Annotated in this window: 51 protein-coding genes, 1 tRNA gene and 1 pseudogene (1 of these 53 only partly in view); 22 read left to right on the top strand and 31 right to left on the bottom strand. The window is 66.0% G+C overall.

The genetic code is table 11. The annotated features are described in order from the left end of the window. The 3 genes from Q0Q02_RS11415 to Q0Q02_RS11405 all read right to left on the bottom strand — a co-directional run. Nucleotides 1-117, bottom strand: partial view of a nitroreductase gene (locus Q0Q02_RS11415; protein WP_293809457.1) — the beginning only. It extends 576 nt beyond the left edge of the window; only the first 117 of its 693 coding nucleotides appear in the window; its start codon is at nt 115-117; its stop codon lies off the left edge, out of view. A gap of 79 nt (nt 118-196) precedes the next feature. Further along, on the bottom strand, nt 197-1,582 hold the full coding sequence (locus Q0Q02_RS11410; protein WP_293809456.1) for an FAD-binding oxidoreductase: 1,386 nt from the start codon (nt 1,580-1,582) through the stop codon (nt 197-199). Nucleotides 1,583-1,601: 19 nt separating this feature from the next. Next, complete coding sequence (locus tag Q0Q02_RS11405; RefSeq protein ID WP_293809455.1) at nt 1,602-3,311, bottom strand: lysine--tRNA ligase; 1,710 nt, start codon at nt 3,309-3,311, stop codon at nt 1,602-1,604. Nucleotides 3,312-3,525: 214 nt separating this feature from the next. Here Q0Q02_RS11405 and Q0Q02_RS11400 point away from each other — a divergent pair, with 214 nt between their 5' ends. After that, nucleotides 3,526-4,677 carry an amidohydrolase gene (locus Q0Q02_RS11400; protein ID WP_293809453.1) on the top strand — a complete coding sequence of 384 codons (1,152 nt, stop codon included), beginning with the start codon at nt 3,526-3,528 and terminating at the stop codon, nt 4,675-4,677. A gap of 178 nt (nt 4,678-4,855) precedes the next feature. Here Q0Q02_RS11400 and Q0Q02_RS11395 read toward each other — a convergent pair whose 3' ends face one another. From Q0Q02_RS11395 to uxaC, 3 genes are all read right to left on the bottom strand, one after another. Continuing rightward, a complete protein-coding gene (locus Q0Q02_RS11395) occupies nt 4,856-5,683 on the bottom strand; it encodes a transporter substrate-binding domain-containing protein (RefSeq protein ID WP_293809451.1) in 828 nt (275 codons plus the stop codon). A 282-nt stretch (nt 5,684-5,965) separates the two neighbouring features. Next, complete coding sequence (locus tag Q0Q02_RS11390) at nt 5,966-7,435, bottom strand: mannitol dehydrogenase family protein (protein WP_293809450.1); 1,470 nt, start codon at nt 7,433-7,435, stop codon at nt 5,966-5,968. Further along, nucleotides 7,432-8,835, bottom strand: a complete 1,404-nt coding sequence (gene uxaC / locus Q0Q02_RS11385) for a glucuronate isomerase (protein ID WP_293809448.1) — start codon at nt 8,833-8,835, stop codon at nt 7,432-7,434. The genes Q0Q02_RS11390 and uxaC overlap by 4 nt, the downstream gene beginning before the upstream one ends. A 176-nt stretch (nt 8,836-9,011) precedes the next feature. Between uxaC and Q0Q02_RS11380 the strand changes: the two genes are divergently transcribed. The 3 genes from Q0Q02_RS11380 (at nt 9,012) to Q0Q02_RS11370 (ending at nt 12,458) form a co-directional block, all read left to right on the top strand. Then, nucleotides 9,012-10,502 carry an ABC transporter substrate-binding protein gene (locus Q0Q02_RS11380; RefSeq protein WP_293809446.1) on the top strand — a complete coding sequence of 497 codons (1,491 nt, stop codon included), beginning with the start codon at nt 9,012-9,014 and terminating at the stop codon, nt 10,500-10,502. 154 nt (nt 10,503-10,656) lie between these two features. Continuing rightward, nucleotides 10,657-11,601 (top strand): ABC transporter permease, encoded by a 945-nt coding sequence (locus tag Q0Q02_RS11375; RefSeq protein ID WP_293809444.1) that lies wholly within the window; start codon nt 10,657-10,659, stop codon nt 11,599-11,601. After that, nucleotides 11,598-12,458 carry an ABC transporter permease gene (locus Q0Q02_RS11370; RefSeq protein ID WP_293809442.1) on the top strand — a complete coding sequence of 287 codons (861 nt, stop codon included), beginning with the start codon at nt 11,598-11,600 and terminating at the stop codon, nt 12,456-12,458. Before Q0Q02_RS11375 ends, Q0Q02_RS11370 begins: the two co-directional genes overlap by 4 nt. A gap of 15 nt (nt 12,459-12,473) precedes the next feature. Here Q0Q02_RS11370 and Q0Q02_RS11365 read toward each other — a convergent pair whose 3' ends face one another. Beyond that, nucleotides 12,474-13,034 carry a DUF4337 domain-containing protein gene (locus Q0Q02_RS11365; RefSeq protein ID WP_293809440.1) on the bottom strand — a complete coding sequence of 187 codons (561 nt, stop codon included), beginning with the start codon at nt 13,032-13,034 and terminating at the stop codon, nt 12,474-12,476. 66 nt (nt 13,035-13,100) lie between these two features. Then, nucleotides 13,101-13,997 (bottom strand): annotated as a pseudogene (locus Q0Q02_RS11360) (tyrosine recombinase XerC); the annotation flags it as partial. A 254-nt stretch (nt 13,998-14,251) separates the two neighbouring features. On the opposite strand from Q0Q02_RS11360, the gene Q0Q02_RS11355 reads away from it, so the two are divergent. The 6 genes from Q0Q02_RS11355 (at nt 14,252) to Q0Q02_RS11330 (ending at nt 21,828) form a co-directional block, all read left to right on the top strand. Then, nucleotides 14,252-16,426, top strand: a complete 2,175-nt coding sequence (locus Q0Q02_RS11355) for a primosomal protein N' (RefSeq protein WP_293809531.1) — start codon at nt 14,252-14,254, stop codon at nt 16,424-16,426. A gap of 208 nt (nt 16,427-16,634) precedes the next feature. Next, on the top strand, nt 16,635-17,204 hold the full coding sequence (locus Q0Q02_RS11350) for a F0F1 ATP synthase subunit delta (RefSeq protein ID WP_293809438.1): 570 nt from the start codon (nt 16,635-16,637) through the stop codon (nt 17,202-17,204). Then, a complete protein-coding gene (gene atpA / locus Q0Q02_RS11345) occupies nt 17,204-18,736 on the top strand; it encodes a F0F1 ATP synthase subunit alpha (protein WP_293809437.1) in 1,533 nt (510 codons plus the stop codon). Before Q0Q02_RS11350 ends, atpA begins: the two co-directional genes overlap by 1 nt. Before the next feature lie 136 nt (nt 18,737-18,872). Beyond that, a complete protein-coding gene (locus Q0Q02_RS11340; protein WP_293809435.1) occupies nt 18,873-19,742 on the top strand; it encodes a F0F1 ATP synthase subunit gamma in 870 nt (289 codons plus the stop codon). 74 nt (nt 19,743-19,816) lie between these two features. Beyond that, nucleotides 19,817-21,301, top strand: a complete 1,485-nt coding sequence (atpD, locus tag Q0Q02_RS11335; protein WP_293809433.1) for a F0F1 ATP synthase subunit beta — start codon at nt 19,817-19,819, stop codon at nt 21,299-21,301. 113 nt (nt 21,302-21,414) lie between these two features. Beyond that, nucleotides 21,415-21,828, top strand: a complete 414-nt coding sequence (locus Q0Q02_RS11330; RefSeq protein ID WP_293809431.1) for a F0F1 ATP synthase subunit epsilon — start codon at nt 21,415-21,417, stop codon at nt 21,826-21,828. Between the two features lie 176 nt (nt 21,829-22,004). Here the strand turns inward: Q0Q02_RS11330 and Q0Q02_RS11325 are convergent, their stop codons facing one another. Next, nucleotides 22,005-22,499, bottom strand: coding sequence for an RNA pyrophosphohydrolase (locus tag Q0Q02_RS11325; RefSeq protein WP_293809429.1), 495 nt, complete (start codon nt 22,497-22,499; stop codon nt 22,005-22,007). Nucleotides 22,500-22,545: 46 nt separating this feature from the next. Next, nucleotides 22,546-22,851: a helix-turn-helix domain-containing protein gene (locus tag Q0Q02_RS11320; protein ID WP_293809427.1), complete on the bottom strand. Its 306-nt coding sequence runs from the start codon at nt 22,849-22,851 to the stop codon at nt 22,546-22,548. Between the two features lie 93 nt (nt 22,852-22,944). Here Q0Q02_RS11320 and Q0Q02_RS11315 point away from each other — a divergent pair, with 93 nt between their 5' ends. The 3 genes from Q0Q02_RS11315 (at nt 22,945) to Q0Q02_RS11305 (ending at nt 27,076) form a co-directional block, all read left to right on the top strand. Continuing rightward, nucleotides 22,945-24,045, top strand: a complete 1,101-nt coding sequence (locus Q0Q02_RS11315; RefSeq protein ID WP_293809425.1) for an NADH:flavin oxidoreductase/NADH oxidase — start codon at nt 22,945-22,947, stop codon at nt 24,043-24,045. A 298-nt stretch (nt 24,046-24,343) separates the two neighbouring features. Continuing rightward, nucleotides 24,344-25,363, top strand: coding sequence for an ABC transporter substrate-binding protein (locus Q0Q02_RS11310; RefSeq protein WP_293809423.1), 1,020 nt, complete (start codon nt 24,344-24,346; stop codon nt 25,361-25,363). Between the two features lie 96 nt (nt 25,364-25,459). Next, on the top strand, nt 25,460-27,076 hold the full coding sequence (locus tag Q0Q02_RS11305) for an AMP-binding protein (RefSeq protein WP_293809530.1): 1,617 nt from the start codon (nt 25,460-25,462) through the stop codon (nt 27,074-27,076). Nucleotides 27,077-27,159: 83 nt separating this feature from the next. On the opposite strand, the gene Q0Q02_RS11300 is transcribed toward Q0Q02_RS11305, so the two are convergent. The 3 genes from Q0Q02_RS11300 to Q0Q02_RS11290 form a co-directional block, all read right to left on the bottom strand. Beyond that, entirely contained in the window at nt 27,160-28,281 is a 1,122-nt protein-coding gene (locus Q0Q02_RS11300; RefSeq protein WP_293809421.1) for a GTP-binding protein, read from the bottom strand. Between the two features lie 87 nt (nt 28,282-28,368). Further along, on the bottom strand, nt 28,369-29,280 hold the full coding sequence (locus Q0Q02_RS11295; protein ID WP_293809419.1) for a DMT family transporter: 912 nt from the start codon (nt 29,278-29,280) through the stop codon (nt 28,369-28,371). 7 nt (nt 29,281-29,287) lie between these two features. Beyond that, on the bottom strand, nt 29,288-30,850 hold the full coding sequence (locus Q0Q02_RS11290; RefSeq protein ID WP_293809417.1) for a D-alanyl-D-alanine carboxypeptidase family protein: 1,563 nt from the start codon (nt 30,848-30,850) through the stop codon (nt 29,288-29,290). Nucleotides 30,851-31,066: 216 nt separating this feature from the next. Here Q0Q02_RS11290 and Q0Q02_RS11285 point away from each other — a divergent pair, with 216 nt between their 5' ends. From Q0Q02_RS11285 to Q0Q02_RS11275, 3 genes are all read left to right on the top strand, one after another. After that, nucleotides 31,067-31,972, top strand: coding sequence for a DMT family transporter (locus tag Q0Q02_RS11285; protein ID WP_293809416.1), 906 nt, complete (start codon nt 31,067-31,069; stop codon nt 31,970-31,972). 138 nt (nt 31,973-32,110) lie between these two features. Continuing rightward, nucleotides 32,111-33,280, top strand: coding sequence for an acetyl-CoA acetyltransferase (locus Q0Q02_RS11280; protein WP_293809414.1), 1,170 nt, complete (start codon nt 32,111-32,113; stop codon nt 33,278-33,280). 35 nt (nt 33,281-33,315) lie between these two features. Further along, complete coding sequence (locus Q0Q02_RS11275) at nt 33,316-34,509, top strand: nitrate/nitrite transporter (RefSeq protein WP_293809412.1); 1,194 nt, start codon at nt 33,316-33,318, stop codon at nt 34,507-34,509. 6 nt (nt 34,510-34,515) lie between these two features. Here Q0Q02_RS11275 and Q0Q02_RS11270 read toward each other — a convergent pair whose 3' ends face one another. Beyond that, nucleotides 34,516-34,788, bottom strand: coding sequence for a BolA family protein (locus tag Q0Q02_RS11270; RefSeq protein WP_293809410.1), 273 nt, complete (start codon nt 34,786-34,788; stop codon nt 34,516-34,518). Between the two features lie 96 nt (nt 34,789-34,884). Here Q0Q02_RS11270 and Q0Q02_RS11265 point away from each other — a divergent pair, with 96 nt between their 5' ends. Then, nucleotides 34,885-35,502 (top strand): DnaJ domain-containing protein, encoded by a 618-nt coding sequence (locus Q0Q02_RS11265; protein ID WP_293809408.1) that lies wholly within the window; start codon nt 34,885-34,887, stop codon nt 35,500-35,502. A gap of 152 nt (nt 35,503-35,654) precedes the next feature. On the opposite strand, the gene Q0Q02_RS11260 is transcribed toward Q0Q02_RS11265, so the two are convergent. The 5 genes from Q0Q02_RS11260 to Q0Q02_RS11240 all read right to left on the bottom strand — a co-directional run bounded on the left by Q0Q02_RS11260 (nt 35,655) and on the right by Q0Q02_RS11240 (nt 40,817). Beyond that, on the bottom strand, nt 35,655-37,643 hold the full coding sequence (locus tag Q0Q02_RS11260) for a protein meaA (protein ID WP_293809406.1): 1,989 nt from the start codon (nt 37,641-37,643) through the stop codon (nt 35,655-35,657). A gap of 203 nt (nt 37,644-37,846) precedes the next feature. Beyond that, on the bottom strand, nt 37,847-38,767 hold the full coding sequence (locus Q0Q02_RS11255; RefSeq protein ID WP_293809404.1) for a cell wall hydrolase: 921 nt from the start codon (nt 38,765-38,767) through the stop codon (nt 37,847-37,849). Nucleotides 38,768-39,080: 313 nt separating this feature from the next. Then, nucleotides 39,081-39,569: a DUF1178 family protein gene (locus Q0Q02_RS11250; RefSeq protein ID WP_293809402.1), complete on the bottom strand. Its 489-nt coding sequence runs from the start codon at nt 39,567-39,569 to the stop codon at nt 39,081-39,083. Nucleotides 39,570-39,649: 80 nt separating this feature from the next. Then, nucleotides 39,650-39,907: a glutaredoxin 3 gene (gene grxC / locus Q0Q02_RS11245; protein ID WP_293809400.1), complete on the bottom strand. Its 258-nt coding sequence runs from the start codon at nt 39,905-39,907 to the stop codon at nt 39,650-39,652. A gap of 28 nt (nt 39,908-39,935) precedes the next feature. Then, the gene (locus tag Q0Q02_RS11240) at nt 39,936-40,817 is read right to left on the bottom strand and encodes a ComF family protein (protein WP_293809399.1); all 882 of its coding nucleotides are present in this window, start codon (nt 40,815-40,817) and stop codon (nt 39,936-39,938) included. Nucleotides 40,818-41,142: 325 nt separating this feature from the next. Here Q0Q02_RS11240 and Q0Q02_RS11235 point away from each other — a divergent pair. Then, nucleotides 41,143-41,218 (top strand) — tRNA-Glu (locus Q0Q02_RS11235). 167 nt (nt 41,219-41,385) lie between these two features. Here the strand turns inward: Q0Q02_RS11235 and Q0Q02_RS11230 are convergent. The 4 genes from Q0Q02_RS11230 to Q0Q02_RS11215 all read right to left on the bottom strand — a co-directional run bounded on the left by Q0Q02_RS11230 (nt 41,386) and on the right by Q0Q02_RS11215 (nt 44,439). Further along, complete coding sequence (locus Q0Q02_RS11230) at nt 41,386-42,408, bottom strand: restriction endonuclease (RefSeq protein ID WP_293809397.1); 1,023 nt, start codon at nt 42,406-42,408, stop codon at nt 41,386-41,388. Nucleotides 42,409-42,496: 88 nt separating this feature from the next. Beyond that, nucleotides 42,497-43,213 (bottom strand): hypothetical protein, encoded by a 717-nt coding sequence (locus Q0Q02_RS11225; protein ID WP_293809396.1) that lies wholly within the window; start codon nt 43,211-43,213, stop codon nt 42,497-42,499. A gap of 12 nt (nt 43,214-43,225) precedes the next feature. Further along, complete coding sequence (locus Q0Q02_RS11220; protein ID WP_293809395.1) at nt 43,226-43,663, bottom strand: hypothetical protein; 438 nt, start codon at nt 43,661-43,663, stop codon at nt 43,226-43,228. 5 nt (nt 43,664-43,668) lie between these two features. Further along, nucleotides 43,669-44,439: a hypothetical protein gene (locus Q0Q02_RS11215; RefSeq protein ID WP_293809393.1), complete on the bottom strand. Its 771-nt coding sequence runs from the start codon at nt 44,437-44,439 to the stop codon at nt 43,669-43,671. A 401-nt stretch (nt 44,440-44,840) separates the two neighbouring features. Here Q0Q02_RS11215 and Q0Q02_RS11210 point away from each other — a divergent pair, with 401 nt between their 5' ends. The 3 genes from Q0Q02_RS11210 to Q0Q02_RS11200 all read left to right on the top strand — a co-directional run bounded on the left by Q0Q02_RS11210 (nt 44,841) and on the right by Q0Q02_RS11200 (nt 47,319). Then, nucleotides 44,841-45,521: a recombinase family protein gene (locus Q0Q02_RS11210; RefSeq protein WP_293809391.1), complete on the top strand. Its 681-nt coding sequence runs from the start codon at nt 44,841-44,843 to the stop codon at nt 45,519-45,521. Nucleotides 45,522-45,619: 98 nt separating this feature from the next. Continuing rightward, nucleotides 45,620-46,042 carry a translesion error-prone DNA polymerase V autoproteolytic subunit gene (locus Q0Q02_RS11205; protein ID WP_293809389.1) on the top strand — a complete coding sequence of 141 codons (423 nt, stop codon included), beginning with the start codon at nt 45,620-45,622 and terminating at the stop codon, nt 46,040-46,042. Then, nucleotides 46,039-47,319, top strand: coding sequence for a Y-family DNA polymerase (locus Q0Q02_RS11200; protein WP_293809387.1), 1,281 nt, complete (start codon nt 46,039-46,041; stop codon nt 47,317-47,319). Before Q0Q02_RS11205 ends, Q0Q02_RS11200 begins: the two co-directional genes overlap by 4 nt. On the opposite strand, the gene Q0Q02_RS11195 is transcribed toward Q0Q02_RS11200, so the two are convergent. The 7 genes from Q0Q02_RS11195 to Q0Q02_RS11165 all read right to left on the bottom strand — a co-directional run bounded on the left by Q0Q02_RS11195 (nt 47,316) and on the right by Q0Q02_RS11165 (nt 53,780). Next, the gene (locus Q0Q02_RS11195; RefSeq protein WP_293809385.1) at nt 47,316-47,717 is read right to left on the bottom strand and encodes a hypothetical protein; all 402 of its coding nucleotides are present in this window, start codon (nt 47,715-47,717) and stop codon (nt 47,316-47,318) included. The genes Q0Q02_RS11200 and Q0Q02_RS11195 overlap by 4 nt on opposite strands. 384 nt (nt 47,718-48,101) lie before the next feature. Continuing rightward, nucleotides 48,102-48,662 (bottom strand): hypothetical protein, encoded by a 561-nt coding sequence (locus Q0Q02_RS11190; protein WP_293809384.1) that lies wholly within the window; start codon nt 48,660-48,662, stop codon nt 48,102-48,104. Nucleotides 48,663-48,719: 57 nt separating this feature from the next. Then, nucleotides 48,720-51,185, bottom strand: a complete 2,466-nt coding sequence (locus Q0Q02_RS11185) for a DUF3987 domain-containing protein (protein ID WP_293809382.1) — start codon at nt 51,183-51,185, stop codon at nt 48,720-48,722. A gap of 2 nt (nt 51,186-51,187) precedes the next feature. Then, the gene (locus tag Q0Q02_RS11180; RefSeq protein ID WP_293809380.1) at nt 51,188-51,415 is read right to left on the bottom strand and encodes a hypothetical protein; all 228 of its coding nucleotides are present in this window, start codon (nt 51,413-51,415) and stop codon (nt 51,188-51,190) included. Between the two features lie 73 nt (nt 51,416-51,488). After that, a complete protein-coding gene (locus Q0Q02_RS11175; protein WP_293809378.1) occupies nt 51,489-51,824 on the bottom strand; it encodes a hypothetical protein in 336 nt (111 codons plus the stop codon). Nucleotides 51,825-52,045: 221 nt separating this feature from the next. Further along, nucleotides 52,046-52,255 carry a helix-turn-helix domain-containing protein gene (locus Q0Q02_RS11170; RefSeq protein WP_293809376.1) on the bottom strand — a complete coding sequence of 70 codons (210 nt, stop codon included), beginning with the start codon at nt 52,253-52,255 and terminating at the stop codon, nt 52,046-52,048. A 244-nt stretch (nt 52,256-52,499) separates the two neighbouring features. Then, nucleotides 52,500-53,780 carry a tyrosine-type recombinase/integrase gene (locus tag Q0Q02_RS11165; protein ID WP_293809375.1) on the bottom strand — a complete coding sequence of 427 codons (1,281 nt, stop codon included), beginning with the start codon at nt 53,778-53,780 and terminating at the stop codon, nt 52,500-52,502. 305 nt (nt 53,781-54,085) lie between these two features. Here Q0Q02_RS11165 and Q0Q02_RS11160 point away from each other — a divergent pair, with 305 nt between their 5' ends. Continuing rightward, on the top strand, nt 54,086-55,045 hold the full coding sequence (locus Q0Q02_RS11160; protein WP_293809373.1) for a DUF6538 domain-containing protein: 960 nt from the start codon (nt 54,086-54,088) through the stop codon (nt 55,043-55,045). Between the two features lie 384 nt (nt 55,046-55,429). Here the strand turns inward: Q0Q02_RS11160 and Q0Q02_RS11155 are convergent, their stop codons facing one another. Then, nucleotides 55,430-55,618, bottom strand: coding sequence for a hypothetical protein (locus Q0Q02_RS11155; protein ID WP_293809371.1), 189 nt, complete (start codon nt 55,616-55,618; stop codon nt 55,430-55,432). Between the last annotated feature and the right edge of the window lie 140 nt (nt 55,619-55,758).

Raw genomic sequence — 55,758 nt, 5'->3', positions numbered from 1 at the left:
ATCGATCAGGTGGCGGATAAGGGCTGGGTCGACCGGGTCGTGCAGGAAGGCGCGGATCGCGCGGCGCGCACGGATGGCGCGCTCGATGGCTTGGTCAGGCGTCATCTCGTCGATCATGCACCGCATCCCCGGGCTCCGTGACGGTCCGGGAGTCTGGCATAGCCAAAGGCCCGGCGCCATAGCCGATCGCCAGCGCTCAGGCTGGCAGGATGCGCCCGCGATTGAGGATGTTGCCGGGGTCGAGCGTCCGCTTCAGCGATGTCATCAGCGCGAGCTCGGCTTCCGAGCGGCTCATGCCGAGATAAGGTCTCTTGAGAATGCCGACGCCGTGCTCGGCCGAGATGCTGCCCTGCTTCTCGCGGACCAGCTCGTAGACGATCTCGGCGAAGCCGGAGAAGTCCCCCGTCTCGTCATGGAGCGAGAGGTGCAGGTTGCTGTCGGCGAGGTGGCCGAAGACGATCGGGAAGGCCGTGCCACTGCGGGCCTTGACCCTCTGGCGCAGCAGCGCAACGGCATCTGCCATCGATCCCAGGGGAATGCTGACGTCGAAATGGATGCCGGGCGGCAGGTCGCGGTAGAACTCGTAATTCGCCTCGCGATAGGCCCAGAAGCGCTGCCGGTCGCGGCCGGATTGCGCGATCAGGGCATCGTCCAGCAGACCTTCCTCCGCCAACTCGGCAAGCGCTTCCGCGAAGCTTTCCTCGCCGGTGCTGCTTGGCCCCATCGCGGCCTCGATGACGAGCACGAGTTCGGGCTCTGCGGCAAAGGGAACGGGCAGGCCGCTCTGCTCGGTCGCGGCCTTCATGTATTCCGACCACATTGCCTCGAAGGCGAGCAGACCGCCGCCGAGCCGGGCTTCGAGACGGTTGAGCGCCGCGAGCGCGTTGCCGACACTGCCGGCGGCGCAGAGCGCGGTCTGCGTGCCGTTGACCGCCGGCTGCAAGGCGAGTAGCACGCGGGTGACGACGCCGAGCGTGCCCTCGCTGCCGATGAAGAGCTGCGTCCAGTCATAGCCGGCATTGTTCTTCACCACCTTCTTGAGATGGCTGACGATACGGCCATCGGCCATCACCGCTTCGAGGCCGAACACGTTGCGGCGGGTCATGCCGTAGCGCAGCACCTGCACGCCGCCGGCATTGGTCGCGACATTGCCGCCGATGGTGCAGGTCCCGCGCGCACCGAGATCGACGCCGTAGAGGAAGCCGGCTTCCGCCGCCTTCTCCTGCACGACCGCGAGCGGCGTGCCGGCGAGCACGGTCATCGTCCGCGCCACCGGATCGATCTCCTCGACGCCGGTCATGCGTTCGAGCGAGAGCGCGACCTCGCCCGCCTGCGGCGTGGCGCCGCCGGCAAGCCCGGTCATGCCACCCTGGACGACGACAGGCAGCGCATGCCGCGCGCAGATCGCCAGCACTGCGGCGACCTCCTCGGTCGTCCGCGGGGCGACGAGGAGCGCCGGGAGGCCTTCCGGCGTGTCGGAGGCGTCTTTGCGGTTGCGGGCGGGGATCGCCTCGCCGCTGCGCAGGCCGCCGGAGCCGACCACCTCCGCCAGCGCCGCGAGCGCGTCGTCGGGAAGGGGCATGGCAGGCTCCGTCGGCTCGTCAGTCGGCTTTGCGCGCCGCGAGGAATGCGGCGTGTTCCTTGACCAGGTCGCCGGCCAGCGCCTTGGCGATCAGGGCGCGGGTATTGGGCAGGCCGTAGATCGCGGCGAAGGAGCCGAAGCGCGGGCCCTGATCCTCGCCGAACATCACCTGGTAGATTGCCTTCCACCAGTCGCCGGAGACGCCCGGCCGCTCCGGCGTCGCGTTCTTGGCGGTGAGGTTCTGGTAGCGCGGGATGGCACGGGCGACGTCGAGCGCCGTGTCCTGCACCATCTCGGGCGTCGGATCGGCCGGCAGGGCCGCTAGCGCCGTGTCGAGCTTGGTGAAGGCGTCGCGCTCGACCTCGTCGGCCGGGCGGTAGCTCTTCGCCGGCTTCACGAAATCGCGGAAATAGGCGATCGCGTAGCCGACCAGCGCATCGAGGCGCGGATGGGTGTCCGGCGACATGCCGGGCGCATAGCGCTGGAGGAAGCCCCAGAGCACGGCCTTGTCCTCGGAATTGGCGACGGCGACGAGGTTCATCAGCAGGCCGAAGGTGACCTGCGTCCTGACCGCGTTGTCGCCCTCGCCCGAGGCGATCACCTCCGGCGCCGGCGGGTTGCCGTTGTGGATGTGCCAGACCGGGTTGCCGAGGCGGTTCTTCCAGTCCTGCTTCTCGTAGCCGCCGAGGAACTGGAGATACTCGTCGACCGCGCGCGGGATCACGTCGAAATGCAGCTTCTTGGCCTCGCGCGGGCGCTGGAACATGTAGAGCGCCAGGCTCTCCGGCGGGCCATAGGTCAGCCATTCCTCGATGGTCAGGCCGTTGCCCTTCGACTTCGAGATCTTCTGGCCCTGCTCGTCGAGGAAGAGCTCGTAGTTGAAGCCTTCCGGCGGTGTGCCGTCGAGCGCGCGGGCGATCTGCGAGGAGACCTTGACCGAGTCGATCAGGTCCTTGCCGGCCATCTCGTAATCGACGCCGAGCGCGACCCAGCGCATCGCCCAGTCGGGCTTCCACTGCAGCTTGACGTTGCCGCCGGTGACCGGGGTGACGAACCGCTCCTTGGTCTCCGGATCGGTCCAGGCGATGGTGCCGGCCTCGACATCGACCTCGCCGATCGGCACCTGCATGACGACGCGCGTCTTCGGGTGGATCGGCAGGAAGGGCGAATAGGTCGCGGCCCGCTCCTCGCGCAAAGTCGGCAGCATGATCTTCATCATGGCATCGTAGCGCGCGAGCATCTTGAGCAGTGTCGCGTCGAATTCGCCGGCGCGATACGAGTCGGTCGAGGACTTGAACTCGTAGTCGAAGCCGAAGCTGTCGAGGAAGGCGCAGAGCCGCGCATTGTTGTGGCGGCCGAACGAGTCATGCGTGCCGAACGGGTCCGGCACCTCGGTCAGCGGCTTGCCGAGATTGTTGGCGAGCAGCTCCTTGTTCGGCACGTTGTCCGGCACCTTGCGCAGGCCGTCCATGTCGTCGGAGAAGGCGACGAGCCGGGTCGGGATGGTGTTGCCGGTCAGCACCTGGAAGGCATGGCGGACCATCGAGGTGCGCGCGACCTCGCCGAAAGTGCCGATATGCGGCAGGCCCGAGGGGCCGTAGCCGGTTTCGAAGATCACCGATTTCTTGCCGGATTTCTCGATGCGGGCCACGAGCTTGCGCGCCTCCTCGAACGGCCAGGCGGCCGAACGCTGGGCGGCGTCAACGAGGGCTGCGTCGAAGGCGGGCATGAGGGGCGGTGTCCTCTCCTGAGTGAAAAGCCATATCGCAAAAGCGAAGAACGGCTTTCGCAGATTGCGAAGGCCGTCGTCAATGCGAGAAGGCGGTTGAAATGCGGCAAACGAGGGTGCGGCCCCCGCGCAAAGCGCCTTGCCGGCTCGGCATGACCGTATAGGGTCTGCCTCGTCTTTTTCCAGTTCGATGATGCCTTGAAAGGATGCCGCCTTGGACCGCGACCTGCTCGACAAGCTGACCGCATGGCGACGACATCTCCACGCCCATCCCGAACTCGGGCGCCACGAGAAGCTGACCAGCGCTTTCGTGCAGGAGAAGCTGACCGAGCTCGGCGTGCCCTTCGTGGCCAATGTCGGTGGCTATGGCGTGGTCGCGACGCTGACGCGCGGATCGTCCGAGCGCACGGTGGGTCTGCGCGCGGACATGGACGCGCTGCCGATCCAGGAGGTCAACGACGTTGCTTACAAGTCGAAGACGCCGAATGTGATGCATGCCTGCGGCCATGACGGCCACACCACCTCGCTGCTGGGCGCGGCGGCGCTCCTCAAGGCCGACGAGGGCTGGAGCGGCACGGTGCAGTTCGTCTTCCAGCCGGCGGAGGAGGGAACCGGCGGCGCGCTCGCGATGCTGGATGACGGCGTGCTGGAGCGCTTCCCGATGGAACGTGTCTTCGCGCTGCATAACTGGCCGGGGCTGGAGGCCGGTACCGTCGCCGTGCATCGCGGGCCGGTGATGTCGGAGGCCGGGCGCTTCAAGGTCACGCTGACCGGCAAGGCCGGCCACGCGGCCCTGCCCGAGCAGACCCATGACCCGATCGTGGCGATGGGGCATCTCATCGTGGCGTTGCAGACGATCGTCTCGCGCAATGTCGATCCGATGGAATCGGCGGTGGTCTCGATCGGCCAGGTGCATGGCGGGCTCGCCTCCAACCAGATCCCGACCAATGTCTTCATCGAGGGCACGTTCCGCACGTTCGTGCCGGCGGTGCGCGACCGTTTGCTGGCGCGGCTCAAGGGCATTGCCGAGAACATCGCCGCGACCTTCGAGATGACGGCGGCGGTGGAATACAACTATGGCGTCGCCACGATCAACACGCCTGCGGAAGAGGACATGGCCGCCGCCGCCGGCGAGGCCGCGGGGCTGCCCGTCCGGCGCGACATGAAAGCGAGCACGACCGGCGAGGATTTCGCCTATTTCCTGGAAAAGCGCCCGGGCTGCTACATCTGGATGGGCAATGGCCCCGCGGTGAACGGCGGCGCCTTGCACAATGATCGCTACGATTTCAACGACGCGATCCTGCCTGCGGCTTCCGGCTGGCTCGCGGCGGTGGCCAAGCAGGCGCTGGCCAGCAACGCGCCGTAAAGCAGCTACCTCCTCGTCATTCCGGGGCGGGCCGCAGACCCGAGCCCGGAATCCAGAGCCGATGCTGCTGGTCGCAAGGGCTCAGCCGTTCGGTTCGTTTCTCCGATCGGCGGCATCGGTTCTGGGTTCCGGGCTCATTGCTGCGCAATGCCCCGGAAAGACGGCGGGGTTTCGTGCCTCAATACGGACTGACCGGGAAGAAGCGCAGATAGAGGCGGGCGTAGGTTCCGTCGTCCCAGAGACCTTGCAGCGCGTAGTCGATGGCGCGCTTCAGGGCAGGGTCGTCCTTGCGCAGCAGGAAGGCGACGCCCTCGCCGAAATAGCGGCTCTCCAGATAGGGGCCGCCCGAAAAGGCAAACTCGCCGCCGCTGCCGGCGAGCGCCAGCGACAGGGCCACGCCGCCGCCGAAGACATATTCCGCCTCGCCGCTGCGGAGCGCCGCGATCGCAGCATTGAGATTGGCGCTCTCGCGGCGCTGCACGAAGGGCATGAGCTGTTCGAGGAAGGCCTGATGGGCCGTGCCGGAGACGACTGCGACCCGGCGTCCCAGCAGGGTCGCGCCGTCTAGCGCTGGCCGGGCGTTGCCGCGCGTGGTCATGAAGCGGGCGGGGGCGCGAAAATAGAGATGGCTTGCGGCGAAGCGCTCGCGCAGGGCGGGCGTCAGGTTCATCGCCGCCGCGAGCACGTCGCCCCGGCCCTCGGCCAGCGAGTCGGCGAGCGTATCGAAGCGGCGTGGCTGGATCGTGCAGGTCCAGGCCAGCTTGTCGCAGGCGGCGCGGGCGAGCTCGACCGAGAAGCCGGTCAGCGCCCCGTCCGGCCCGGCGAAATGGAAGGGCGGGTAATCGTCATCGGCGAGGAAGCGCACGACGCGCGGCGGGCCGGGCTCCGGCCGGTCGAGCCGGATACGCGGGTCCCAGAGATTGGGGATGGCGATGCGCGGCGGCTCCTGCGCCAGGGCGGTGGCGGCGGTGAGGAGCGAGACCGCAAGAGTGAGCGCGCGAAGCATCGCGCCTATGTGGCGTGGGATGCCGATGCGGATCAAGGGCCGAGGAGGGACATGTGGGCCCGGCCCCCTCTCCCCTTGCGGGAGAGGGTTGGGGTGAGGGGTCGCGCGACGTTTCCCGTCATTGCGAGGAGCGAAGCGACGAAGCAATCCAGGGGACGTAGCGCTCGACGTCCCCTGGATTGCTTCGCTGCGCTCGCAATGACGGATAGCGCAGCGCGGCCCCTCATCCGGCCCTCCGGGCCACCTTCTCCCGCAAGGGGAGAAGGGAAGGCGGCCGAGCGATCAGCCCAGGCTCGCCGCCGCCGCCTTGGCGCCCTTGTCGAAGAGCGCAGCGAGGCGGGCGGTGACCGGCTTCGTGAACCGCTCATCGCCCGGCAGATCGGTCCCGAAGATCGCCTCGATCCCGGTCAACGCGGCGACCAGCGCGCTCGCATCACGCCCGGCAGCTTCCGTGCGGCGTTTGAGTTCGGCGGCCAGCGGATCGCGGACGTCGATCGCGCCGCCCTTCTCGTCGGTGCCGGTGACATAGCGCATCCAGGCGGCGACGCCGAGCGCGAGATGGTCGATTCCGCCGCCGGCCTTCAGCCGCTCGCGGATGGTGCCGAGCAGGCGCTGCGGCAGCTTCTGCGAGCCGTCCATGGCGATCTGCCAGGTGCGGTGGCGGATGGCCGGGTTCTGGAAGCGGACGAGCAGCGCCTTCGCGTAATCCGCCAGCACGACACCTTGCGGGGCCGGTACGGTCGGAATGATCTCGGCCCAAAGGCCTTGCAGAAAGCGGGCAAGGACGGGATCGCCGCTGGCCTCTGCCACCGTCTCGTGGCCGGCGAGATAGCCGAGATAGGCGAGTGAGGAATGCGCGCCGTTCAGCATCCTGAGCTTCATGAACTCGAAGGGCGCGACCTCGGAGACCATCTGGGCGCCAACCTCATGCCAGTCCGGGCGGCCGGCGGCGAAGACATCCTCGATCGCCCATTGCCGGAAGGGCTCGCCGATGACGGGCGCGGCATCCTCACGTCCGGTCAGGCGAGCCACCTCGGCGATGTCAGCATCGGTCGTGGCGGGGACGATGCGGTCGACCATCGTCGCCGGGAAGGCGCCGTTGGCCTCGATCCAGGCGGCGAGCTTGTCGTCGGTCAGCGCCGCGAAGTCGCGGACGAGGCCGCGCAGGACATGGCCGTTGGACGGGAGGTTGTCGCAGCAGAGCGCGGTGAAGGGTCCCAAGCCCGCATCGCGGCGCGCCTTCAGACCGGCGACGAGGATGCCGACGGCGGAGCGCGGCGCATGGGGATTGGCGAGGTCATGGACGATGTCGGGATGATCGGCCTTGAGCCTGCCGGTCGCGGGATCGTGGCAATAGCCCTTCTCGGTGACGGTGAGCGAGACGATGCGGATCTCGGGCGCGGTGAGCTTCGCGATGAGAGCGGCAGGACTTTCGGGCGCGACGAGGACATCAAGCACCGAGCCGATGACGCGCAGTTCCGGTCCGGTCGGCGCGAGCTTGAGCAGGGTGTAGAGCCCGTCCTGCGGCTTCAGTCGGTCGCGCTGGTCGGGACGCTGGAGGCTGGCGCCCACAATGCCCCACGCACCGAAGCGCTTCTCCAGCGCGTCCTCGGTATATTCGGCGAGATGGCCGCGGGCGAAGGCACCGAGGCCGAGATGGACGATGCCGGCTTTCAGCGCGGCGCGGTCATAGGCCGGACGGCGGACCGAGGCCGGCAGGCCGGCGAGGGTGGAGGCGGAGAGGCGGGTCACAGCTTGTAGGCCTCCTTGGCGAGGCGATAGGCGAGGTCATGGGCGACCTCGGCCGCCTCGTCCTCTTCGAGCCGGTGCTCGGCGACGAGCTTGGCGAGATAGGCGCAGTCGACGCGGCGCGCGACGTCGTGGCGGGCCGGGATCGAGAGATAGGCGCGGGTGTCGTCGTTGAAGCCGACGGTGTTGTAGAAGCCGGCTGTCTCGGTCGTCAGTTCGCGGAAGCGCAGCATCGCTTCAGGCGCGTCGAGGAACCACCAGCCCGGTCCGAGCCGCAGCGCCGGGTAGTGTCCGGCGAGGGGAGCGAGCTCGCGCGAATAGGCTGTCTCGTCGAGGGTGAAGGCGATGACGGTGAGGTTGCGTTCGTTGCCGACGGCGTCGAGCAGCGGCTTCAGCGCTTCGACATAATTGGTCTGCGTCGGAATATCGCAGCCCATGTCGCGGCCGAAATGCTCGAACAGCGCGGCGTTGTGGTTGCGATGGGAGCCGGGGTGAATCTGCAGGACGAGCCCGTCATCGAGGCTCATCTTCGCCATCTCGGTCAGCATCTGGCCGCGGAACAGGTCGGCATCCTTGGCCGAGACCTTGCCCTTGAGGATCTTGGCATAGAGCTTCTCGGCCTCCGCATCCGAGAGATTGGCGGTGCGGGCGGTGGCATGGCCATGGTCGGAGGAGGTGGCGCCGCGCTCCTTGAAATAGGCGCGCCGCTTGCGATGGGCGTCGAGATAGCCGGTCCAGGAGCCGATATCCTCGCCCGTCAACTCGCCGAATTTTTCGAGATTGTCCGAAAAGCCCTCGAACTCGGGATCAACGACGCCGTCGGGCCGGTAGGCGGTGACGACCTTGCCGTCCCAGCCGGACTCGCGGACCCTATCGTGCCAACGCAGATCGTCGAGCGCGCCTTCGGTCGTGCTGATCGCCTCGATGTTGAAGCGCTTGAACAGGGCACGGGGCCGAAGCTCCGGCTCTTCCAGCTTGGCGGCGATTCTGTCGTAGATCTTGTCGGCATTCTCAGGCGTCAGGCGCTCGTTGATGCCGAAGACGGTCGAGGTTGCATGCTCGAACCAGAGCCGCGTCGGCGTGCCCCGGAAGAGATGCCAGTGATCGGCGAAGAGCTTCCAGATCTTGCGCGGATCGGTCTCGACCTCTCCGCCATCCTTGCGGGCGATGCCGAGCTCCTCCAGCCGGACGCCCTGCGAATAGAGCATGCGGAAGATATAATGGTCCGGCTTGACGAAGAGGGTCGCCGGATCGGGAAAGGCATTGTCCTCGGCATACCAGCGCGGATCGGTATGCCCGTGTGGCGAGATGATCGGCAGGTCGCGGACCGTGGCGAAGAGCCGGCGCGCGATGCCGCGCGTCACCGGATCGGCGGGGAAGAGGCGATCGTCGTGCAGCAACATGGGCATCTCCATCGGTCGAACGATCTCTAGAGCCGGCTGCAGTACGGGTCAATTGCCTGGTATACTAGTGCGCCAGAGAGCGCTTCGTGCCCAACGGGGATTGCATCGGAAGCGGGCTTGCGTTCGGCCTGTTTCCCGCGCCATCCTCTCGCCGTAACGGCATCGGAGCGATGGATATGACGACGCGGCGTGAACTCCTGGCAGGGGCGGGACTGGCAGCGCTGGCGGCGCAGCTTCCCGTCGTCGCGCTGGCCCAGGCGAAGGACAGCGTGACCATCGCCCAGACGCTGGAGCCGCCGACGCTGGACCCGACCTCGGGCGCCGCGCAGGCGATCCGCGAGGTGACGCTGCAGAACATCTTCGAGGGCCTGGTCAAGGTCGACCGCACCGGCAAGATCCAGCCCTGCCTCGCCGAAAGCTGGCAGATCGCCGACGACAACGTCACCTATCGCTTCAAGCTGCGGCAGGGCGCGAAATTCCATGACGGCACGCCCTTCACCGCCGAGCAGGTGAAGTTCTCCTTCGAGCGGGCGGTCGCAGCCGACTCGACCAACGCCCAACGCCAGCTCTTCACGCCGATCGCCGAGATCACGACGCCGGACCCGGCAACCGTGGTGATCAAGCTCAAGCAGCCGACGGCGAATTTCCTCTTCGGCCTCGCCTGGGGCGATGCGGTGATCGTGGCGCCGGCCACGGCCGCCAGCAACAAGACCAATCCGGTCGGCACCGGCCCGTTCAAATTCGTGCGCTGGAACCGCGGCGACCGGCTCGAACTCGCCCGCAACGACGGCTACTGGGGCGAGAAGCCGGCGCTGGCCAAGGCGACCTTCCGCTTCATGTCCGATCCGCAGGCGCAGGTCGCGGCGCTCAGGGCCGGCGATGTCGACGCCCATACCAATCTCTCGGCGCCGGAAGCCGTGCCGCAGCTCAAGGCCGATGCCAAGCTCAAGGTCACGATTGGCGGCACCGAGGGCGAGACGGTGCTCGCCACCAACAATGCCAAGCCGCCCTTCGACAATCTCAAGGTGCGGCAGGCGATTGCCCATGCGCTCGACCGCAAGACCATCGCGCTCGGCGTCTACGGTTTCGACGTGCCGTTGATCGGCAGCCATTTCTCGCCGCTGCACCCGGCCTATGTCGACCTGACCGGCACCTACCCTTACGATCCCGCCAAGGCCAAGGCGCTGCTGGCTGAGGCCGGCTTCCCCAACGGCTTCAACTGCACGCTGAAGCTGCCGCCGCCCTCCTATGCCCGCCGCTCCGGCGAGATCGTCGCCGCACTGCTCGCGCAGATCGGCATCAACGCGGCGATCGAGCCGCTGGAATTTCCGCAATGGCTGGAGCGCGTCTTCCGCAACAAGGATTACGACCTCAGCATCATCGCCCATACCGAGCCGCTCGACATCGATATCTACGCGCGCGACGGCTACTACTTCCAGTACAAGAACCCCGAGTTCAAGGCGCTGATCGCCAAGATTTCGGAGACGCTGGACGATGGCGCCCGCAACGAGCTCTACAAGCAGGCGCAGCGCAAGCTGGCGCAGGATGCCGTCAACGGCTTCCTGTTCATCCTGCCGAAGATCACGGTGGTGAATGCCGCGCTCGAGGGCATGTGGACGGACTGGCCGCTGCCGGTGACGCCGTTGGCTGAGTTGCGCTGGCGGTGATCCCACCGTCATGGACCCAGCCGGGTCATCCCGGGCGACCGGAGGGAGACCCGGGATCCATGCCTGAACCTTTGCCAGAAGCGCTCCGGCATGGATCCCGGATCGGCGCCGCTGCGCGGCTTGTCCGGGATGACGGCGTGGAGAGGGGTGGGGCGTGATCGGCTATATCCTGCGCCGTCTCGCCGCGCTGGGCCTGACCCTGCTCGCGGCGGCGGTGGTGATCTTCGTCGTGCTCGAAATCCTGCCGGGCGATCCGGCGGCGGTGACGCTCGGCCTCAATGCCGCGCCGGAGGCGCTGGCCGCTCTTCGGGCCGAGATGGGCCTCGACAAGCCGGCGGTGCTGCGCTTCTTGCTCTGGCTGGGCGGGCTCGCCACCGGCGATCTCGGCCAGAGCTATACCTATCGCGTGCCGGTGCTGCAGCTCATTGCCGAGCGCATGGCGGTGACGCTGCCGCTGGCGCTGATGGCGATCGCGTTGGCGACGGCGATCGGCATTCCGCTCGGCATGCTCGCGGCTTCGCGCCATGGCAGGCTCACTGACGCCGGCGTGATGGCCTTCGCGCAGGCCGGGCTCGCCATCCCGAATTTCTGGTTCGGCCTTCTGCTCGTGCTCGTCTTCGCGGTCGGGCTCGGCTGGCTGCCGGCCGGCGGCTTCCCGGGCTGGCAGGCGGGGATCGGCGTCTCCCTCAAGGCGCTATTGATGCCGGCCTTGGCGCTCGCCCTGCCGCAGGCCGCGATCATCGCGCGGGTGACGCGCTCCTCGATGCTCGACACGCTGCAGGAGGATTTCGTCCGCACTGCCCGCGCCAAGGGGCTGAGCGAAGGCACGACAATGCGTCGGCATGCGCTGCGCAACGCGCTGATCCCGGTCGTCACCATCCTCGGCCTTCAGTTTTCGGTGCTGATCGCGGGGGCGATCATCATCGAGAACGTCTTCGCGCTGCCGGGGCTGGGACGGTTGGTCTTCCAGGCCATCGCCCAGCATGACCTGATCGTGGTCAAGGACCTCGTCATGCTCTTTGCCGGGCTGGCGATCCTGATCAATTTTGCGGTCGAATTGCTCTATGGGCTGATCGATCCGCGCCTGAGGCAATCATGAGCGCGGTTCAGGACAAGGCGCCCGGCGGCAAGCGACACTGGTGGCTCGCGCCCTCCTTCGTGATCGGCATCGTGCTGGCCATGCTCGTCGTTGCGGCGGCGCTGACGTCTTACGTCTGGACGCCCTACCAGCCGACGCAGATGATGATTCTGAACCGGCTGAAGGGGCCCTCCGCCGCGAATTGGTTCGGCACGGACCAGTTCGGCCGCGACGTGTTCTCGATGATCATGGTCGGCGCGCGCAATTCGCTGGCGGTGGGGCTGGGCGCGGTCGGCATCGGCATGGTCGCAGGCACGGCGCTGGGGCTGGCCGCGTCCGTCCGGCGTGACGGTATCCTCGACCACATCATCATGCGCACGGCCGATTTCACGCATGCCTTTCCGGCCGTGCTGACCGCGATCATGATGACCGCGATCGCGGGGCCGGGCATGCTCAACGCGATCGTCGCCATCGCCGTTCTGAACCTGCCCTATTTCGCGCGGCTCTCGCGCGGGGCGGCCTTGCAGGTCTGGGCGCAGGATTTCATCCAGGCGGCGCGGGCGGCGGGCCTGAACAACCGGCAGATCACACTGCGCCATGTCCTGCCGAATATCGCCGGCATCCTGGTGGTGCAGGCGACGATCCAGTTCGCGCTCGCGGTGCTGGCCGAGGCGGGGCTGTCCTATCTCGGCCTCGGCACGCAGCCGCCGAATCCGTCCTGGGGACGGATGCTCAACGAGGCGCAGACCTTCATGGCGACACAGCCCTGGCTCGCGATCTTTCCGGGGGCCGCGATCGCCTTGACCGTGCTGGGCTTCAACTTGCTGGGCGACGGTCTGCGCGACGCGGTTGATCCGCGCTTGCGGCGCGCCCGGTGAGGTCGCCGCGCGCCCTCAGAACAGCAGATGCGGTGCGAAGAGCGCGAGGCCCATGAAGCCGATCGCAGCGGCGCCCAGGCCGCCGCCGACGAAGGCGAGCAGCGTCACGCCGGTGATGATCGAGGCCGAGACCACGACGATGCCGATCTGGAGCAGGCCCGAGGCGATCTCGAAATTCTCGTTGCGGGCCTTGTAGTCGTCGCGCTTCTGCTCGGCCGCCTTGGCCCGTGCGGCCAGCTCCTTGCGGCCTTCATTGGTTTCGGGCTCGGTGTCGTAGCGGGTCGCCGTCGCCTTCCAGGCCTCGATGCGCTTCTGTAGCCGTTCGCGCGCGGCAGCGTCGGTGGTATCGGCGAGATCGAGCTCCATCGCCTCCGTCGCTGTGCGCACGACGGTGCCGCGGATCGTCTTCGCCTGGAAGAAGGCCCAGAGGTTGGAGGCCTCGATATTCTTGGCGACCGCCTCGTTCTCGGCGTTCTTGCCGCCGATCTCGGCCAGCGCCAGCAGCAGCGCCAGCACGGCAATCAGCAGCGCGATCTTCTTGTTGCCGTTTTCCGGCGTCTCGACATGGCCTGACATCGAATCATCCCCAGGGTGGCTGGCGCCTTGTGAGGGTGTTCCGTTGCGGCATCAAGAGGGATGCGTTCAGTGCCCGGCGCGGGGATGGGCGGCGTCATAGGCCGCCATCAGCCGGGCCGAATCGATGCGGGTATAGATCTGCGTCGTTGAGAGCGAGGCGTGGCCGAGCAATTCCTGGATGGCGCGCAGGTCGCCGCCGCGCCCGAGCAGATGCGTCGCGAAGGAATGGCGCAGGGAATGCGGCGTGGCCGAGGAGGGCAGGCCGAGTGCGCCGCGCAAGCCCTCGACCGCGAGCTGGATGATGCGCGGCGAGAGCGGCCCGCCCTTGGCGCCGACGAAGAGTGGGCCGCCCAGTGGCAGGCGCCAGGGGCAGAGCTTGAGATATTCCGCGATCGCCGTGACCACGACGGGTAGCACCGGCACCATCCGCGTCTTGCTGCCCTTACCGATGACGGTCAGCGTGTCCCCGGCCTGTTGCGGGGCCTGGGCGCGGGCGAGCGAGAGCGCCTCCGAGATGCGCAGCCCGCTGCCATAGAGCAGGCCGAGCACGGCAGCATCGCGGGCGAGGATCCATTGCTCGCGCTCCTCGCCGGCGCGGGTATCGGCTTGGGTGACGGCGCGCGCGGCCGAGGGTTCGAGGGGGCGTGGCAGCGACTTGCCGAGGCGCGGACCTCGCGTCGCGGCGAAGGCGGCGGCGGTGAGCTTGCCCTGGCGCTCGCCGAAGCGGGCGAAGGAGCGCAGCGCCGCGAGCTGGCGCATCAGGGTGCGGTTGCCAACATTGTCGCGTCGGCGCTGGCCGAGGAAGGCGCGCAGGTCGACGGGCTTCAGCGCGGCGATGTCGGAAAGCGAGGGCGCGCCGCCGAGGTGCCCGGTGAGGAAAGCGTGGAACTGGCCGAGATCGCGAGAATAGGCCTCCAGCGTCTTCGGCGAGAGGCGCCGCTCGGCCGCGAGATGCGAAAGCCAGTCGCGCCGGAAGGAGTCGAAATCGGTCATAAGGGAAGCATGACTCTCCTGCCTTAACAGCAGCCGAATCGGTGCTAGACACTGGCGAGCGAAACACGCGGTCATCCCGGACAAGCCGCGTCAGCGGCGCCGATCCGGGATCCATCGTAGAGCGCGGCACCCTATGATGGATCCCGGATCTCCGCTTCGCTCCGTCCGGGATGACGGCGGTGGTGTTTTTGGCGATGGCGCAGTTCGACCTGATCAACGACGACATGAGTGAAGAGGCGCCGGCCGGGACGGTCGACGTGCTGATCCCGCTCGGGCTCGACCAGGCTTATAGCTATGCCGTGCCGGCCGGGCTCGTGCTCAAGCCCGGCGATGTCGTGCAGGTGCCGCTCGGCCCGCGCGAGACTGTCGGTGTGGTCTGGGAGGTCGGATCCGGGCGCGGCGGCAATCTCAAGAAGGTCGCCGGCAAATACGACATGCCGCCGCTCGATCCGGCGCTGCGCAAGCTCGTCGACTGGGTGGCCTGGTATACGCTCGCGCCCAAGGGCTCGGTGCTGGCCTTGGCACTGCGGCGCCAGCCGGACGACACGCCGGAGCGGCCCAAGCTCGGCGTCAGGCTCGCCGGTCCGCCGCCGGGGCGGATGACGCCGGCGCGGGCGCGCGCCATCGCTGCGGCGGAGGGCGGCCTGCTGATCGCGAAATCGGCGCTGGCCGAGGCAGCTTCCGTCAGCGCTGCGGTGATCGATTCGCTCGTCGATGCCGGTACCTTCATCGTCGTGCCCCTGCCGCGCGAGGCGATTGCGGCCCTGCCCGATCCCGATCATGCCGTGCCTGAACTCTCGGAAGGGCAAGGCGAGGTCGCGCAGGCGCTGGTCAAGTCGGTGCAGGCTAGAGCGTTCGGCGTCTCGCTGCTCGAAGGCGTCACCGGTTCGGGCAAGACGGAGGTCTATTTCGAGGCGGTGGCGGAGGCGATCCGGCTCGGCCGCCAGAGCCTGATCCTGATGCCGGAGATCGCGCTGACCGCGCAGTTCATCGACCGGTTCGAGGCCCGTTTCGGCGTCAGGCCCGGCCTGTGGCATTCGGCGGTGACCGGCCGCAAGCGCGAGCGTTTGCAAGCGGCAATTGCGAGCGGGGAGGCCAAGGTCGTGGCCGGCGCCCGCTCGGCCCTGTTCCTGCCCTATAGCGATCTCGGCCTCATCGTCGTCGATGAGGAGCATGAGAGCGCCTACAAGCAGGAGGACGGCGTCTCCTATCATGCCCGGGACATGGCGGTGGTCCGGGGGCGCATCGAGAATGCGCCGGTCGTGCTGGCTTCCGCGACGCCCTCGCTGGAGACCCGCGTCAATGCCGAGCGTGGGCGCTATGCCCATCTCAAGCTGCCGGAGCGCTTCGGTGGGCGTGAGTTGCCGCAGCTCGGTCTCGTTGATCTGCGCCGCGACAAGCCGGAGCGCGGGCGCTGGCTCTCGGGCGCGCTGATCAAGGCGGTCGAGGTCAATCTGGAGGCCAAGGAGCAGTCGCTGCTCTTCCTCAACCGGCGCGGCTATGCACCGCTGACGCTGTGCCGCGATTGCGGCCATCGCTTCCAGTGCCCGAACTGCTCGGCGTGGCTGGTCGACCATCGCTTCCGGCGCGCGCTGGTCTGCCATCATTGCGGCCATGTCGAGCGCCGGCCGCATGAATGCCCTGCCTGCCACAAGCCCGAGAGCCTCGTGGCCTGCGGGCCTGGCGTCGAGCGTCTCGCCGAGGAGGTCGCGACACTTTTTCCACAGGCGCGTTCGATCGTGCTCTCCAGCGATTTTCCGGGCGGGACGGAACGGCTGAAGACGGAGCTGATGGCGGTGGCCGAGGGGGAATTCGACATCGTCATCGGCACGCAGCTCGTCGCCAAGGGCCATAATTTCCCCGGAATGACACTGGTCGGGGTGATCGACGCCGATCTCGGCTTGACGTCCGGCGATCCGCGCGCGGCGGAACGGACCTTCCAGGCGTTGCGGCAGGTCACAGGACGCGCAGGGCGGGGCGAGAAGCCGGGCCGCGCCCTGCTTCAGACGCATGACCCCGAGCACCCCGTGCTGAAAGCCCTGATCTCGGGGGATCCGGAGCGGTTTTATGCCGCAGAGGAGGCCTCGCGGGAGGCGGCGGGCCTGCCACCCTTCGGGCGACTGGCGGCGCTGATCGTCTCCGCCAACAGTCAGGCCGAGGCCGAAAGCCATGCTAGGGCTTTGGCGCGCTCGGCCGAGGCTGGTGACGGAATCATGGTGCTGGGGCCGGCGGAAGCGCCTTTAGCGGTGCTGCGCGGGCGCCATCGCATGCGCCTGATCGTCAAGACGGCGCGCGAGATCAACCTGCAGGATTACCTGCGCGCCTGGCTGAAACGGGCGCCCCGGCCGAAGGGCTCGGTCCGCGTCGCGGTCGATGTCGATCCGCAAAGCTTCCTTTGAACGGCTGAAAGGCGCGGCAAAATCGCCGCTTATGATGGCCAATCAGCGATTGCGCGGTCCGGAACCACATGCTAGTGCACCGCCACATTTCGGTCGCGAAGTCGTCTAGCCGACTTCGCGCCTAAGATACTCGCAGCGCCGGGACCATGCACTCCACCTTCGTTCCGAAGGTCGCCGGTGTGGTTCCTTGAAACGAGAGACGGGAAGCGTGGCTGAAGGCGGATCGCAGGGGACATTGGTGTCGGGCGTAGCTCAGCGCTATGCCACCGCTCTGTTCGAGCTGGCTGAGGAGGCGGGTGCGATCGACACCGTCGCGGCCGCTCTGGATAGCTTCAACGGTCTGCTCGCCGAGAGCGCCGACCTCACCCGCCTGATCGAGAGCCCGGCCTTCACCGCCGAGGAGCAGGTCGCGGCGATCAAGGTCGTGCTCGAGAAGGCCGGCATCACCGGCATTGCCGCCAATTTTATCGGCCTCGTTGCCAGCAAGCGCCGCCTTTTCGCGCTGCCGGGCATGATCGCCGGCTACAAGCGTCTGGTCGCCGAGGCCAAGGGTATCGTCTCCGCCGAGGTGACGGTCGCCGAGCAGCCGACGGCCAAGCGCGTCGACGAGATCCGCGCGGCGCTGAAGGGCGTCGCCGGCAAGGATGTCGACGTCGCGATCAAGATCGACCCGACCCTGATCGGCGGGCTCATCGTCAAGATGGGCTCCCGCATGGTCGACGCCTCGCTGAAAACCAAGCTCAATTCAATTCGTCTTGCCATGAAAGAGGTCGGCTGATGGACATCCGCCCCGCTGAAATCTCCGCCATCCTGAAGGCTCAGATCTCGAATTTCGGCTCGGAAGCTTCGGTTACCGAAGTCGGCCAGGTTCTCTCCGTCGGTGACGGCATCGCCCGCGTCTACGGCCTCGACAAGGTCCAGGCCGGTGAGATGGTCGAGTTCGAGTCCGGCGTGCGCGGCATGGCGCTCAACCTCGAGAGCGACAATGTCGGCGTTGTGATCTTCGGTTCCGACCGCGAGATCAAGGAAGGCCAGACAGTCAAGCGCACCGGCGCCATCGTCGACGTCCCCGTCGGCAAGGAGCTGCTCGGCCGCGTCGTCGACGCGCTCGGCAACCCGATCGACGGCAAGGGCCCGATCAAGGCCGCCAAGCGCGCCCGCGTCGACGTCAAGGCCCCCGGTATCATCCCGCGCAAGTCGGTGCATGAGCCGATGGCGACCGGCCTCAAGGCGATCGACGCCCTGATCCCGATCGGCCGCGGCCAGCGCGAGCTCATCATCGGCGACCGCCAGACCGGCAAGACCGCCGTCGCGCTCGACACCATCCTGAACCAGAAGTCGCTGAACGGCGAAGGTTCGCCGGAGAGCCAGAAGCTCTACTGCGTCTACGTCGCCGTCGGCCAGAAGCGCTCCACGGTTGCGCAGTTCGTGAAGGTCCTGGAGGAGCGTGGCGCTCTCGAGTACTCGATCGTCGTGGCTGCGACCGCCTCGGACGCCGCCCCGATGCAGTTTCTGGCACCCTTCGCCGGCTGCGCCATGGGCGAGTTCTTCCGCGACAACGGCATGCACGCCGTCATCATCTATGACGACCTTTCCAAGCAGGCCGTCGCCTACCGCCAGATGTCGCTGCTGCTGCGCCGCCCGCCGGGCCGCGAAGCCTATCCGGGCGACGTGTTCTATCTTCACTCCCGCCTGCTCGAGCGCGCGGCGAAGATGGGCGAGGCCGCCGGCCTCGGCTCGCTGACGGCGCTGCCGGTCATCGAGACCCAGGCCAACGACGTCTCCGCCTACATCCCGACCAACGTGATCTCGATCACCGACGGCCAGATCTTCCTGGAGACGGACCTGTTCTACCAGGGTATCCGCCCGGCGGTGAACGTCGGCCTCTCGGTGTCGCGCGTCGGCTCTTCGGCGCAGACCAAGGCGACCAAGAAGGTCGCCGGCAAGATCAAGGGCGAGCTCGCCCAGTATCGCGAGATGGCCGCCTTCGCGCAGTTCGGCTCGGACCTCGACGCGGTCACGCAGCGCCTGCTCAACCGCGGCGCCCGCCTGACCGAGCTCCTGAAGCAGCCGCAGTTCTCGCCGCTGAAGATGGAAGAGCAGGTTGTCGTGATCTATGCCGGCGTGAACGGCTATCTCGACGCGCTGCCGGTCACCAAGGTCCGCGCCTTCGAGGACGGCCTGCTCTCGCTGGTGCGCGGCAAGCATGCCGATATGCTCAACGAGATCGGCTCGACCAAGGATCTGTCGGACGCCAACGCCGCCAAGCTCAAGGACATCGTCGCGGGCTTCGCGAAGTCCTTCGCCTGATCAGCGGGCGTTCTGGTCGGGCTTGTCCCGACCATCCACGTCTTCGCCGCGAGTGCGGCGGGCGTGGGAGATGAGAATGAGGTTCCAGACGTGAATGGTCGACACAAGGTCGACCATGACGGGGTGAGAGCGCCACATGCCTTCTTTGAAGGATCTTAGAAACCGCATCGCCTCGGTGAAGGCGACGCAGAAGATCACCAAGGCCATGCAGATGGTCGCGGCTGCGAAGCTGCGCCGGGCGCAGACGGCCGCCGAGGCCGCGCGCCCCTATGCCGAGCGCATGGAGACGGTGCTGTCGAACCTCGCTTCCGGCGTGTCCGGTTCGAGCACGCCGCGCCTCATCGCCGGCACGGGCTCCGACAAGGTGCATCTGCTGCTGGTACTGACCGCCGAGCGCGGCCTGTGCGGCGCCTTCAACTCGTCGATCGCGCGTCTGGCGCGTGACAAGGCGAATGCGCTGAAGGCCGACGGCAAGACGGTCAAGATCATCTGCGTCGGCAAGAAGGGCTACGATATCCTGCGTCGCCAGTTCGCGTCGGAGATCATCGAGTTCGTCGACTTGCGCGAGTTCAAGCAGGTCGGCTTCGCCAATGCCGAGGCGATCGCCCAGAACGTACTGGCCCGTTTCGCGAACGGCGAGTTCGACGTCGCGACCCTGTTCTTCTCGAAGTTCCGCTCGGTGATCGCCCAGATCCCGACGGCGCAGCGCATCATCCCGGCCGAGATTCCGGAAGGGACGAAGCAGACCGATGCCGTCTACGATTACGAGCCGGACGAGGGCGAGATCCTGGAAGCGCTGTTGCCGCGCAACCTGACCGTCCAGGTCCTGCGCGGGTTGCTTGAAAACGCTGCTTCCGAGCAGGGCGCGCGCATGTCGGCGATGGATTCCGCCACGCGCAACGCCGGCGAGATGATCAAGAAGCAGACGCAGCTCTATAACCGCTCGCGCCAGGCGATGATCACGAAGGAACTGATCGAGATCATCTCCGGCGCGGAAGCGCTCTAACCGCCTAATCTTCGCCGGTGGCGCGAGCCGCCGGCAGCCGTCACATCCGAATGCGCTAGTCCCGAGGTTCCGCCATGGCCAAAGCCGCTACCAAGACCACCAAGAAGACCGCCGAGAAGCCCGCCAACACCGGCACCGGCCGCGTTGCCCAGGTCATCGGCGCCGTCGTCGACGTGCAGTTCGACGGCGCCCTGCCGGAGATCCTGAACGCGCTCGAGACCGACAACCTCGGCAACCGCCTCGTCCTCGAGGTCGCCCAGCATCTCGGCGAGAACACCGTTCGCACCATCGCGATGGACTCGACCGAAGGCCTGGTTCGCGGCCAGTCGGTCACCGATACCGGCGCCCCGATCGCCGTCCCGGTCGGCGACGAGTGCCTCGGCCGCATCATGAACGTCATCGGCGAGCCGGTCGACGAAGCCGGCCCGATCCTGACCACCACTACCCGCGGCATCCACCAGCCGGCCCCGGCCTATTCCGAGCAGTCGACCGAGGCGCAGATCCTCGTCACCGGCATCAAGGTCGTCGACCTGCTGGCTCCCTACGCCAAGGGCGGCAAGATCGGCCTGTTCGGCGGCGCCGGCGTCGGCAAGACCGTGCTGATCATGGAGCTGATCAACAACGTCGCGAAGGCCCACGGCGGTTACTCCGTGTTCGCCGGCGTCGGCGAGCGCACCCGCGAGGGTAACGACCTCTATCACGAGATGATCGAGTCGCACGTCAACAAGGACCCGAAGGAGAACAACGGTTCGACCGCTGGCTCCAAGTGCGCCCTCGTGTACGGCCAGATGAACGAGCCCCCGGGCGCCCGCATGCGCGTCGCCCTCTCGGGCCTGACCGTCGCCGAGCACTTCCGCGACCAGGGCCAGGACGTGCTGTTCTTCGTCGACAACATCTTCCGCTTCACGCAGGCGGGTTCGGAAGTGTCGGCGCTGCTCGGTCGCATTCCTTCGGCGGTGGGCTATCAGCCGACGCTCGCCACCGACATGGGCAACCTGCAGGAGCGCATCACCACCACGACCAAGGGCTCGATCACCTCGGTGCAGGCGATCTACGTGCCGGCGGACGACCTGACCGACCCGGCGCCCGCGACCTCCTTCGCTCACCTTGACGCCACGACCGTGCTCTCGCGCTCGATCGCGGAAAAGGGCATCTACCCGGCGGTCGACCCGCTCGACTCGACCTCGCGCATGCTCTCGGCCGACATCGTCGGTGAGGAGCACTACGCCGTCGCCCGTCAGGTCCAGCAGGTGCTCCAGCGCTACAAGGCGCTGCAGGACATCATCGCGATCCTGGGCATGGACGAGCTCTCGGAAGACGACAAGATGACGGTCGCCCGCGCCCGCAAGATCGAGCGCTTCCTGTCGCAGCCGTTCCATGTCGCGGAAGTCTTCACCGGCTCGCCCGGCAAGCTCGTCTCGCTCGAAGACACGATCAAGGGCTTCAAGGGCCTGGTCGAGGGCAAGTACGACCACCTGCCGGAAGCGGCCTTCTACATGGTCGGCTCGATCGACGAAGCCGTCGAAAAGGCGCAGCGCCTGGCCGCCGAGGCCGCGTAAGCGACCGAATGCGTCATCCCCGGGCTCGCCCGGGGATCTCATGACCAGAAACTGCTGGTTTCCGAGATGGCAGGGCTCAAGCCCGGCCATGACGAGCCGGGGAGAATGAAACGATGGCCACCTTCAAGTTCGAACTCGTCTCGCCGGAGCGCATCCTGTTCTCGGGCGACGTCGTCAGCGTCATCGTCCCTTCGGTCGAGGGCGAGATGACCGTTCTCGCGGGCCACGCGCCGCTGGTTGCGACGCTCAAGGCCGGCATCGTCTTCGTCCAGACGACCGACCAGAACGGCAAGGAATTCTTCGTCAATGGCGGCCTCGTCGAGGTCAATCAGGCGACGACGACGATCCTGGCTGAGCAGGGCCGCTTTCTCGAGGATGTCGACACCGCCGTTCTCGACGCCGAGATCCTGACCGCCGAGACCCGTCTCGCCGGGTCGCATAACGAGGACGAAAAGAAGCGCCTGCAGGACACGTTGGTGCAGCTGCACGAGTTCAAGCACGTCTTCGAACAGCGCAAGGCGGCGTGATCCGCGCTTGAGCTTTGGAATTTGGAAAGGGCCGCGCGAGCGGCCCTTTTTAGTTGATCGGGCCAAGCTGCCGTCATGCTCGGGCTCGACCCGAGCATCTCTGGAAGAAAGGCCTGATCTTGCATGAGATTCTCGGGTCTGCGCTTCGCTCCGCTCGAGAATGACGCGCTCTGTCCTCAGGTCGTCGCGAAAGCCGCGAAGGCCTGCGCCACCTTCTCGTAGACCGGCCGCTTGAACGGCACGACCAGGCCCGGCATCTCGGCGAGCGGGTGCCAGCGCCATTCGCTGAATTCCGGCGGCTCGTCGCCATTGGGCTTGCCGATATCCATCCCGCTCTCGCTGCCGGTGAAGCGGAAGGCGACCCAGCGCTGGCGCTGGCCGCGGAAGGCGGCGAGCTTGTGCCAGGGGCCGTCATAAGGCGGGAAATCGTAGCTCCACCACTCCTGCGTCACGGCGAGAAGTTCGGCCTGCGTGACGCCGGTCTCCTCCTCCAGTTCGCGGCGGGCGGCGGCGACGATATCCTCGTCGGGGTCGATGCCGCCCTGTGGCATCTGCCAGTCGAAGCCGGGCAGCACGATCTCGGGGCCGGCGCTGTGCGAGCGGCCGGCAAAGACGAGGCCCTGGGCATTGAACAGGGCGACCCCGACATTGGGACGGTAGGGGAGGCTCATGGCGCGAGCATAGGGCGACGCTACGCCAAGCGGAACCGCTTGCAGATCAATCGTTCGATCGGGGCATCACGCAGGCGAGCAGGCCGGGGAAGCGCTGCTCGATATCGTCGCGGCGCAACGCGTTCATCCGCGTCACGCCCTCGTTGCGGGTGCGGATCAGTCCGGCCTCGCGCAACACGCGGAAATGATGCGAGACGCTCGACTTCGGCCGGTCGCCCTCCAACGCCTGGCAGCTCTGCTCGCCCTCGACCGCGAGGCGGCGCACGACTTCGAGCCGGAAAGGGTCGCTCAGCGCATGGAAGACGTCTTCGAGCGCGATCTCATCGGAGGCAGGCAAGCGGGCATGGCGCATGGGGCAAAGCTTATCACAGGGTTTTGAACTTGCCAAAGTTCGAAAAATATCGAACTATCGAAATATAGAAACCCACCCGCGTGGAGCTCCATCATGCCTGGCCTGTTCGACCCCTTCAGCCTGAAGGGCATCACCCTTCGCAATCGTATCATCGCCTCGCCGATGTGCCAGTACATGGCGCAGGACGGCGTTGCCAACGAATGGCACCGGGCGCATCTCGCCGGTCTGGCGCGTGGCGGCGCTGGTCTTGTCGTGATCGAGGCGACCGGCGTCTCGCCGGAGGGGCGGATCACGCCCGGCTGCCTCGGGCTCTGGAATGACGGGCAGGCGGAGGCACTGGCGCCGATCGCCGCCGAGATGCGCAAGGCCGGCGCCGTCACCGGCATCCAGATCGGCCATGCCGGGCGCAAGGCCAGCGCCAACCTGCCCTGGGAAGGCGACGATCACATCCCGGCTAATGACGAACGTGGTTGGGAGACGATCGCGCCGTCCGCGGTCGCGCATGGCGGCGGGCTGCCGCGTGTGCCGCGGGCGATGACCACGGCCGATATCGCGCGCGTGCGGAACGACTTTGTCGCGGCGGCGGAGCGCGCTCGCGATATCGGCATCGAGTGGCTGAAGCTGCATTTCGCCCACGGCTACCTTGCGCAGAGCTTCCTCTCGATCCATGCCAACAAGCGCGAGGATGCCTATGGCGGCAGCTTCGAGAACCGCAGCCGCTTCCTGATCGAGACGCTGGCCGCCGTCCGCAAGGTCTGGCCCGAGAACCGGCCGCTCTCCGCCCGGCTCGGCGTGATCGAATATGACGGGCGCGACGAGGAGACGCTCGCCGAGGCGATCGAACTGGTGAAGCGCCTCAAGGCCGAGGGGCTCGACTTCATCGATGTCAGCGTCGGCTTCTCGACCACCGAGGCGAAGATTCCGTGGGGGCCGGCGTTCCTGGGGCCGGTCGCAGAGCGGGTGCGACGCGAGACCGGCCTGCCGGCTTCGACGAGCTGGTATATCAGCAAGCCCGAGCAGGCTGATGCGTTGATCCGCGAAGGCAAGGTCGATCTGGTGACGCTGGGCCGGCCTCTGCTGGCTGACCCGCACTGGCCTTATGCGGCGGCGCAGGCGCTCGGCGTCGACAATCCGGCCTGGGCGACCCTGCCGGCGCCCTATGCGCATTGGCTGGCGCGCTATCGCGCCGCCTGAGGGCTTCATCCGAAAACCGCGGCGATGCGATGAGGGGCCGTTCGGCCCCTCGTTCGTTTGCAGGAGGGATTATAAGCGGCTTGCTGCGAGAATGGCGCGGGCTTCCCTCCCTGAGGGAAGAGCGAGGGCCGACGCGATCCGAAATCGTAACGGAACTTCCGTCATGTTGACGGCATTTCAACATCTTATGATGTCAGGAAGACTGGACGCACGGATGTGCCGTGTTGAAGCCAGCAAGGCGCCCGGAGGCTCGACATGTCGATCGCTTCGCCCTCTCGTTTCCCGATGCTGAGCCGCCGTGGATTCGGACAGTTCGCGATCGGGGCGGTGGCGGCCTGTTTCGTGGGGGGGGCGGGCGGTTCATGCGGAGGGAAACACGCCCGTTCGCTTTGCGCTGGACCGGCGTATCGACGCGCTGACGGCGCCGTTCCTGGCGGCGCAGGACAAGGGCTATTTCGGCTCCGAAGGGCTCGATGTCGTGATCGAGCCGGGCAATGGCGCGCGCGCCATGCTGCAGCGCCTGGCGGCGGGCGCGCAGGATGCCGGCTTCGGCGATATCAACGCGCTGATCCGCTTCCGCGACGAGAATCCCAGCGCCGATCTCAAGGCGGTGATGATCATCCATGATCGGCCGGGCTACGCCTTGATCGGCCGCAAGAGCCGGGGGATTTCGGCCGCGCCGGCGAGTCTGGAGGGCCGCAAGCTCGGCACGGCCAGCATCGATGCCAGCTTCGCGCAATGGCCGCTGTTCAAGAGCCTCAACAAGATCGACGACAGCAAGATCAGGATCGAGACCATCGGCCTGCCGGTGCGCGAGCCGATGCTGGCCTCGGGCGAGATCGATGCCCTCTTCGCCTTCGGCCCCTCGACCGCGGTCTCGCTCCAGGCGCGCGGCGTGCCGGGCGAGGATATCGTGCTGATGGAAATGGCAGAGCACGGCCTCCTGCTCTATGGCAGCGCCGTAATCGTTTCCGGCAAGCTCATCGCCAGCAAGCCGGATGCGGTGCGCGGGCTCGTGCGCGCGATGATGCGCGGCATCCGCGACACCGTCGCCAATCCTGCTGCTGGGGCGCAAGTCGTCCTGCGGCGCAACGAGGGCGCGCAAGTCGAGGTGGAGCGCGACAAGCTCGTTGCCGTGATCGAGCGCAACATCCTGACGCCCTATGTGCGGGCGCATGGTCTGGGTGGGGTCGACAGCGAGCGCTGGGCGCAGGCGCTGGACCAGCTCGCCCTTGCCGGGAGCTTCCGTGACAAGGCACGGGCAGGCGATGCGTTTACCGACGCATTCCTGCCCCCGGCCGGCGAACGCATGTTCTGAGTGCATCGTGACGTTTGGAGAGGGGGCGCCCGGGGCGGGTGACAGCGGCCGGGCGCTTGCCTATCGTGCCGCGCCTCCCACCGGACACCCATCTTGATCCTGCCAGACCTGACCGATTACGCCGCGCTGCGCGAGAGTTTCCGCTGGCGCATTCCGGGCCGCTACAACATCGCCGTCGACGTCTGTGATCGCTGGGCCGCGGTCGAGGCTGATCGTCCCGCCATCATCGAGGTCTCGCAGGACTGGCAGGTCAACCCGGTCAGCTTCGGCTGGTTGCGCGAGCATTCCAACCGGCTGGCGAATGCATTGCGAGCCCGCGGCGTCGGCCGGGGCGACCGTATCGCGATCCTTCTGCCGCAAGGGCGGGCGGTGCTGACAGCACATCTCGCCGCCTACAAGCTCGGTGCCATCGCGGTGCCCCTGGCGGCGCTGTTCGGCGTCGATGCGCTGGCCTACCGACTGACCGATTCCGCTGCGAAGGCCGTGATCACCAATGCCGGCGGGCTGGTGAAGCTCGGCCAGATCACCCAGCCTCTGCCAGAGCTCGCGCTACGCATCTCGACCGACGGCGCCGATGGCGGTGTCGAAGATTGGGACGGGCTGCTGGCCGAGGGCAGCCCGGATTTCATTCCGGTCGATACCGCTCCGGATGATCCGGCGCTGATGATCTACACCTCGGGTACGACGGGCAACCCGAAGGGTGCGCTGCATGGCCACCGCGTGCTGCCCGGCCATTTGCCGGGCGTGCAGATGCCGCATGAATTCATGCCGCGGCCGGGCGACCTTGCCTGGACGCCGGCCGACTGGGCCTGGGCCGGCGGATTGCTCAACATGCTGTTGCCGGCGCTGCATTTCGGCGTGGCGGTGGTGGCGCGGCCGGTGACGCGCTTCGAGCCGGAGGAGGCCTACCGGCTGATCCAGGATCTTGGCATCCGCAACGCCTTCGTGCCGCCGACCGCGCTCAGGATGATGCGTGGCGCCGGCAGCCCACAGGGGCGCTGGAATCTCAACCTGCGCACCGTCGCGGCGGCAGGCGAGGCGCTCGGTGCCGAGACCCTGGAATGGGGGCGCGAGGCTCTGGGGCTGACCATCAACGAGGCCTATGGCCAGACCGAGTGCAATCTCGTGCTGGCGTCGAGCGCGGCGCTCGGCGTCAGCCGTCCCGGCGCGATCGGCAAGGCCGTGCCCGGCCACGAGGTCGCGATCATCCGGCCGGACGGCACGGTCTGCGCGGCCGGCGAGGAAGGGCAGATCGCGGTGCGCCGGCCCGACCCGGTGATGTTCCTGGAATACTGGCGCAACCCCGAGGCTACGGCGGCCAAGTTCGTTGGCGACTGGATGACGACCGGCGACGAAGGCGTGCAGGACGAGGAGGGCTATGTCCGGTTCATCGGGCGCGACGACGACGTGATCACCTCGTCGGGTTATCGTATCGGGCCGGGCGAGATCGAGGATTGCCTGCTGCGCCATCCGGCGGTGGCGCTGGCGGCGGCGGTTGGCAAGCCGGATCCGCTGCGCACCGAGATCGTCAAGGCCTTCGTCGTGCTGAAGCCTGCCTATCATGGCTCGCCGGCTCTGGTCTCCGAGCTGCAGGGTTTCGTGCGGGCGCGGCTGTCGGCGCATGAATATCCCCGCGAGATCGCCTTCCGCGACGAGCTGCCGCTGACGACGACCGGCAAGATCATCCGTCGGCTGCTGCGGGCCGAAGCATAGGGGCCGGGCGTCATTCTCGGGCTTGACCCGAGAATCTCGTGAAGGAGAGGCTCCGGCGCGTTTTTCGGCAAGAGATGCTCGGGTCAAACCCGAGCATGACGCTCTTGGTCTGTCGCCTCCGAGACCTGCCCGAGGAAAGCCGCCCAGAGCTTGCGCACGGTGTCTTCCTCGATGTCCTTGACGATCAGGACGAGGCGCGAGCGGTGGTCGGCATCCGGCCAGGCTTCGAGCTGGATCGGCGGATGCAGGATCTGCTGGACCGCGTGGACGAGCAGCGGCCGCCCTGGCTCTCCGGCGATGTCCACCAGCCCCTTGAGCCGCAGCAGGCGGGGGCCATGGATCGAGCGCAGCAGGGTCCAGAACAGGTCGAAGGTGGTGCGCGCGACTGGCTGGTCGGCGGTCAGGGCGAAGGCGCGGATCGAGGCGTCGTGGCGATTGACGTCATGCGGGTCCTGGCCATGGGCATGGTCATGCCCATGGTGGTGATGATCGCTATGATGGTGGCCGTGATGATGATGGCCGCCGGGCAGCACATCCTCGGCCAGCCAGTGGCGCAGCGCCTGCGGCTGCTGCGCGAGATCATAAAGACCAGCACCGATCAGATCGTTGGCCGGCGCGTCCGGCGCGAGGATGGCGATTCCGGGATTGAGGCCGTCGAGGCGTTCGCGCAGGGCGGCCACGGCTTCGGGAGCGGCGAGTTCGGTCTTGGTCAGGACGAGCCGGTCGGCCGCGACGACCTGCCGGCGGGCCTCCTCATGGGCATCGAGCGTCGCCATGCCGTTGACCGCATCGACCAACGTGACCACACCGTCGAGCCGGAAGCGCATGGCGAGATAGGGGTGGTTGATCAGGACGTTGAGGATCGGCGCGGGATCGGCGAGCCCGGTCGTCTCGATGACGAGGCGCGAGAAGGCAGCGATGCGGCCATTGTCGCGCCGGCGCAACAAGTCCTCCAGCGTGACGATGAGGTCGTCGCGGATGGTGCAGCAGAGGCAGCCGGACTCGAGGAGGATCATGTTCTCCTCGACGCCCTCGATCATCAGATGGTCGAGGCCGATCTCGCCGAACTCGTTGATGAGCACGAGCGTGCCGGCGAGCGCGGGGTCCTTCAGCAGGCGGTTCAGCAAGGTGGTCTTGCCGGCGCCGAGGAAGCCGGTCAGCAAGGTCAGCGGGACGGGCAGGGGGCGGGCAGGGTCGCCGGTCATGGATCGCAAAGCCTCTAGGATATCGGATCAATCCGATATCCTATCAAAGGGAGAGATCACCCCGCGTCCCGAAGGGCGCGGGGGAGTCTAGGCAGACACGACGCGCCGCCTCGTTTGTTCTAATATTACATTAGTGGCGATGGCCGCGATGACAAGGGTGCAACCGGCATATTGCAGCGGGCCCAGCCGCTCGGCGAGAACGATGGCGGCGATGATGACGGCGAAGACGGGCTCGGCGCAGAAGGCGAGGCCGGCGGGGCCGGGCGCGACGCGGGCCAGCGCCAGGATCTGGAACAGGAAGCCGACGATATAGCCGCCATAGGTGATGGCGACGGCGACGGGGGCGAGCAGGAAGGTCTGGGGCGGCAGGAAGCCGCCGGTCAACAGCAGCACCAGCGCCGCCACCGGCAGGATGACGACATGCGACCAGAACAGTTTGGGCAGTGTCGGCGTCTCCGCGCAGCGGGCAGCGGCGAAGAACTGCGCGGCCGCACTGACGCTTGCCAGCATCGCGAGCGCAAGGCCGCGTGGATCAAGTCCGTGAAGATCAGGGCCGACGACGAGAGCGATACCGAGAAAGGCTGCGAGTGCGATCGCGAGCCTGTCGGCTCGGAAGGGGGCCGGCGTGAAGACGGGTTCGGCCAGCACGATCAGGACCGGGAAGGTGTAGAACACCACCGCCGCGACCGATACGGGCACGAAGGCGACCGAGGAGAGATAGGCGATGCCGACCAGTGCCGTCATCAGGCCGAAGAGCAGGACGGGCTGCCGCTCGCCGCGCCGCAAGGCGAGCGAGCCGCGCCAGACAAGAGCGGCGCCGCCAACGAGGACGAGCATCAGCAGGACGCGGTAGAAGACGAGAAGCGGACCGCTGAGGCCCGCTTGGCCGGCGATCTGGGCGCTGACGATATTGGTGCCGAAGGCTGCGGCCGAGGCCAGAGCCAGGGCGAGGCCCTGTCGCTCGTCAGTCCGGCTCCGGTCGGGGCTGCCTGGGTTCAAGCCCGCCTCAGGCGTCGTTGGCGGGCTTGGTCTTGGCGCCGGGCTTGCCCGTCGACGGCTTCACGGCGGCTTCGGCGGGCTTCGGCTTGGCCGGTGCGGTGCGGGCGGGTAGAGTCTTGAGGGGCACGGCCTTCGCCGGCTGAGACTTGGCGGACTGTGTCTTGTCAGTCTTCGCATTGCGCGCGGCCGGCTTGATGCCGGCGGCGGCGCCGGGGCGCAGGCTTGCGGCATTGGCCTTGCCGGGCTGGACGGAGCCCTGGAGGCGCAGCGGGCCGCCTTCGAAGGCATCAGTTGAGGGCTGGACCGGCGCGCTCGCAGGCGCGAAGGCCGTGGTGCCGCGCGGGATCGAGCCATTGCTCGAAGCCGTCCGACGGGTGGGCGGCAGAGCGAGACCGGCGGCGACGGGCGCTTCCGGCTCGATGGTCGGCGTGCCGCGGGCGACGCGCGAGCTCGGCTGGGCCGTCGCATTGGCGGCGAGCGGGGCGCCGGCGGAGCCGGCTGTGCGGCCGAACGAGACCTGCACCGGCACCGTCTCGGCGCGCGGGCCGAGGGTCAGTCGCCCGCGCGGCGTGCGTGTCGCCAGCGTGCCGGCAGACTGGGTCGCATAGACCGGGAAGCGGCCGTCATCGGCATCGCGGCCGGGGATCGGCGCGGCTGCGATCGGCCCTGGGGCGTCGGCATCGTCGGCGAGCGCGGTGCCGCCGCCGCGATGGCGGACGTCGTCGCAGATATTGGGAGCGCGGGTGCCGCTCGGCGGCATCGAGGAGACGCTGTAGCCCGACCCGCCCCAGGCGGAGAACCCCTCATCGAGGAGCTGGGCGGCCTTGACCGTCCGGTCGGTGCCGGAGAGCGAGCCCAGGACGACGGCGATCAGTGTGCGCCCGCCGCGGTTCGCGGTCGCGACGACGTTGAAGCCGGAGGCGCAGGTGAAGCCGGTCTTCATGCCGCCGATACCGGAATAGCGCCCGACCAGCCCGTTGGTGTTGTGCATCACCTGCTTGCCGAGTTGCACGGCCGAGGTGCCCCAGTAATCGGAATATTGCGAGAAATCATGCATCAGCGCCATGGCGAGCACGGCGAGGTCGCGGGCGCTGGTCTGCTGGTCGGGATGGTCCCAGCCATTGGGGTTGACGAAGCGGGTGTCGCGCATGCCGAGGCGCTGCGCTTCGGCGTTCATCATGGCAACGAAGGTCGGGACGTCGCCGCCGACGCCCTCGGCCACGACATAGGCGATGTCGTTGGCCGATTTCACCATCATGATGCGCAGCGCGTTGTCGAGCGTGATCTCCTGGCCGGGCCGGGCATAGACCTTCACGCGCGGCTGGCTGGCGGCGAGCTTCGAGACGGGAATCGCGGTCTCCAGGCCGAGACGCCCCTCCCGCACCGCCTTCAGCGCGAGATAGATCGTCATCATCTTGGTCGTGGAGGCCGGGCGCCAGGCTTGCGTCGCGTTCTCGCTCGACAGCACCGCGCCGCTGGACGCGTCGATGACGAGGCTGGCTCCGGCATAGGCCGGCCCCGTCAGAGCGGCACCGAGGGCGAGGGCGGCTGCGAGGCGGGAAGCGATCATCGGGCGGGTCTGAACCTGTCTTGCTCGGAACGGTCTTGCGGGTAGCTTGGCCGGTGACGACGGCGCAGGGTTCAACGCGACGCATGCGGCAATTTCGAGACGGCCGCCACATTCGTCTGCCCTGGAACGCATACCTACCCCTTGCGGAGCGATTTGCCTAGCTGCGGCGGGCGGTCCACAAGCGGAGGACTGTTCCGCTTCTCCAAGGCTTGTCGCGTGGCTTTCGGCCTTCTCTGGATACCGGCGACCATCGCCGCCTCGCTCTTGCAGACTGCGCGCAACCTGGCGCAGCGCTCGCTTACCGAGACTATCGGCGTCGTCGGCGCGACGCAGGTGCGCTTTCTGTTCGGCCTGCCTTTCGCGATGCTGTTCCTGGCGCTCGCCTGCCTCGGCCTGCAACGCCTGCCGCCGGCGATCGGCATGGCCTCGCTCGGCTACACGCTCTGGGGCGCGCTGACGCAGATCGCGGCCACCGCGCTGATGCTGGCGGCGATGCGCGAACGCTCCTTCGCGGTCACCACCGCCTATACCAAGACCGAGCCGGTGCAGGTTGCGCTGTTCGGCGCGGCGCTGCTTGGCGACGCGCTGACGCCGCTGAAGTTCCTCGCCATCGCCATCGCGACCGCCGGCGTGATCGCGGTGTCATGGAAGCCCGGCGAGAAACTGACCCGCGCCGGCTTGAGGCCGGCCGTGCTCGGCATCGTCTCCGGCGCCTTTTTCGCGCTCTCGGCGATCGGCTTCCGCGGTGGCATCCAGGCCTTGCCGGAGGGCTCATTCCTGATCCGTGCTTCGACCATTCTCGTCCTCGGCCTCGGGCTCCAGACCCTGCTGCTGATCGCCTATATGCTCATCGCCGACCGGCAAGCGCTGATCCTCAGCCTGAAGAGCTGGCGTCGCTCGCTCTCGGCCGGCTTCCTCGGCGCCGCGGCCTCGCAGTTCTGGTTCATCGGCTTCTCGCTGACGACGGCCGCCAATGTCCGGACGCTCGCGCTGATCGAGGTGCCGCTGGCGCAGATCGCCTCGCGCAAGCTGTTCGCGGAAGGCACGAGCCGGCGCGAAATGCTGGGCATGGCGATGATCGTCGGCGGGGTCGGGCTGCTGCTCTCGCTGGCATTGCGGTGAGGCAAGGGGCCGGCTAGTTCTGAAAGCACAGGCCCCGCCAGCCGATCCGTGCACGGCCACCATGCGCGGATACCGGCTTGCCGGGTGGCACAAGGCTGCCAAGATAACGTGTAGCTGCACATCAAGGGAGTAACCGTCATGAGCGCTGCGATCGTGGGCTGGGCCCATACGCCGTTCGGCAAGCAGGATGCCGAGACTGTCGAAAGCCTGATCGTGAGGGTGGCGGTCGAGGCCCTCGTCGATGCCGGCATCACCGCCGACGAGGTCGACGAGATCGTGCTCGGCCACTACAACGCTGGCTTCTCGGCGCAGGATTTCACTGCATCGCTGGTGCTGCAGGCCGATCCGGCCCTGCGCTTCAAGCCGACGACCCGCGTCGAGAATGCCTGCGCCACCGGTTCGGCCGCCGTGCATCAGGGCGTGCGCGCGATCAGGGCTGGCGACGCCAAGGTCGTGCTCGTCGTCGGTGTCGAGCAGATGACCAAGACGCCCGGCCCCGAGATCGGCAAGAACCTGCTGAAGGCCTCCTATCTGCCGGAAGATAGTGAAGTGCAGGGTGGCTTTGCCGGCGTCTTCGGCAAGATCGCCGCCGCCTACTTCCAGCGCCATGGCGACCAGTCCGATGCGCTGGCGATGATCGCGGCGAAGAACCACAAGAACGGCGTCGCGAACCCCTATGCGCAGATGCGCAAGGACCTCGGCTACGCCTTCTGCCGCGAGGAGAGCGAGAAGAACCCCTATGTCGCCGGGCCGTTGAAGCGCACCGACTGCTCGCTGGTCTCGGACGGCGCCGCCGCGCTGGTGCTGGCCGACGAGGAAACCGCGCTCCGGATGCGCCGCGCCGTCGGCTTCCGCGGCATGGCCCATGTCCAGGATTTCCTGCCGATGTCGAAGCGCGACATCCTGAAATTCGAGGGCGGCGCGCTCGCCTGGAAGCAGGCGCTGGCCAAGGCGAACGTGACGCTCGACGATCTCTCCTTTGTCGAAACGCATGACTGCTTCACCGTCGCGGAACTCATCGAATACGAGGCGATGGGCCTGACCAAGGAGGGCGACGGCGCCCGCGCGATCAAGGAAGGCTGGACCCAGAAGGACGGCAAGCTGCCGGTCAACGTCTCCGGCGGCCTCAAGGCCAAGGGGCACCCGATCGGCGCGACCGGCGTCTCGATGCATGTGCTCTCGGCCATGCAGCTCACTGGGGAAGCGCCGGAGGGCATGCAGCTCAGCGAGCCGCGTCTCGGCGGCATCTTCAACATGGGCGGGGCTGCGGTCGCCAATTACGTCTCCGTGCTCGAACGGATCAAGTAAGCCTCCTACCGGCCGGCAGAAGCGGAACTCCCGACGTGATCGTCTTCATTGCGCTTCTGCCGGCCTATGTCCTCTCGATCTTCTACCGCTCCTTCCTGAGCGTGATCGCCGGGCCTGTCATGGCCGATCTCGGCATCGGCCCGGCCGCCTTCGGCCTGCTCGGCGCCGCCTGGTTCATCGCCTTCGCGCTGGCGCAGTTCCCGGTCGGCTGGGCACTCGACCGGCTCGGGCCACGCCGGACTGTGGCCTTCGCGATGGCGATCGGCACCGTCGGCGCCTTCCTGCTGACACAGGCCGGCAGCGCCGCGACCGCCGGTTTCGCGATGGCGCTGATCGGCATCGGCTGCTCGCCGGTCTTCATGTCCTCGCTGTTCCTGTTCGCGCGCAATGCCGCGCCGGAGCGCTTCGGCCTGCTGACCTCGCTCTTCATCGCGCTGGGCTCGCTCGGCAATATCGCGGGCGCCGCGCCGCTCGCCATCGCCGCCGGGCATTTCGGCTGGCGCGGCGCGATGATGGCGATGGCGGTGGGCTTCCTCGTCGCGACCGTGCTGGCGGTGACGCTGGTGCGCGACCCGCCGCCGCGACCGGCTTCCGCCACGCCCGACGAGGGGCTGCTGCAGGGGCTCGCCAGCATCCTCGCCCTGAAGCCGCTCTGGCTGATCGCGCCCCTGACCATCACGGGCTATGCCATCGCCGCTACGGCGCGTGGGCTCTGGATCGGGCCGTTCATGACGCAGGTCCATGGCTTCGATCCGGTATCGGCCGGCCATGCGGCCTCGATCATGGCGGCCGTCATGATCGCCGGTGCCTTCGTCTATGGCTGGCTCGAAAGCCGCACCGGCCGGGCCAAGACGATCGTCACCTGGGGGACACTGCTCACAGTGCTCGGCTTCGCCGCGCTGGCGCTGAGCGGGCAGCAATCGCATCTGACCGCGGTGGCGTTGTTCTCGCTCGTCGGTGCGGCGGGCTTCACCTACGCCATCCTGATGGCGCATGCGCGGCAGTTCTTCCCCGAGCATCTGATCGGGCGCGGCATGACCTTCGTGAACTTCCTCTTCATCGCCGGTGCGGCGGCGGTTCAGTCGGCCTCCGGCTGGTTCATCGCCGAGCAGCGTGCCGCAGGGCTCGATGCGGCTACGACCTTCGCCAACCTGCACTGGGCCTTCGCCGCGCTGCTGCTGGCCTCGGTCGCGATCTACGCGCTGTCGCCGGCGCGGCCGAAGCGCTAGAGGGGTCTACACCTCACCCGGAGCCTTTGCCGCGATCGCCAGGGCGTGGACGCGGTCGGCCAGTTCTTGCGCCAGGGCGGCGTTGACGAGGCGGTGGCGCTCGAGCCGGCTCTTGCCGGCGAAGGTTTCCGACACGATATCGACCCTGAAATGAGTCTCGCCGCCCTCGCGCCAGCCGCCATGGCCCTGATGCTGGTGCGATTCATCGATGACCCTGAGCGCCTGTGGCGCAAAGGCCGCGGTCAGCTTTTGCGTGATTCTTTCGCTGATTGAGGTCATGATCGCGCCACCGTTGCCATGATTGTTCTGTCGGTTCGGCGATGTGCTGCATCGCACTTGCCGGCACTAGCCCTTGCGTCTCATAACCCGTCGACGATGAACATCAACTCTCGCCTTTTCGACAGCATCAGGATCGGAGCCTCCGAGGCGGAGGCGCCGCTGGAAAGCGACGGGCCGCGCTGCGATCATCCCGGTTGCGCGCGCGGCGGCGAGTTCCGGGCGCCGAAGGGCCGCGGTCGCGAGGGCCAGTTCTTCCGGTTCTGCATGGACCATGTGAAGGCCTATAACGCGACCTACAATTATTTCGCCGGCATGGATGACGAGGCGCTCGCCGCCTACGCCAAGCAGGAGGAGATCGGCCACCGGCCGACCTGGAAGCTCGGCGTCAATTCCAAGGCAGCGCGGATGTCGCAGCGCGGGCGCAAGGCCAATGGCGAGGCCAGTGCCGACATGCACGATGCCTTCAACCTGTTCGGCGCGCGCAACAAGCAGCAGGCGGCCCAGCCGGAATCGCGCGTCGGCATTGTGGCGCGCAAGGCGCTGGATACGCTCGGCCTCGACGACACCGCCGATTCCGTCGCGATCAAGGCGCGCTACAAGGAACTGGTGAAGCGCTTCCACCCGGACGCCAATGGTGGCGACCGCTCGCGCGAGGGCACGCTTCAGGAAATCCTGAAGGCGTACCAGCAGCTCAAGAGCGTGGGAATGGTGTGACGGGAAGGGGCGCCGTCATCCCGCGCGCGCTGCGGCACGCAGTGCCGCTGCGCAGATGCGGGACCGTATGACCATAGGGCGCCTTTTCCTGAGAACGGTCCCGTGTCTGCGCAGCGGCGTTACACGCCGCAGCGGGCACGGGATGACAGCGGTCAGTTGGCTTTCGCCGCCAGTCCCGCGACATCGGCGATGATGCCGTCCAGCGCGAAATCCTTGGGCGTATAGACCCGCGCCACGCCCATGTTGCGCAGCGCGTTCTCGTCGTCGGGCGGGATGATGCCGCCGACCACGACCGGCACATCCATGCCGGCGACGCGCAGCCGCGCGGTGACATCGCGCACCAGCGGCAGATGCGAGCCGGAGAGGATCGAGAGCCCGATGATGTCGGCCTGCTGCTCGCGGGCCTCGCTGACGATCTCCTCCGGCGTCTGGCGGATGCCGCCATAGCTGACGCTCATTCCGGCATCGCGGGCGCGCACGGCGATCTGCTCGGCGCCGTTGGAATGGCCGTCGAGACCGGGCTTGCCGACGAGGAAGCGCGGGGCGCGGCCCAAGCGTTCGGTCGCCTTCTCGACAGCGGCTTTCGCGGTGGCGAGGCCTGTCGCATCCCCCAGCTTCGTCGTGTCGACGCCGGTCGGTGCGCGGTATTCGCCGAAGATCTCACGCAGGGTCTGCGCCCATTCGCCGGTGGTGACGCCAGCCTTGGCGCAGGCGATCGAGGCCGGCATGACATTGCGGTTCTCGCGGGCGCTGGCGGCGAGTTCGGTGAGCGCTGTCTCGGCCGCCTTGGCATCGCGGGCCGAGCGCCAGGCCTTGAGCCGGGCGATCGCCTCGGTCTCGACCGAATCCGGCACGGTGACGACGGCGCCGTCGCCGGCCGAAAGCGGGGAGGGCTCGCTGCTGGTGAACTTGTTGACGCCGACGACGACCTGCTCGCCGCGCTCGATCGCCTCGATCCGGCGCGCGCCATTCTCGACCAGCGCCTGCTTCATGTAGCCGCTCTCGACGGCGGCGAGCGCGCCGCCCATGTCGTCGATCTTCGCCAGCTCTTCGAGCGCGGCCGCCTTGAGCGCGGCTACCTTGGTGTCGATCACGGTCGAGCCGTCGAAGATGTCGCCGAATTCGAGCAGGTCGGTCTCATAGGCCAGAACCTGCTGCATGCGCAGCGACCATTGCTGGTCGAAGGGGCGGGGCAGGCCGAGCGCCTCGTTCCAGGCCGGGAGCTGCACGGCCCGCGCGCGGGCCTTCTTCGACAGCGTGACGGCGAGCATCTCGATCAGGATGCGGTAGACGTTGTTTTCCGGCTGCGGCTCGGTCAGGCCCAGCGAATTGACCTGCACGCCATAGCGGAAGCGCCGCATCGCCTCATCGGCGATGCCATAGCGGCCGAGCGTGATCTCGTCCCAGAGTTCGACGAAAGCCCGCATCTTGCAGAGCTCGGTGACGAAGCGCATCCCGGCATTCACGAAGAAGGAGATGCGGCCGACCGTGCCGGGGAATTCCTCCGCCGAGACTTCCGGCCGGGCGCGAATGGAATCGAGCAGGGCGATCGCCGTCGCCAGCGCGAAGGAGAGTTCCTGCACCGGCGAAGCGCCGGCCTCCTGCAGATGGTAGGAACAGACATTCGTCGGGTTCCATTTCGGCAACTCGCTGGCCGTGAACACGACGATATCGGTGGTGAGCTGCATCGAGGGGCGCGGCGGGAAGACATAGGTGCCGCGCGACAGATACTCTTTCACGAGGTCGTTCTGGGTCGTGCCCTGCAGCAGCTTGCGGTCGGCGCCCTGCTCGTCGGCGACGGCGATATAGAGCGAGAGCAGCCAGGCTGCCGTCGCGTTGATCGTCATCGAGGTGTTCATCTGCGCCAGCGGGATCTGGTCGAACAGGGCCCGCATGTCGCCGAGATGGGAGATCGGCACGCCGACCTTGCCGACCTCGCCGCGCGCCAGGACGTGGTCGGGGTCGTAGCCGGTCTGGGTCGGCAGGTCGAAGGCGACGGAGAGGCCGGTCTGGCCCTTGGCGAGATTGGTCCGGTAGAGCCTGTTGGACTCCGCCGCGTCGGAATGGCCCGCATAGGTGCGGAAGATCCACGGCTTGTCGCGCTGGGCCGTTTCCCGGCCGCCTCGGTCCGTCGCGGTCATGGCGTCTCCCCGTATTGCAGAGCAATCTGAATGTTGCACTGCGGCGAAGATAACGCCAGAGCTTCGGTTATGTCCCCTGCGACGTTAGGCTGACGACGGCTGGGGCGAGCTTGGGCTCGATTCGGGCGGCATCATCGAAACGCAAGCCGATGCTCTGCGTCTTAGGACGAAGCCTGCCGATGGTTCCAGTGAGTTCCGGGCGCTCAGCGCGAGCGCGAGGAGAGGCTGCCCCTGATATCGGCCGTCGACAGAAGCGCCACGCGACGATCATCCTTCGGCGGGGCGACAAAAGCCCGCAAGGGCGCCTTGGGCAGGTCGAGATCGAGCGGCCGGCCGGGGGGCAGCGGTGCGTTCCGGACCAGGGTGACCATCGGGCTCTCTAGCGCCGGCAGCTTCGGCGCGGGCGCCTCAGGCGCGAAGGCGAGCGGCGCCGCGGCGAAGGAAGCCGCGGCGGTTGCCGACGAAGACGCCGTCGTGAGCGGGATGGAGGTCGTGGAGGCCGAGGCGAGCTGGATCGTCGGCTCCTCGATGCGGCGGCGCTCGGGACGCTCGCCCTTGAGGTAGAAGGCGTTGCCGCCGGCGACCGTCACATAATGCATGTTGGGATAGTTGAAGCGCATCCCGGCCATATGGAAATGCTTGGCCGATCCGACCGCCTCGTTGCGGCGGCCATTGAGGATGTCCTCGGCAAGGGCTTCGATCTGCGGCCGGGTGCGTTCCGGCATCGGGCGAGTGAGGACGCCGGCGGCGAACTGGCGGGGAGCGCCGACCACGCCACAGATCGTTTCCGGATAGCGCGCCGATTCGACCCGGTTCATCACGACCGTGCCGACGCCGAGCAGGCCCGATTCGCTCGAGCGGTTCGATTCGAAATACATCGCGCGGACGAGGCATTCCTTCTCGCGCGGATCGGCCTTGGCCAGCGTCACGGCGTGCTTGCGGGCCTTGGCGGGTTCTTTCACGGCTGGGGCGGCAGCGGAGGTCGCGGCCGTCTCGACCGGGGACATGCTGCAAGCGCCGAGAGCGGGAGCGGCCAGCACGATCAGAAGCGGGATCGCCTTGCTGCCATGCCGGGATTTCTCACCGGAACGAAGACCATGCGCAGCGATCGTGGTCCGCTTCATGCGGCAACCTCCTGAGTTCCGGACCCGTGATCGCCGAGGGCGGCAAACCGGGATTGCCGGCAAGGAACCGCGAATTCCATAACAGAAAGTTAATCCGGGAAGGAAGGGGGGAGGCGGAGCGAAGGGCCTTCGAGCGTCTCGCGACAGGAGGCGCCCGGCTGATACCGCCTTGTTACAAAACGAAAAAGATCGTGATGCCACATCGAAAAATTTCGTCCGGGCCGCTTCCCATAGGTTGTCAAAATCGTAATGCCGGCACTGATGAAAGCCGTCGCGAGCGCGGTTTCGTGATCGGAACCGATCGAGAGGTGCGTCAGTTCCCCGAGCCGGGCAGGCGCGGCAGCGGCAGGAACTCGACGCCTTCCTCATGCAGCATCCGGGCGTCGTCAGGCGTCGCCTCGCCGTAGATCGCGCGCTCTTCGGCCTCGCCATGATGGATCTTCAGTGCCTCGTCGGCGAAACGCTTGCCGACATGCTCGGCATTCTCACTGACATGCCGATGCAGCGCCGTTACCATCTCGCGGAAGGCGTGTTCCTTCTCGCTCATCAACGCGACCGGCGCCGGCGCGGCTGCCGCAGGGGCGGAAGCCTCCACCGCCAGTCCCGGCCCCGGCCCCGGTGCCTTCGGATCGAGGTCGGTGCGGGCGACATTGGGCGCCATGATGGCGCGCTCGACCTTCGCGCTGTTGCAGACGGGGCAGGTGACGAAGCCGCGCCTCACCTGATCCTCGAAGCCGGCCGAGGAGGCGAACCAGCTCTCGAATTCATGGGCGTTGTCGCAGATGAGGGCGTAACGGATCATGTCGTCATAGATGGTGGCGCGCAGCCGCCAAGGCAAATGGCTAGTGGCGGAACACTGAGGCGGGGGTGGCCTGCTCTGACTCAGGCGGCCAGGAGCTCGTCGAGCTTGCCGCGGGCGTCGAGCGAATGGATATCGTCCGAGCCGCCGACATGCTTCTCGCCGATGAAGATCTGCGGAACCGAGGTGCGGCCGCCAGCGCGCGCGGTCATGGCCTGGCGCAGCTCAGGCTTGCCGTCGACATCGATCTCGGCGAAGACCACGCCCTTGCGGGTTAACAGGGCTTTGGCGGCCTTGCAATAGGGGCACCAGGAGGTGGTGTAGATCGTGACCGGCGGCATCGGGACGCGTCTCTCGTTTCGATCCGCCTCATGTAGTGCCTTCCCGGCCATCCGTCACGACCCGCGCGAAGGTCAGCACGTCAACAGCGCTCGCGCCGGCCCGCAGCAGGGCGCGCGAGGCGGCATTGACCGTCGCGCCCGTGGTCAGCACATCGTCCACCAGCAGGATGCGTCGGCCTTCTATCAGCTGGCGCATCGCCACAGGGACATGGAAAGCTCCTTGCAAATTCTCGGCACGCTGGGGGCGCGTCAGCCCGATCTGCTGGCGGGTGCGTCGAATTCGTGTCAGCGCCGTGGCGGCGAACGGCAGCCCGGTTTCGCGGGCGATCAGCTGCGCCAGGGCGGCAGCCTGGTTGAAACGCCGACGCCAGAGCCGCGTTCGGTGGAGAGGTACCGGCAGGACAAGATCGGCATCGGCGGTGAGCTCGCGCCCGGCCTGCGTCATCATCCGGCCCAGTGTCAGCGAGAGCTCGACGCGGTCGCCGTATTTCAAGCGGTGGACCAGCTCCCGCGCCGTGCCGTCGAAGCGGCAGACGGCGCGCGCCCGGGCGAAGACCGGCGGATCGGCGATCGCGGCAGGCGAGAGCAGGCCGGGGCCGAGATCGACGGGGAAGGGCGTGCCCAGGCGCTCGCAATAGGGGCGCTCGATGAAACCGATGCCGCGCCAGCAGGCCGGGCACAGTGCCTGGGCTTCGCCAGTGGCAGCTCGACAGGCGATGCAGGTCGGCGGGTAGACGATGCCAACCAGTCCGCGCCAACCGGATCGCAGGGCGAGACGAGCATGCCCCACGGGCTTCCGCCAAAGCGCTGCTGCCGGTCGCGCCCCCTCGGCTGCGTTGGCCGTTGATGGCGCGTGCTCCTGATCGGGCGCTGTCTCGCCATCAGCCGTCTCGATCCGCCACTCAGCCATGGCTGCGTCGCTATCCCAGCTTGAAGCGGGCCGGCCGATACCGTCCCGGACCGGATGAGCATCGGGCTTCATCCAGAGAAGGACAACTGCCGATGGGCCATCCTGAATGGTTTTCGATGGCGTGCTCCCCCCGACCCGGGTGACGCGGAGAGCGGGTGTTCGGCGGTGATCAGCGAGAAAACGCGCAAAATACGAGCCGTTATCCCCAGAGAGAAGGGCTTTTCGCTGCGTGTTTATCCCGTTTTGCATCTTTATGCCGGGGCGATGCAAAAAGCTGTTGCGGCGGCGCGGTTGTCCGACTACATAGGCGCCCTCGGCCAGCGCTGCTCCCTTCGTCTAGCGGTCTAGGACGTCGCCCTCTCACGGCGAAAACAGGGGTTCGAGTCCCCTAGGGAGCGCCACCGTTTTTTCAATTAAATCAATGATTTAGCGGGTTGCGCCCTTCGGGGCGTGTAATATCCGTGTAATAAGACGGCGGTGGCTTTCGGTGGATTCCAATCAATGCCGGCAGACACCTTTTTCGCCGGTGGCGGCTTCAGGTGTGCCGCGCACCAGCCCTGGTCGCCGGTCACGGTCGTCGCGGCAGGAACTCGGGCCAGTCCACAGGCTGCTGATGGAGAATCAGCCGCACAACCTTCTCAGACAGGGCGCGTTCGAGAGCGTGGCCGAAATTCTCAATCGAGCGGATCACTGTTGGCGCATGCAATAGGTGTCGCCAATTTTGCGGCTGCTCCCCTGAACGCTCCCAGTTAAGCAGGTGAACCAAAGCGGTGTGCGCGAACTGCATTTGATCTTCGCGAGGGCGGAAGCTCAGTTTGATGCGATCTGGAAAATGCTCTTCGTCCGACTCAAGCTCCAGCCCAGTGAAAATCTGTTGCGTTTCAGGATGAAGGTCGTTACGACGCTGTCCTTCTCGGTCAGTAAAGTATACATCAGATATTCTCATCCGCCATTGCTCCGAAAAGCTAATGCCAGAATCATCATCGCGTTTCTCGGTATGAAGCAATTCTTCTTTGGCGCACTCAAAATGAACGCCAGATTTTTCGGATATGCCGAAAGCTACATCTCCAACCAAAACGCCGAGCAGATTTTGTCGCAATGCCTCCGAGAGGCTAATGTTAAAGTTGACGTTTGCAAGGCGCATGTGCCGCGCTTCAAAAAGCATCCAAATGGAATTATATTTCCAGGCAATCAGGAGTGGGCGGCCGATTAGATCGGCGTAAGCCTTGATCTTTCCCATATAGTCGGGTCGAAATGAGATTGTTTGATCTTTGCTGACCTTCACTTCAACAAGGCAGGGGCCGGCGTCTTTGAAATTCGCGAACAGGTCTGGAACTTGATACGTCGCGCGTGATGATGCTGGCGCTTGCACCTGGTCGAGCTTATGGATGAGCGTGGTTCGACCCAGCCAACTACATATAACGCTGAACTCGTCCTCTGCCGGCAGGCCACGATTCAACCCAACGACGCGCTCAGCAATAGCCTTTGCATCCGCCGCGTATCCCAACTCGCTCAGAGTTTCTTGGATGAGGCGAGCCAGGTCGTCGCTATTTCGGGCGGGAGCGTCGTTCATGGTGGCAAGACTTTGCATGCCACCGGCATGCTGAAAAGCTTCCGGTGATCCAGTCCGTCTAGACGGACCCTCTGTGCCCGCTCTAAGCGGGCAGCCGGCCGCTAGATCATCTGCGATCCGGCGCGGCAAATCCGAGCCGTCGCGCTTCTGCCGCGAGGCTGAAGAGAGCGTCTTCAGAGAGGATCGCCGCATCAAAGCTGGCTTGCAGGCGTGCGTCTTTCGCCACCAGGCTTTCGCCAAAAGCCACCGCTAGTCGCAGCTCGTCCAAGCCTCCGGGTTGCCGGGCAAAAAACTGGCGAACCTCGGCAACCCTTCTGTCCATGCCTGCATTACCGGCTGCAATTGCATCAGCGATGCGCTTGTCGCCGGCGACCCCGGCGACGAGAGACGCCACAACGCGCACATCAAGGCCTGCCGCGCTCGCTGCCGCGCCAAAGGCGTCTCTTTCGTTCGCATCCTGGAAAGCGTGGGGAGCAAGCACGGTGTACTCGGCCGCCGGGGTCGTGCCGGCTGCCGCCGCGTCGCCAGATTGGTCCGCGATAGTCCTGTGCTGCGCCTCGGCGGCCGTGCGGGCCGGGTCCACACCTAGCGCGACGAGACCGCTGCCGCCGGCCGTGATTTCGTCGTGCACCGCTTTCATCAGTCGCTCGCGCCCGGCCGGATCACGGTCCATGCCGGCCATCCTGGCGGTCAGGGCGTCCATGGCAGCAAGCTGTTCCACGCTCGGGGCGGCCGAACGGCTCGCGGTGGTGCCGATCGGAGCATAGCCGGCGGGCTCGTGCGCGGCCGGGGCCTGGCTGGTCGGGATCGGGGCTTCGGACATAGTCATTGCCTTTCAGAGTTGAGCGAAAGCGTTGGGGGCGGCGCGCTGGCGGTCCTGCCTGGCACACGCCGGTAGCGCGGGGCATTCAACCGTCAGTTCCTTCGGCTCGGGACGGGCATGCACGAGATGGCCAGCGGCCGGCAGGATGACCAGCGCAACCTCTGGCGGCAGGCTCAGAGACAGCGGGGCTGTGTCGCTTGCGCCGAAGGCCGTACTGCGAAGGGTGACGCTGAGATGGGCTTCAGCCGGCGGCGAGGCAGTCAGGTCGTCGTCATCGGCGTTGACGTGCAGCACGGCTTCCCGAAAGCGACGCTCTGCGCGCCGGCTGTATGGTGCCACGACACGAACATGCAGGCGCTCGCCGGGCGATAGAAGGACTTCAACAGCCGCGCCGGGCTGGGCATGGTCCGACGCCCAATAGAGCGCCGCTTCGGCAGGGCTGTAGCCCATGGCCATCACTCCCATTCGGTTTCCGGCTGCGGAGCGGCGGCGGCTTCGTCCAGCACCGGCTTGCCGAAATAGGCCACCAGCGAGGCCAGCGATTGGCGGTGTTCGGACGGCGCGTGCAGCGGCCGGGGAATGACGCTCGACTTGGAGATGAGATAGGACGCCGTGCTTAGCAGAGCCTGCGCCCCGAGGTTCTGCCCCCCGCCAAAGACGGGCTCCTTCAGATGAGGCGGCATCACGGCGTAGAGCCGGCCGACTTCCTCGACCAGCGCTTGGAAGCTCTTGGCGAACTCGACCGCCGCCCGGTCGGCTTTCTCGGCGTGCTGGATAAGCGATTGCACGGCCGCGCCGGCTGCCTTGAGCTTGGGGGCCTCGGCCGCGCTGGCGCGTTTCGCGTCGAGCGCTGACAAATCGGCCTGCACCTGCTGGAGCGCGTCCTGCGCGGCCTTCAGTTCGGCCTCGGCCCGGACGACTGAGTCAGTGGCTGAAGCCTTGGCCTCACTGGCGATCTTGCTTCCGTCCGTGGCGGCGCGCGCCGTCGCACGGTTGCACTCGGCGCGGGCGTCGCCGACCGCCAGCCCGAGCTTCTGACACTGGCTTTCGAGTGCGGAAGCCTGGCGAGCGAGTTGTTCCCGCGCAGAGCGGGGGCCGGACTTGGCGAGTGATGCAGACACTGCGGCGGACACGGCGAAGCTCCAATGAATTTCGCCGGAGCGTAACGTTAAAACGACGCTTCGTGAAGCATAAAATTTGTATTCGACCGTTTTTGTATTACGCATGGAAAGTTATGCATTACATCCGCGTCGTTGTATTGCGCGTCGATGGGAAAAGTAGTTCTCGTAACTTGCAAACTATTGTTAGCAGCGCCAAATAACCGGAACTATGGGTACGCGATACCGCGCGGCGACGTTGGGCTGGCTTTGGGGCCTACCGGGGGGCGAAATTCGCAATCCGTTGTGCTCGATTCCCGCATGAGTTCAGCCGACCGGCCGGCGCGGCATTGCCGCTGGCTCGGGTCGCGAGTGGGGGGCTTGCGCGCACCACCAATGGCGATGGCATCGCATGCCATCCGGCAGGCTCTGCACGCCAGGCAGCAAAGCCTAGCACAGACAAAGCGCTTGACCACGCGAATCCGAGGGCATTACATTTCAATCAAGGTTCGTCGATTGGAGTGTAAGGCATGGCAACAGGTGCTTTCGTGGCCTATTACCGCGTCTCGACCGCGAAGCAGGGCCGGTCAGGCTTGGGGCTTGAAGCCCAGCGCGAGGCCGTACGGTCGTTCCTGAACGGAGGCGATTGGCGTCTGCAAGCCGAGTTCACAGAGATCGAGAGCGGCAAGCGCAACGACCGTGCTGAATTGGCCAAGGCGCTCCAGGCTTGCCGCGTCTACGGGGCGCGGCTGGTCATCGCAAAGCTCGACCGCTTGTCGCGCGATGCTCACTTCCTGATCGGGCTACAAAATGCCGGGGTGCCATTCGTCGCGGCAGACATGCCGGAAGCGAATGAACTGGTTGTGCAAATCATGGCGGTTATGGCTCAAGCCGAGCGCAAGATGATTAGCGCCCGGACCAAATCCGCGCTCGCGGCAGCGAAGGCGCGTGGCGTGAAGCTTGGCGGCCATCGCGGGGCGATGATCTCCGAAGCCGTGCGCAACCTCGGCAATACGGCTCGCACGGCCAAGGCGCAGACCTTCGCGGCCGATCTAGCTGCCGCTATCGAGACAGTGCGAGCCGAGACCGGCGCAACATCGGCCGGGGCCATCGCGCGGGAGCTAACCAGCCGGGGAGTGCCGACCCGATCCGGCAAGACGCAATGGCAGGCCGTGCAGGTCCAGCGCATTTTGCAGCGGATGGCAGCATAGCACAGCGCGGCTTTCCACCGCTGCTCCGATGTTTCGATTGACAGCCGCCGCTCTACTGATGTTCTTATTATGTTCTCATTAGCGAGAGCATCAGCATCATGCAGCTTCACCCGGCGATCATCGGGCAACCCCGCTTTCTGCCCTGCTTCCTGAAGCCGGTTTGCGCCGGTTTTCCGTCGCCGGCCGATGACTATCTGGATGCGCCTATCGACCTGTCGCGAACCTTGATCCAGAACGCTCCGGCGACGTTCATCATGACCGTGCAGGGCGATAGCGCCATGGATGCCGGCATATTCGACGGCAGCCTTATCACCGTGGATCGCAGCCTGAAGCCCCGCGACGGCGATGCGATCGTGGTGGACGTGAATGGCGAGCGCAGCGTGAAGCTCTTTCGTTTAGTCGGGGGCCGGCCATGTCTCGCGTACGGCAACCGACGCTATCCCGCCTATGAGCCTGGCCCCGATGCCGATATCGAGATTTTCGGCGTCATCACCAATGCCGTCCGGCGCTTTCGCCGGTGACGCGCTCGTTCGCCCTGATCGACGGCAACAGCTTCTATTGCTCTTGCGAGCGCGTCTTTGATCCGGCGCTGAAGGGCAAGCCGGTCATTGTCCTGTCCAACAATGACGGCTGCGCGGTAGCGCGCACGGCCGAGGCCAAGGCGCTCGGGATCAAGATGGGCGCGCCGATGTTCCTGATTCGGGACATCGTGAAGCGCGGCGGCGTCAGGGTGTTCTCGTCGAACTATGCCCTTTATGGCGACATGAGCCGGCGCATGGGCACCGTCTATGAGCGGTTCGCCTCGGAGATCGAGACCTATTCCATAGATGAGAGCTTTCTGGACGTGACGCCAGTCGCGCCAGAGCATCGCGAGGAGATGGCGCGCGATCTGCGGGCAACCGTGACCGCCTGGACCGGGGTTCCGACCTGCGTCGGCATCGGGCCGACGAAGACGCTGGCCAAGCTCGCCAATCGCATCGCGAAAGATACGCCCCAGCTTGGCGGCGTCTGCGATCTCACCAGCCCGGCGGCACGGGCCGAGTGGTTGCCGCTGATGCCGCTAGGCGACGTATGGGGCATCGGCGCGGCTTCCCAGGCCAAGCTCGCGGCCATCGGCTGCAAGAGCGCGGCGGATGTCGCGGCGCTTGATCCGAAGCAGGTCCGCAAGGTTATGACGGTCGTCGGGGAGCGGATTATCCATGAGCTACGCGGCACGCCCTGCATCGACCTGGAGAGCGTCGCCCCGACGCGCAAAGGATGCGCCGTTACGCGCTCATTTTCCGGCCGCGTGGATGATCTGGCGACGATGCTGGAGGCCGTCGCATCGCACGCCACTCGGCTCGGCGAAAAGCTCCGGCATCACGGCCTCGCAACCGACCATGTGACGGTGTTCTACCATACCTCTCCGCACGACATCGGGCCGGCCAGGTCCGTCTCGACCACGGTCGATTTTCCCGAGGCGAGCAATGACACACTCGTTCTGGTCCGGGCGGCGAAATGGGGCGCGCGACGCATCTGGAAAGGCGGCCATCGCTACAGCAAGGTCGGGCTGATGACGGTCGATCTGGTCGCGCCGGAGCTATCGCAGCGCGCGTTGATCGGCGCATTGGATCGCGAGCACAGTGGCCGGCTCATGGCTGCGCTCGATGCCTGCAATGCCAGGTTCGGACGCGGGACCGTCTTTCCAGCCGCTGCCGGTGTCGAGCGTCAGCGCAAGGCGTGGACTACGAAATTCGAGATGCGCTCGCCGTGCTGGACCACGCGGATTGATGAGGTGCCGGTGATCGCGGCTTGTTAGGCCGGCCTCTCAGAAGCCCCCGTGGCTTTCCAATAAGCAATGCACGCATCACGCTCAGAGCGCGCGTACTCGCGCGCAGCATTGAATACCATTCTTTCGTGTTCAGCGAGGTGCACAGCCTCTAGCTCATCGAATTCGGCAAGCTGTGCATCTGTCGGCCAAACATACATCAGTTGCTTCAATGTCGGCCGAAGGATGCTTCCTGACAGATAGCTCCTGCGATTTTTCAGATACTCGGATCGAGCTTTCAGTTTCTCAGTTTCGTAGCGATCCAGTGCGGCTGTGAGTGCTTGGGCATAAGCCGCCCAAGCCGTCTTTCGTGGTTCCGCCGTCCTGTCTTCGAACTGCGGATCAGGAAACCACGAAGAACTCAAATCCAGTGGAACTAACTCCGACATCGCGCATTCCCCAGCGGCAGGCGTCGCATGAAAAGCCACAGGGTAAAGTGTGTCCAGAGGCCCGGCACGGATTAGTGCATCCCCGGAGCACCGTCGCGCCTTCGCACGTCCCAACGCCGGGCCAAGGCACCGTCCCTGCAAACTTTGGTTCTCTCGGATTGCGCTATTGCCGCTGCAAACTGCCGTTTCATCGGCTTGCGGCCATGGGCGTCGCTTCAATGCCGTCAGCATTTGTCGATACGCGCGCCTGGACAAGGATGCTCAAAGTTGCGGGAGAAAGAAGAAGGAGAGAGACAATAGGTTTCTATTCGCGCTCGCGTATCGACAAATGCTGACAAGGGCGCGATGAATGCTCCGCAATTCATCGAAAGCGGCCAATCCGTGCTAGTGCTCGCTAGTCTGCGCTTCGCTGATGATACGATGCCCGTTTGCTCGAATGCGCGTTGCGTCGGCGGCTAGCTGTATCGTGCGGAGTAGCGGGAGATTGCTCGGGACGGCCTTGCTCGCGGGAGATGTACCCTTCAGGCCGTCGAACATCTCGTGGACAAACTCTCTGACGGTCACGAGCCGCGCGCCACCGATCGACCTGACATTGCCGCTGGCGAACTGGAGAACAAGCACCTGCTCCAGCGTTTCGGGCAGTTCGATGCCTCGAAATGCATCCTTTATGTATTTTCGGCCGCGCTCAAATTTTCCGGAAAACCGGAGTTGTCGCTGCTCAGTCGAAAGGGCGTCCAACGAGCATTCAACATGTAGCAGGTGCTGAGTGACCGGATTCAGCGCGACAACGTCAAGCTCGCCTTCAAAACCGCCTTTGGCGCGTGCGCCAACTGCAACGGATTGGCGCACGAAGTAGCCTCTATATTGAAGCCACTCTGATACGAGTTGCTCAAGGTGGTTCATACGGTGCCCATAGCCCTGCGGTGACGCGGAGCGCGTCACCATTCCCCTGATCGAGGCTTACCCGCCATCGCCGCATCGTGGAAGCGATCCCGGCAGCCCCTAACCGCTTGCCCTGCGTGGCCCGTTCATCAGCCGAGCCAACTCCTGCTTTCGGCGCTCCTCGGCCGCTCGGCGCTCCGCGAACTGAGGCAAGACGCCGGGCAGCACCTTCCAGGTGCGGTTCTCCGGCCCGTGGTTGTCCGGCTCAAGCCATCCACCCGCAACAAGAGGTCCAAGCTCACGGCCGATCCTGAAGGCGTCCAGGTCGCGAAGGCAGGATACCTCTCGCATGGCGTCGCGGGTGGTCAGCCTCTCGCGCCCGGATGTGAGCACCCACGAAGCAATCTTGCGGAGCTTGTCCGTTCCCGCAGCCTGATCGGCAAAGCCGTAGAATTCGAAAGCGTGCGGAAGGATGAACTCCGAAAACAGCGTCTCGACACGTTCGGCTGTTTCGCTGATCACGCGCTCCGAGAACCAGTGCTCTAGCCCCTCGGCGACATGAAACAGCAGTGACAGCGTGCCAAACAAGCCATCGAGCTTGCCGACGAACTGAGCGAAGCCCGGTCTCGTGGTCTCGGCCGCCATTTGTAGATCATGCGTCCGCTGACGGAACCGCGCTGCGATCTTCAGTGCTGCATCATCGAACTCGAAGCGCATCGCGTCCAGGCCGGCCGCGCTCTCGATCAGAGCCGAATACCCGGCATTCGATACCGGCCGATCCTCGGCAACGCGGCCCGGCTCGACGAAAACCGGCAGGAAGCGCTGCAACAGCCCGTCCGACTGGAGCCCCTGAAGCTCAGTAAGCCGGTCAGGCTGGATGCCGCCTATGATGGAGACCGACAGGTTCGGGACGACAATGCTGCCGCGCGTAACGCGATCCACGGTATATGGGCCGCCGTTGAACGCCTCCAACCAAAATGCGCGGTCGGCCATTGGTCCGCGACCGCTGCCGTATTTCTCCATGCTGCCAATCCAGCCCGCAAGCTCGTCTCGCTTGACCAGAACGCCGCGATCCTGCCCCGCCAAGATGCCGGCCAACGCCTCCATGGTGACATCGCCGGCCACGAGCCGCGCCGGTTGAGGAGGCTTCTGGTCGTCTTCGCCAAGGAAATCGCAATGCTCTTTCCACGCTCGCCAGCGTTGAGCCTGGAGCTTTTCCAGCGGCCGCAGGGCCTCGCCGATGATGGGCGTCTTTTTGCTGGACGGCGGCCCGGCTAGCAGCAGCCAGAGGCGCGGGCTCGCGGACCACCCGCCGTTGCGCATCATCCGCAGCGACGTAGCATGGTTGACCGCACCCGAGAGCGCCGCCAGCGCGGCGAGCCCGATGGCACTTCGGCATGCCCCCATGGTGGTGCTCTGCTCCGAGGCGAAGCGGTCGATAGAGCCAGGCAGCAAGCCCTGCGGGAGGGCGGGAACGATCACCTCGCGCCATGGATCGAAGATCGGGCCGGCGGCCGAGGAGGGCGGCGGGGAAGGCGGGAGCACCACCGCGCCTTGCCAGTCGGCCGCAGCGGCGGCGACACCGCCCGAGCCCTGGCGGGTCTGGACATAGTTCTGCGCGTTCGTGCAGAGGGTCAGCAGTTCTTCACGGGTCCACGGTGGCAGGCACCGCTCGTTCCAGTGCTCGGCCATAAGGTCGGCCGCGCGCTCGGCCGAGACCCCGATCTCGACAACGCGCGCCGCGACCGCGTAGGTGGTGTTGTTGCCGCCGCGTCCCTCGACCGCGATAGGCGCGTCTTTCTGGAGATAGTGAATTGCGAATACGATGTCGTCAGGATCGTCGATGCTGACGGCCGGGCCGCCTTCGCGTTCACGGGCGGTCTGAAGCCGATTGACCAGCCAGGCCGGGGCTTCGGCGATTGGAGCGTCGCAAACCACCTCATAGGACTTCCCGTCCCGCATGCAGCCCGGCCCAACACACTGACCGCCACGGCCTCGGATATCGATGCCACTCACGTCCTGGCCGCTCTCGTCTAGCCGGCGAAAACCTCCCGGCGAGCACCCATGCGCTTGCCAAGTCGAAAAATAGAGGTGAAGCCCGCCAGACGGCGAGCGGACGGTGAAGGTTTCGGGCCGGGTGCCGTATTTCGCGAGTTCGGCGACGCCGTCTTTCCCGTCCTTCACGTCCAGATCGACAATGAGCAAGTGGCCACCGGCCGGAAGCGGGTGCCCGCCCGAGATCCCGTAGCTATAGCCGGCGTCAACCCACGCCTTCACTTTAGCGGCGTCGTCGGTTGCGTCGTTCTGCCAGCGCTCGTCAACTGGACGCCTGGTGTTCGCTTGGACGCGGATAACCTTGCAGCCCCTTCCAATCATGGCCAACGCATGATCCAGCATAGTGACGGGTCCGGAGGTGGCCGGCTCATCATCCCAATCTTCGGCGGGCGTAGACTGCTCTATCCGTCCGCCTAGTCGGCGCGGCGCGGCCGCGCTGTAATGGCTGCTCATCGGTTCGGATGGTGAAGTATCGGGCTCAGGAGCTTTGCGCTCGCCGAACCAGCTATCGAAAGGATCGCGGTCAGCCATGGTCAGCGCTCCCCTGCGGTCGTGCGCGTCACGGCGCATGGTGGAGCGAGGGTGCGGCGAGGGTTGCCAGGGGCATCCGGCGAAACAATCAGCGGGCCGAGATGTTCGTCGGCTATCGTCAGCGGTTCAGGCTTGGCCTCGGCCAGAGCCGGCTCGCTGTAGTGCAACGCGCCCAACAGGGGATCGATCTCGATATAGGTGATCCGTCCGCGCCAGCGGTTGTATTTCACAAATATTTTCTGCATAATTGGGCCACTCCGGTTGAGCGCGTGTCGGCGGCCAGGCCTACGCGGGTAGTTGTCTTCAGCTTTGCGAATTGGACGGCACCAGCTCGATAGGGTCGGTGCCGTTCTCTATTGGCTCCCCAAATGCACGGATGAAGCCGAAGGCGTGGAGCGTCTCCAGGCTTTGGACGCTTCCGACCATTCCGCCGATGGGGTCGGAGTAGAAGATCGGACCGCCCGGATATCGCTGCCAGCAGTACGCATCGAATGCGTCGCGGAAGGTGCTGGCCGGCTCCCGCCAGAGCCATCCATACTGGCGCATCTGCTCGCCGAGGTGATCGCGCCAGGCTCTTCGAAGGACGACGCGCCAGACGCCTTCCTCGGATCGCTCAACGAGATAAAGCAGCGCTGTCATTGCGATCCTCCTTGGCTTTGCCGCGCGCGCGACGCTTCGCGCGGCGGCTGGTCGGGCGGTTCAGCAGCGGGGCGTGCGCGGCGATCTCAGGTGAAGCGACAGGGTGGGCCGGCGCAGCCGAGGAGGCCGTCGTCAGGATTGATGGCCAGTGTGGTTGGGCCATGATCGCGGCGAGTCCGGCGGCGCTGAGCTTCGGGGGCGCGGCTAGCTGCGGGGGAGCTTCAGGCTGCATGCTCTGCCTCCCCAACCCAGGCGAGCAGATCGCTCCTGCGGATAAGCCGGCGACGGCCGATCTTGATGCTGGTCAGCTTGCCGCGCTGCATTTCGAGGTACAGAAAGGCGCGGGAGACACCCGTGAGGCGGGCCGCCTCCTCGGGCGAATAGGCAAGGCGACCGTCGTTAGCCGACGAAGTTTTGGGTTTGGCGCTCATGGCGAAGCCTCCGAGGCGTGCGTCAGCACGACCGATGTCAACCGATCAGGTGGGTTCGCGCGGGGGTCTGGCTCGGCTCGCCAATGAAGCAGGGCACCACCCCGCCTGTCACAGTGCTTTAGGTGCGGCCTTGCAGCCGCTGCACCCCCGTACATGGTTGACTGTAAGAGAGCATGAGCGCCTCGCCTTGTCAACGGGGTCGGTACTTAAGCTGCTGAAAACGCATAACTTTCTATGCGTTTTACTAGGCCAGCGCAACGATGGCGCGGCGCGCCATCTCCGTCTCGGCATCAGCTATCCATTTGGAATAGTGAGTCTCTATCATCTTCGCCGAAGTGTCGTGCAGGTCAGCGACCAGCCGGACAGAGAGGCCCGCGCGAAGCCCTCGGATGATGCTGGAATGCCGAAGGACGTAGGGCACGACATCGGCCGCTAACTCCGCCTCCTCGGAAATCTTGGCCCATGCTCGCGTCATCTGGCTCGCTGTCTGCCACGCGCCGCGCCGTTCCCGCACCCACGTTGCGGGGCCGGTCTGCTTATGGGTCCAGCGTTCCAGCAAGGGGTCGCTGCTCCTGCGCCGGGCAATGGCCGGCTTGAGCGCCGTCAGCACGTCGTCGCCAATCTGCACGGGGAAGGCGGCGCGCTGTTTCTCGCCACGGCCCTTGTTGCTCACGGGAACCATGATCCGCTTGCTGGCGCTCTCGACATCACCAACGCGGATAGCGGCGATCTGGCCAAAGCGTGCGCCCGTTGCGGCCAGCAGAAGGACCAGCCGATAGAGATCGCCTTCCCAGCCGTCGCACTCGTCCACCTTGGAGGCGGCAGCGATAACGGCCCGCACCTCATCGTCACTTAGCGGCTGGACTTGCCGCGCGATGGGAGCATACGCTTTCGTCGCCTTGAACGCAGCTTTGACGATGCCGGAGAGCGCAGGAAGGGTTTTACGCTTCTCGTCCGCTGCCTTGTTCAGGGCAGCCTTCAGATCATTGACCGTGCGCTTGACGCTCGTGGCAGCTAGGCCCGTCAGGCTGGCGCGCCAGTCCTTCAGGTCGTCTTCCTCAAGCTCATGCAGGTTCTTGTCGGCCACGGGCTTGGACAGCACGTGGCGTTTCATCCTGGAGCGCCCGTCCAGCTTCAGAGGCTTGTCGGGGCGCTGCGCTCGTTCGTTGCTTTCGCGGTCTGTCAGATAGGTTTCGACTGCGCTGCGGACGGTCGGGATCGGCCCCGCTGCGGCGACTGCCGCCGTCGCGCGGCCCAGTTCGACGGCGCGCCGGGCTGCGGCCAAGGCTTGATCGAAGGACAGTGTCTGCTGGCCATCCGCAGCGAGCACGTCATCAGCAGCGCCGATGCCTTCCCGCTTGTAGCCAGCCCCGGCGCGCCATCGCACCACCCACTCCCCGCCGCGCCGGCCACGGCGGTAGCCAAGGTGAACGCCGCTATCGATGCCGCGCCAGTGCACTCCAGGCGCGAGCTTGTCGCGGGCGGAGCGGGTTGTCATCGGGCTCTCGGAAAGGGTCTTTGCCATCGCTGCCATTCACAGGTTTCGTGTAATATCCGTGTAATATACGGACCTGTGAATCGGTGGACAATGGGGGACGCAAACATTCTAACTCATTGATTTATATAGACCGTCGTAGACGGTTATGGACATAAAATTGCTGAAAAACTGTCCCTCTCACGGCGAAAACAGGGGTTCGAGTCCCCTAGGGAGCGCCATGGCTGAAGCCGATTTCGGCTTATCCTCCAAGCGCTTAAGGTGTTCACGCGGTTGCTCCCAGGGTTACATGGGGGTTACAAGTGCCGCGAATCGTCCTCCGTCTTGGGCCGCTTATGGTTGCCGTGAAGTACCTCGCCCGGAAGAAGCCTTCGGGCCTCTACATGTACCAGCGGCGCATCCCTGATGACCTGCGCAAGCACTACCCCGGCAAGACGCACTACAAAGTCAGCCTGAAGACCTACAGCGAGGCTGAGGCCGCCAAACTCTGCATTGAGGAAGCCAAGCGCGTCGAGGGCCTCTGGGACTCTCTGCGGTCCCCTGAGGCTAGGGCGGTAGGGCGGACCACTCCAGAGAACACAGCAGCGGCGAAGGAGCTTCTGAAGCTCTTAGGGCTGGAGGCTGGAGAGGCGTATTGCCCGGCAGGTCCCCTGACTCCTGAGGCTGGCATCGCCATTGATGTCTTCATTGACCATGTCGACAGGCGAACGAAAGGTGCCTTCAGCGAGGCCCGCGATCTTGAGCATCAGGGTCAGCACTGGGTGGACTCCGGCAGCATGATGACTGCCGTTGAGCAAGAAGCCTCGCGCCTTCTGCTATCTGATCCCTCCCAGAAGCATATCCTCCTGAGTGATGTTCTGACTTCTTACCTCAAGCACAAGGGCGGCGGGGACAAGTTCGATATTGCTAACAAGCGATATGTTCGACTGCTGACTGATGCTTATGGTGATTTGCTGTTGGGTGCCTACACTAGGCAGAACGTCAATGACCTCAGGGACAAAATGCTCGCCAGTGGCTCCAAGACAGCCACCGTGAAGCGTTACTTCAAGTCCCTGAGCGCCATCTTCACCCACGGCATCGATGAATTTGACCTCAAGGACGCCAAGAACCCATTCCTGCGCTTCAAAATTCCAAAGGATGGTCAGGACGCTAAGGCTCGCCCTACGTTCACCAATGGTGAACTCAAGCGCATACAGGCTGAGTGTAAGACACTAGACGACACTCCCCGGCATATCGCGGCTATTCAATCTGATACGGGAGCCCGCATAGGCGAGATTATCGGCCTGAGAAATTGATACAAAATGGATGTCGGGAAGGCAATAGCTGATGCGACCTGACGGCCAATGTTCCGGAACAATCCCCTCAATCTGATAGACTCACGCGCTCCCGACCTCTCGGCCTTGAGATTCACAGGGTCGCCACGACTGCCAGATGCTCGCCTGCTTCGATTCTCTGAAACGTGGAGCCTCCCTTGGAGCCTCTCCAGCGCGCCACTTTGTCTCGGATAATTCCAAGGGGCTTTAAGAAAGCCGGTAAAGGCGTGCTATCAGTTGTTTGAAGTCTCAGGGGTGTGCGTCATCCTCCTGCCATCTGATCGAATGTGATCAATGCATGGCAGACAAAAGAAAGGCCCCGCCACTTATGACGAGGCCCTCATTAGAATTTATTGAATGGTCTGCTCAGCGGCAGCCGCAGGACTGCTTGCCGTTGAAGGCTGTCGAGCAGTTATAGCGTGTACCGGGCGGGCAGGAAGCCCAAGCAGCAGCATTGAAAGCAACGACGGCGGCGATGGTAACGAAGGCCCTAAGCATTTCCAGCTCCCCAAGTTTGTGACGCTGCAAGGGAAGCTCGATTTCCTTTTCTGTCAAGTTGCTCTCGGCGCATTCTGGCATTCGTTATTAACAAGGGTGATGCTGGCCAGCTCCTCTTCAAGAAAAGAGCAGAGGGGTACAATGAAACGGCCCCCGAATTCCCCGGACAGGTCTCACCCTTAAAATAAGGGTTGGGA

The organism is uncultured Allobosea sp., assembly GCF_945956895.1.
GTDB lineage: Bacteria > Pseudomonadota > Alphaproteobacteria > Rhizobiales > Beijerinckiaceae > Allobosea.
The sequence above is the reverse complement of the archived record's forward strand: the minus strand, read 5'-3'. Positions and strand labels throughout refer to the sequence as shown.

What these genes read in the sequence shown, in the direction of transcription:
- Q0Q02_RS11410 (WP_293809456.1), bottom strand. Translation starts at nt 1,582, where the DNA reads ATGCCCCTTCCCGACGACGCGCTCGCGGCGCTGGCGGAGGTGGTCGGC.
- Q0Q02_RS11405 (WP_293809455.1), bottom strand. Translation starts at nt 3,311, where the DNA reads ATGCCCGCCTTCGACGCAGCCCTCGTTGACGCCGCCCAGCGTTCGGCC.
- Q0Q02_RS11395 (WP_293809451.1), bottom strand. Translation starts at nt 5,683, where the DNA reads ATGCTTCGCGCGCTCACTCTTGCGGTCTCGCTCCTCACCGCCGCCACC.
- uxaC (WP_293809448.1), bottom strand. Translation starts at nt 8,835, where the DNA reads ATGTTGCTGCACGACGATCGCCTCTTCCCCGCCGATCCGGTGACGCGC.
- Q0Q02_RS11380 (WP_293809446.1), top strand. Translation starts at nt 9,012, where the DNA reads ATGACGACGCGGCGTGAACTCCTGGCAGGGGCGGGACTGGCAGCGCTG.
- Q0Q02_RS11370 (WP_293809442.1), top strand. Translation starts at nt 11,598, where the DNA reads ATGAGCGCGGTTCAGGACAAGGCGCCCGGCGGCAAGCGACACTGGTGG.
- Q0Q02_RS11365 (WP_293809440.1), bottom strand. Translation starts at nt 13,034, where the DNA reads ATGTCAGGCCATGTCGAGACGCCGGAAAACGGCAACAAGAAGATCGCG.
- Q0Q02_RS11355 (WP_293809531.1), top strand. Translation starts at nt 14,252, where the DNA reads ATGAGTGAAGAGGCGCCGGCCGGGACGGTCGACGTGCTGATCCCGCTC.
- atpA (WP_293809437.1), top strand. Translation starts at nt 17,204, where the DNA reads ATGGACATCCGCCCCGCTGAAATCTCCGCCATCCTGAAGGCTCAGATC.
- Q0Q02_RS11340 (WP_293809435.1), top strand. Translation starts at nt 18,873, where the DNA reads ATGCCTTCTTTGAAGGATCTTAGAAACCGCATCGCCTCGGTGAAGGCG.
- atpD (WP_293809433.1), top strand. Translation starts at nt 19,817, where the DNA reads ATGGCCAAAGCCGCTACCAAGACCACCAAGAAGACCGCCGAGAAGCCC.
- Q0Q02_RS11330 (WP_293809431.1), top strand. Translation starts at nt 21,415, where the DNA reads ATGGCCACCTTCAAGTTCGAACTCGTCTCGCCGGAGCGCATCCTGTTC.
- Q0Q02_RS11325 (WP_293809429.1), bottom strand. Translation starts at nt 22,499, where the DNA reads ATGAGCCTCCCCTACCGTCCCAATGTCGGGGTCGCCCTGTTCAATGCC.
- Q0Q02_RS11320 (WP_293809427.1), bottom strand. Translation starts at nt 22,851, where the DNA reads ATGCGCCATGCCCGCTTGCCTGCCTCCGATGAGATCGCGCTCGAAGAC.
- Q0Q02_RS11315 (WP_293809425.1), top strand. Translation starts at nt 22,945, where the DNA reads ATGCCTGGCCTGTTCGACCCCTTCAGCCTGAAGGGCATCACCCTTCGC.
- Q0Q02_RS11300 (WP_293809421.1), bottom strand. Translation starts at nt 28,281, where the DNA reads ATGACCGGCGACCCTGCCCGCCCCCTGCCCGTCCCGCTGACCTTGCTG.
- Q0Q02_RS11290 (WP_293809417.1), bottom strand. Translation starts at nt 30,850, where the DNA reads ATGATCGCTTCCCGCCTCGCAGCCGCCCTCGCCCTCGGTGCCGCTCTG.
- Q0Q02_RS11280 (WP_293809414.1), top strand. Translation starts at nt 32,111, where the DNA reads ATGAGCGCTGCGATCGTGGGCTGGGCCCATACGCCGTTCGGCAAGCAG.
- Q0Q02_RS11270 (WP_293809410.1), bottom strand. Translation starts at nt 34,788, where the DNA reads ATGACCTCAATCAGCGAAAGAATCACGCAAAAGCTGACCGCGGCCTTT.
- Q0Q02_RS11265 (WP_293809408.1), top strand. Translation starts at nt 34,885, where the DNA reads ATGAACATCAACTCTCGCCTTTTCGACAGCATCAGGATCGGAGCCTCC.
- Q0Q02_RS11260 (WP_293809406.1), bottom strand. Translation starts at nt 37,643, where the DNA reads ATGACCGCGACGGACCGAGGCGGCCGGGAAACGGCCCAGCGCGACAAG.
- Q0Q02_RS11255 (WP_293809404.1), bottom strand. Translation starts at nt 38,767, where the DNA reads ATGAAGCGGACCACGATCGCTGCGCATGGTCTTCGTTCCGGTGAGAAA.
- Q0Q02_RS11250 (WP_293809402.1), bottom strand. Translation starts at nt 39,569, where the DNA reads ATGATCCGTTACGCCCTCATCTGCGACAACGCCCATGAATTCGAGAGC.
- grxC (WP_293809400.1), bottom strand. Translation starts at nt 39,907, where the DNA reads ATGCCGCCGGTCACGATCTACACCACCTCCTGGTGCCCCTATTGCAAG.
- Q0Q02_RS11240 (WP_293809399.1), bottom strand. Translation starts at nt 40,817, where the DNA reads ATGGCTGAGTGGCGGATCGAGACGGCTGATGGCGAGACAGCGCCCGAT.
- Q0Q02_RS11230 (WP_293809397.1), bottom strand. Translation starts at nt 42,408, where the DNA reads ATGCAAAGTCTTGCCACCATGAACGACGCTCCCGCCCGAAATAGCGAC.
- Q0Q02_RS11225 (WP_293809396.1), bottom strand. Translation starts at nt 43,213, where the DNA reads ATGTCCGAAGCCCCGATCCCGACCAGCCAGGCCCCGGCCGCGCACGAG.
- Q0Q02_RS11220 (WP_293809395.1), bottom strand. Translation starts at nt 43,663, where the DNA reads ATGGGCTACAGCCCTGCCGAAGCGGCGCTCTATTGGGCGTCGGACCAT.
- Q0Q02_RS11215 (WP_293809393.1), bottom strand. Translation starts at nt 44,439, where the DNA reads ATGCGTAATACAAAAACGGTCGAATACAAATTTTATGCTTCACGAAGC.
- Q0Q02_RS11210 (WP_293809391.1), top strand. Translation starts at nt 44,841, where the DNA reads ATGGCAACAGGTGCTTTCGTGGCCTATTACCGCGTCTCGACCGCGAAG.
- Q0Q02_RS11205 (WP_293809389.1), top strand. Translation starts at nt 45,620, where the DNA reads ATGCAGCTTCACCCGGCGATCATCGGGCAACCCCGCTTTCTGCCCTGC.
- Q0Q02_RS11195 (WP_293809385.1), bottom strand. Translation starts at nt 47,717, where the DNA reads ATGTCGGAGTTAGTTCCACTGGATTTGAGTTCTTCGTGGTTTCCTGAT.
- Q0Q02_RS11190 (WP_293809384.1), bottom strand. Translation starts at nt 48,662, where the DNA reads ATGGTGACGCGCTCCGCGTCACCGCAGGGCTATGGGCACCGTATGAAC.
- Q0Q02_RS11185 (WP_293809382.1), bottom strand. Translation starts at nt 51,185, where the DNA reads ATGGCTGACCGCGATCCTTTCGATAGCTGGTTCGGCGAGCGCAAAGCT.
- Q0Q02_RS11175 (WP_293809378.1), bottom strand. Translation starts at nt 51,824, where the DNA reads ATGACAGCGCTGCTTTATCTCGTTGAGCGATCCGAGGAAGGCGTCTGG.
- Q0Q02_RS11170 (WP_293809376.1), bottom strand. Translation starts at nt 52,255, where the DNA reads ATGAGCGCCAAACCCAAAACTTCGTCGGCTAACGACGGTCGCCTTGCC.
- Q0Q02_RS11165 (WP_293809375.1), bottom strand. Translation starts at nt 53,780, where the DNA reads ATGGCAAAGACCCTTTCCGAGAGCCCGATGACAACCCGCTCCGCCCGC.
- Q0Q02_RS11160 (WP_293809373.1), top strand. Translation starts at nt 54,086, where the DNA reads ATGGTTGCCGTGAAGTACCTCGCCCGGAAGAAGCCTTCGGGCCTCTAC.